This window comes from Salmonella sp. K21076, from assembly GCF_039650795.1.
GTDB lineage: Bacteria > Pseudomonadota > Gammaproteobacteria > Enterobacterales > Enterobacteriaceae > Salmonella > Salmonella enterica.
In genome coordinates, this window is the sequence record NZ_JBCLYA010000050.1 from 308,942 (window position 1) to 366,612 (window position 57,671).

Annotated in this window: 45 protein-coding genes, 7 pseudogenes and 1 other annotated feature (2 of these 53 running past the window's edge); of the genes and pseudogenes, 33 read left to right on the top strand and 19 right to left on the bottom strand. The window is 49.5% G+C overall.

All coding sequences use genetic code 11. The features are described 5' to 3' along the window. The 4 genes in view from creA to creD are tightly spaced (at most 57 nt apart) and all read left to right on the top strand, a layout consistent with a single transcriptional unit that may run on beyond the window. On the top strand, window positions 1-326 hold the 3' portion of the coding sequence (gene creA / locus AAYN39_RS20400; protein ID WP_000875811.1) for a protein CreA. 148 nt of this gene lie to the left of the window's left edge; 326 of the gene's 474 nt are visible here — the last part of the coding sequence; its start codon lies beyond the left edge, outside the window; its stop codon occupies window positions 324-326. 12 nt (window positions 327-338) lie between these two features. After that, the gene (gene creB, locus AAYN39_RS20405; RefSeq protein WP_001187043.1) at window positions 339-1,028 is read left to right on the top strand and encodes a two-component system response regulator CreB; all 690 of its coding nucleotides are present in this window, start codon (window positions 339-341) and stop codon (window positions 1,026-1,028) included. Then, entirely contained in the window at window positions 1,028-2,452 is a 1,425-nt protein-coding gene (creC, locus tag AAYN39_RS20410) for a two-component system sensor histidine kinase CreC (RefSeq protein WP_001219536.1), read from the top strand. Before creB ends, creC begins: the two co-directional genes overlap by 1 nt. Window positions 2,453-2,509: 57 nt before the next feature. After that, on the top strand, window positions 2,510-3,859 hold the full coding sequence (gene creD, locus AAYN39_RS20415) for a cell envelope integrity protein CreD (RefSeq protein ID WP_000920380.1): 1,350 nt from the start codon (window positions 2,510-2,512) through the stop codon (window positions 3,857-3,859). A 57-nt stretch (window positions 3,860-3,916) separates the two neighbouring features. On the opposite strand, the pseudogene sthE reads toward creD, so the two are convergent. From sthE to arcA, 8 genes and pseudogenes are all read right to left on the bottom strand, one after another. Then, window positions 3,917-5,001, bottom strand: a pseudogene (gene sthE, locus AAYN39_RS20420) (fimbrial major subunit SthE). A gap of 40 nt (window positions 5,002-5,041) precedes the next feature. Then, window positions 5,042-5,599: a fimbrial protein gene (locus AAYN39_RS20425; protein ID WP_001056988.1), complete on the bottom strand. Its 558-nt coding sequence runs from the start codon at window positions 5,597-5,599 to the stop codon at window positions 5,042-5,044. A 17-nt stretch (window positions 5,600-5,616) separates the two neighbouring features. Further along, window positions 5,617-8,153 (bottom strand): annotated as a pseudogene (locus AAYN39_RS20430) (fimbrial outer membrane usher protein). A 45-nt stretch (window positions 8,154-8,198) separates the two neighbouring features. Next, window positions 8,199-8,882: a fimbrial biogenesis chaperone SthA gene (sthA, locus tag AAYN39_RS20435; RefSeq protein WP_000680527.1), complete on the bottom strand. Its 684-nt coding sequence runs from the start codon at window positions 8,880-8,882 to the stop codon at window positions 8,199-8,201. A 70-nt stretch (window positions 8,883-8,952) separates the two neighbouring features. Continuing rightward, a complete protein-coding gene (locus AAYN39_RS20440; RefSeq protein WP_000482240.1) occupies window positions 8,953-9,498 on the bottom strand; it encodes a fimbrial protein in 546 nt (181 codons plus the stop codon). A gap of 338 nt (window positions 9,499-9,836) precedes the next feature. Next, entirely contained in the window at window positions 9,837-10,508 is a 672-nt protein-coding gene (locus AAYN39_RS20445; protein ID WP_000811633.1) for a winged helix-turn-helix transcriptional regulator, read from the bottom strand. A 383-nt stretch (window positions 10,509-10,891) separates the two neighbouring features. Beyond that, window positions 10,892-11,201: pseudogene (locus tag AAYN39_RS20450) on the bottom strand (hypothetical protein). A 266-nt stretch (window positions 11,202-11,467) separates the two neighbouring features. Further along, window positions 11,468-12,184: a two-component system response regulator ArcA gene (arcA, locus tag AAYN39_RS20455; protein ID WP_001194359.1), complete on the bottom strand. Its 717-nt coding sequence runs from the start codon at window positions 12,182-12,184 to the stop codon at window positions 11,468-11,470. A gap of 95 nt (window positions 12,185-12,279) precedes the next feature. Between arcA and yjjY the strand changes: the two genes are divergently transcribed. The 6 genes from yjjY (at window position 12,280) to thrC (ending at window position 18,550) form a co-directional block, all read left to right on the top strand. Next, window positions 12,280-12,420, top strand: coding sequence for a protein YjjY (yjjY, locus tag AAYN39_RS20460; protein WP_001541509.1), 141 nt, complete (start codon window positions 12,280-12,282; stop codon window positions 12,418-12,420). Window positions 12,421-12,819: 399 nt separating this feature from the next. Continuing rightward, on the top strand, window positions 12,820-13,506 hold the full coding sequence (locus AAYN39_RS20465; protein WP_001266768.1) for a tRNA/rRNA methyltransferase: 687 nt from the start codon (window positions 12,820-12,822) through the stop codon (window positions 13,504-13,506). A gap of 213 nt (window positions 13,507-13,719) precedes the next feature. Next, the gene (gene thrL, locus AAYN39_RS20470) at window positions 13,720-13,785 is read left to right on the top strand and encodes a thr operon leader peptide (RefSeq protein WP_001575544.1); all 66 of its coding nucleotides are present in this window, start codon (window positions 13,720-13,722) and stop codon (window positions 13,783-13,785) included. After that, window positions 13,721-13,841: a sequence feature (Thr leader region), on the top strand. It overlaps the preceding gene by 65 nt. 25 nt (window positions 13,842-13,866) lie before the next feature. Beyond that, window positions 13,867-16,329 (top strand): bifunctional aspartate kinase/homoserine dehydrogenase I, encoded by a 2,463-nt coding sequence (gene thrA, locus AAYN39_RS20475; RefSeq protein WP_001264731.1) that lies wholly within the window; start codon window positions 13,867-13,869, stop codon window positions 16,327-16,329. Window position 16,330: 1 nt separating this feature from the next. Beyond that, on the top strand, window positions 16,331-17,260 hold the full coding sequence (gene thrB, locus AAYN39_RS20480) for a homoserine kinase (protein ID WP_000241685.1): 930 nt from the start codon (window positions 16,331-16,333) through the stop codon (window positions 17,258-17,260). 3 nt (window positions 17,261-17,263) lie between these two features. After that, a complete protein-coding gene (gene thrC / locus AAYN39_RS20485) occupies window positions 17,264-18,550 on the top strand; it encodes a threonine synthase (RefSeq protein ID WP_000781103.1) in 1,287 nt (428 codons plus the stop codon). 93 nt (window positions 18,551-18,643) lie between these two features. Here thrC and yaaA read toward each other — a convergent pair whose 3' ends face one another. Beyond that, window positions 18,644-19,417 carry a peroxide stress protein YaaA gene (gene yaaA, locus AAYN39_RS20490; protein WP_000906171.1) on the bottom strand — a complete coding sequence of 258 codons (774 nt, stop codon included), beginning with the start codon at window positions 19,415-19,417 and terminating at the stop codon, window positions 18,644-18,646. Between the two features lie 78 nt (window positions 19,418-19,495). Next, window positions 19,496-20,926, bottom strand: a complete 1,431-nt coding sequence (locus tag AAYN39_RS20495) for a sodium:alanine symporter family protein (RefSeq protein ID WP_001113816.1) — start codon at window positions 20,924-20,926, stop codon at window positions 19,496-19,498. Between the two features lie 268 nt (window positions 20,927-21,194). Between AAYN39_RS20495 and tal the strand changes: the two genes are divergently transcribed. After that, on the top strand, window positions 21,195-22,148 hold the full coding sequence (tal, locus tag AAYN39_RS20500) for a transaldolase (protein WP_000130175.1): 954 nt from the start codon (window positions 21,195-21,197) through the stop codon (window positions 22,146-22,148). 110 nt (window positions 22,149-22,258) lie between these two features. Continuing rightward, window positions 22,259-22,849, top strand: a complete 591-nt coding sequence (mog, locus tag AAYN39_RS20505) for a molybdopterin adenylyltransferase (protein WP_001094677.1) — start codon at window positions 22,259-22,261, stop codon at window positions 22,847-22,849. A gap of 56 nt (window positions 22,850-22,905) precedes the next feature. Here mog and satP read toward each other — a convergent pair whose 3' ends face one another. The 3 genes from satP to AAYN39_RS20520 all read right to left on the bottom strand — a co-directional run bounded on the left by satP (window position 22,906) and on the right by AAYN39_RS20520 (window position 24,775). Further along, entirely contained in the window at window positions 22,906-23,472 is a 567-nt protein-coding gene (satP, locus tag AAYN39_RS20510; RefSeq protein ID WP_000528527.1) for an acetate uptake transporter, read from the bottom strand. 149 nt (window positions 23,473-23,621) lie between these two features. Beyond that, a complete protein-coding gene (gene msyB, locus AAYN39_RS20515; protein ID WP_001103477.1) occupies window positions 23,622-24,335 on the bottom strand; it encodes an acidic protein MsyB in 714 nt (237 codons plus the stop codon). A 35-nt stretch (window positions 24,336-24,370) separates the two neighbouring features. Continuing rightward, window positions 24,371-24,775: a DUF2541 family protein gene (locus AAYN39_RS20520; protein WP_001258093.1), complete on the bottom strand. Its 405-nt coding sequence runs from the start codon at window positions 24,773-24,775 to the stop codon at window positions 24,371-24,373. Window positions 24,776-25,123: 348 nt separating this feature from the next. Between AAYN39_RS20520 and dnaK the strand changes: the two genes are divergently transcribed. The 4 genes from dnaK to AAYN39_RS20540 all read left to right on the top strand — a co-directional run bounded on the left by dnaK (window position 25,124) and on the right by AAYN39_RS20540 (window position 29,968). Then, window positions 25,124-27,040, top strand: coding sequence for a molecular chaperone DnaK (dnaK, locus tag AAYN39_RS20525; RefSeq protein ID WP_000516126.1), 1,917 nt, complete (start codon window positions 25,124-25,126; stop codon window positions 27,038-27,040). An 85-nt stretch (window positions 27,041-27,125) separates the two neighbouring features. Next, window positions 27,126-28,265, top strand: a complete 1,140-nt coding sequence (dnaJ, locus tag AAYN39_RS20530; RefSeq protein ID WP_001119009.1) for a molecular chaperone DnaJ — start codon at window positions 27,126-27,128, stop codon at window positions 28,263-28,265. Window positions 28,266-28,549: 284 nt separating this feature from the next. Beyond that, window positions 28,550-29,497 (top strand): LysR family transcriptional regulator, encoded by a 948-nt coding sequence (locus AAYN39_RS20535; RefSeq protein ID WP_000534904.1) that lies wholly within the window; start codon window positions 28,550-28,552, stop codon window positions 29,495-29,497. Window positions 29,498-29,623: 126 nt separating this feature from the next. Further along, complete coding sequence (locus AAYN39_RS20540) at window positions 29,624-29,968, top strand: phage holin family protein (RefSeq protein ID WP_000026890.1); 345 nt, start codon at window positions 29,624-29,626, stop codon at window positions 29,966-29,968. A 60-nt stretch (window positions 29,969-30,028) separates the two neighbouring features. Here AAYN39_RS20540 and AAYN39_RS20545 read toward each other — a convergent pair whose 3' ends face one another. After that, on the bottom strand, window positions 30,029-30,562 hold the full coding sequence (locus AAYN39_RS20545) for a glycoside hydrolase family 108 protein (protein WP_001068133.1): 534 nt from the start codon (window positions 30,560-30,562) through the stop codon (window positions 30,029-30,031). A 16-nt stretch (window positions 30,563-30,578) separates the two neighbouring features. Next, complete coding sequence (locus AAYN39_RS20550; protein WP_000860681.1) at window positions 30,579-31,022, bottom strand: transcriptional regulator; 444 nt, start codon at window positions 31,020-31,022, stop codon at window positions 30,579-30,581. A gap of 380 nt (window positions 31,023-31,402) precedes the next feature. Here AAYN39_RS20550 and AAYN39_RS20555 point away from each other — a divergent pair, with 380 nt between their 5' ends. From AAYN39_RS20555 to AAYN39_RS20610, 12 genes and pseudogenes are all read left to right on the top strand, one after another. After that, window positions 31,403-33,502 (top strand): glycosyl hydrolase family 18 protein, encoded by a 2,100-nt coding sequence (locus tag AAYN39_RS20555; protein ID WP_000235792.1) that lies wholly within the window; start codon window positions 31,403-31,405, stop codon window positions 33,500-33,502. A gap of 91 nt (window positions 33,503-33,593) precedes the next feature. Then, window positions 33,594-36,590: pseudogene (locus tag AAYN39_RS20560) on the top strand (chitinase). A gap of 280 nt (window positions 36,591-36,870) precedes the next feature. After that, a complete protein-coding gene (locus AAYN39_RS20565; RefSeq protein WP_000738610.1) occupies window positions 36,871-37,575 on the top strand; it encodes a winged helix-turn-helix transcriptional regulator in 705 nt (234 codons plus the stop codon). 427 nt (window positions 37,576-38,002) lie between these two features. Beyond that, complete coding sequence (locus tag AAYN39_RS20570; RefSeq protein ID WP_000743355.1) at window positions 38,003-38,545, top strand: fimbrial protein BcfA; 543 nt, start codon at window positions 38,003-38,005, stop codon at window positions 38,543-38,545. Window positions 38,546-38,645: 100 nt separating this feature from the next. Beyond that, window positions 38,646-39,332, top strand: coding sequence for a fimbrial biogenesis chaperone BcfB (gene bcfB / locus AAYN39_RS20575; RefSeq protein WP_000742560.1), 687 nt, complete (start codon window positions 38,646-38,648; stop codon window positions 39,330-39,332). Between the two features lie 4 nt (window positions 39,333-39,336). Beyond that, window positions 39,337-41,958: pseudogene (gene bcfC, locus AAYN39_RS20580) on the top strand (fimbrial usher BcfC). Beyond that, a complete protein-coding gene (locus tag AAYN39_RS20585) occupies window positions 41,959-42,966 on the top strand; it encodes a fimbrial protein BcfD (protein WP_000701249.1) in 1,008 nt (335 codons plus the stop codon). Next, window positions 42,967-43,512: a fimbrial protein BcfE gene (locus tag AAYN39_RS20590; RefSeq protein ID WP_001082042.1), complete on the top strand. Its 546-nt coding sequence runs from the start codon at window positions 42,967-42,969 to the stop codon at window positions 43,510-43,512. Between the two features lie 15 nt (window positions 43,513-43,527). Further along, window positions 43,528-44,046, top strand: a complete 519-nt coding sequence (locus tag AAYN39_RS20595; protein ID WP_001243237.1) for a fimbrial protein BcfF — start codon at window positions 43,528-43,530, stop codon at window positions 44,044-44,046. Beyond that, window positions 44,012-44,743 (top strand): fimbrial chaperone BcfG, encoded by a 732-nt coding sequence (gene bcfG, locus AAYN39_RS20600; RefSeq protein ID WP_001135023.1) that lies wholly within the window; start codon window positions 44,012-44,014, stop codon window positions 44,741-44,743. The genes AAYN39_RS20595 and bcfG overlap by 35 nt, the downstream gene beginning before the upstream one ends. A 64-nt stretch (window positions 44,744-44,807) precedes the next feature. Continuing rightward, on the top strand, window positions 44,808-45,653 hold the full coding sequence (locus AAYN39_RS20605) for a DsbA family protein (protein WP_000291399.1): 846 nt from the start codon (window positions 44,808-44,810) through the stop codon (window positions 45,651-45,653). 38 nt (window positions 45,654-45,691) lie between these two features. Beyond that, a complete protein-coding gene (locus AAYN39_RS20610) occupies window positions 45,692-45,979 on the top strand; it encodes a hypothetical protein (protein WP_000839835.1) in 288 nt (95 codons plus the stop codon). A 99-nt stretch (window positions 45,980-46,078) separates the two neighbouring features. Here the strand turns inward: AAYN39_RS20610 and AAYN39_RS20615 are convergent, their stop codons facing one another. After that, a complete protein-coding gene (locus tag AAYN39_RS20615) occupies window positions 46,079-46,528 on the bottom strand; it encodes a transcriptional regulator (RefSeq protein WP_001250363.1) in 450 nt (149 codons plus the stop codon). A gap of 369 nt (window positions 46,529-46,897) precedes the next feature. On the opposite strand from AAYN39_RS20615, the gene AAYN39_RS20620 reads away from it, so the two are divergent. Continuing rightward, on the top strand, window positions 46,898-47,893 hold the full coding sequence (locus AAYN39_RS20620) for a LysR family transcriptional regulator (RefSeq protein WP_001247397.1): 996 nt from the start codon (window positions 46,898-46,900) through the stop codon (window positions 47,891-47,893). A gap of 16 nt (window positions 47,894-47,909) precedes the next feature. Here the strand turns inward: AAYN39_RS20620 and AAYN39_RS20625 are convergent. Beyond that, a pseudogene (locus AAYN39_RS20625) lies at window positions 47,910-48,346 on the bottom strand (transcriptional regulator). A 522-nt stretch (window positions 48,347-48,868) separates the two neighbouring features. Here AAYN39_RS20625 and AAYN39_RS20630 point away from each other — a divergent pair. Further along, the gene (locus tag AAYN39_RS20630; protein ID WP_001035853.1) at window positions 48,869-50,587 is read left to right on the top strand and encodes an aryl-sulfate sulfotransferase; all 1,719 of its coding nucleotides are present in this window, start codon (window positions 48,869-48,871) and stop codon (window positions 50,585-50,587) included. Between the two features lie 45 nt (window positions 50,588-50,632). Here AAYN39_RS20630 and AAYN39_RS20635 read toward each other — a convergent pair whose 3' ends face one another. Both AAYN39_RS20635 and AAYN39_RS20640 read right to left on the bottom strand, forming a co-directional pair. Next, the gene (locus AAYN39_RS20635; protein ID WP_000262866.1) at window positions 50,633-52,204 is read right to left on the bottom strand and encodes a bifunctional UDP-sugar hydrolase/5'-nucleotidase; all 1,572 of its coding nucleotides are present in this window, start codon (window positions 52,202-52,204) and stop codon (window positions 50,633-50,635) included. Between the two features lie 98 nt (window positions 52,205-52,302). Next, entirely contained in the window at window positions 52,303-53,064 is a 762-nt protein-coding gene (locus AAYN39_RS20640) for an outer membrane protein OmpK (protein WP_000791535.1), read from the bottom strand. A 593-nt stretch (window positions 53,065-53,657) separates the two neighbouring features. Between AAYN39_RS20640 and AAYN39_RS20645 the strand changes: the two genes are divergently transcribed. The 3 genes and pseudogenes from AAYN39_RS20645 to AAYN39_RS20655 all read left to right on the top strand — a co-directional run. Further along, the gene (locus AAYN39_RS20645; protein ID WP_000831872.1) at window positions 53,658-55,151 is read left to right on the top strand and encodes a sulfatase-like hydrolase/transferase; all 1,494 of its coding nucleotides are present in this window, start codon (window positions 53,658-53,660) and stop codon (window positions 55,149-55,151) included. A gap of 98 nt (window positions 55,152-55,249) precedes the next feature. Next, window positions 55,250-56,440 carry an anaerobic sulfatase maturase gene (locus AAYN39_RS20650; protein ID WP_000971151.1) on the top strand — a complete coding sequence of 397 codons (1,191 nt, stop codon included), beginning with the start codon at window positions 55,250-55,252 and terminating at the stop codon, window positions 56,438-56,440. An 18-nt stretch (window positions 56,441-56,458) separates the two neighbouring features. After that, window positions 56,459-57,671 (top strand): annotated as a pseudogene (locus AAYN39_RS20655) (cytoplasmic protein) (it continues 40 nt past the right edge of the window).

Sequence of the window (57,671 nt, forward strand, 5' to 3'; positions counted from 1 at the left end):
TCAAAAACGTGACGTGCTATGTTAGCCGGGCGAAAACGGGCGGCATAAAAGGCGGATTGGGGCTGGCGGAAGATACGTCTGACGCCGCTATCTCTTGTCAGCAGGTCGGGCCTATTGAACTGAGCGACAAAATTAAGAACGGCAAGGCGCAGGGAGAGGTGGTTTTCAAAAAACGCACCTCATTGATATTTAAGTCATTACAGGTCGTACGTTTCTATGATGAGAAACGCAACACGCTGGCGTATCTGGCCTACTCCGACAAAGTGGTCGACGGGTCGCCGAAGAACGCCATCAGCGCGGTGCCGGTCATGCCGTGGCGACAATAACAGGGAAAGCGTATGCAGCAACCGCAGGTCTGGTTAGTCGAGGATGAACAGGGAATCGCCGATACGCTCATCTACACCCTGCAACTGGAAGGGTTTACCGTTGAGCTATTCGCTCGCGGGCTGCCCGCGCTGGAAAAAGCGCGTCAGCAACGGCCAGATGCGGTGATTCTCGATGTGGGACTACCGGATATCAGCGGCTTTGAGCTGTGTCGGCAGTTGCTGGAGCGTCATCCGGCGCTGCCGATTCTTTTCCTGACTGCCCGTAGCGATGAAGTGGATCGATTGCTTGGTCTGGAGATCGGCGCAGATGATTATGTCGCCAAGCCGTTCTCGCCGCGCGAAGTGAGCGCCCGCGTGCGCACGCTGCTGCGCCGGGTGAAAAAGTTTGCTGCGCCGTCGCCGGTGGTGCGTACCGGACATTTTGATCTCAATGAACCGGCGGCGCAGATCGCCTGGTTTGGTACGCCGCTCTCGCTGACGCGTTATGAGTTTCTGCTCCTTAAAACCCTGCTGCTGTCGCCGGAGCGCGTGTACTCGTGCCAGCAATTGATGGATATTGTCTGGTCTGATGCCCAAGAGACCTTCGATCGGACGGTCGATACGCACATCAAAACCCTGCGCGCTAAACTACGCGCGATCAACCCGGATCTCTCGCCAATTAACACGCATCGTGGAATGGGATACAGCCTGAGGAGCATCTGATGCGCATCGGAATGCGTTTGCTGCTGGGCTACTTTCTTATTGTCGCCGTCGCCGCCGTGTTTGTGCTGTCTATCTTTGTTCAGGAGATAAAGCCGGGCGTCCGCCGCGCGACGGAAGGGACGCTGATTGACACCGCGACGCTGCTGGCGGCGCTGGCCCGCGACGATCTCCTTTCCGGCAACCCGACTGACGGCCAGTTGGCGAAAGCATTCGCCCAGCTGCAACATCGCCCGTTTCGCGCCAATATCAGCGGGATCGTCAAAGTGCGTAATGAATACCATGTCTACATGACGGATGCGCAGGGGAAGGTGTTGTTTGATTCGGAAAACAAAGCGGTGGGGCAGGATTATTCTCGCTGGAATGACGTCTGGCTTACGTTGCGCGGACAGTATGGCGCCCGCAGCACGGCAAAAGATTCTGCCGATCCCAATAGCACCGTGATGTACGTAGCCGCGCCGATAATCAGCGATGGACGGATCATCGGCGTCCTGACTGTCGGCAAACCGAATGCGGCAATGGCGCCGGTGATTAAGCGCAGCGAACGGCGCATTCTGTGGGCCAGCGCCGTTTTACTGGGAATTGCGCTGGCGATTGGCGCGGGGATGGTCTGGTGGATTAACCGCTCCATCGCCCGGTTGACGCGCTATGCGGATTCCGTCACCGAAAACCGCCCGCTTGCGTTACCTGCATTAGGCAGCAGCGAGCTGCGTAAACTGGCGCAGGCGCTGGAGAGTATGCGCATTAAGCTGGAAGGCAAGAATGACATTGAGCAGTACGTGTATGCGTTGACTCATGAGCTGAAAAGTCCGCTGGCGGCGATACGCGGCGCGGCGGAGATTCTGCGTGAAGGACCGCCCGCGGATGTGGTTACCCGCTTTACAGAGAATATACTGGCGCAAAATACGCGAATGCAGGCGCTGGTAGAAACCCTGCTGCGCCAGGCGCGGCTGGAAAACCGACAGGATATCCCTCTCGCGCCGGTTGCTGTTGATGAGCTATTTACGCAGCTTAGCGAGGCGCGCAGTATTCAGTTGGCGGCAAAAAAGATCACGCTTACTCTACGTCCTTCCTCGCTGGTTGTCGTCGCCGACGCGGAGCTTCTGGCGCAGGCGCTGGGCAATGTGTTGGACAATGCCATCGACTTTACGCCTGAAAATGGCGTTATCACATTAAGCGCTCAGCCGATGGGAGAGAAAGCGATCCTGCAGGTGACGGATTCCGGCTGTGGTATTCCTGATTTTGCGCTGCCGCGCATTTTCGACCGATTCTATTCGTTGCCCCGTGAAAACGGGCGTAAAAGCAGCGGGCTTGGGCTGGCGTTTGTCAGCGAGGCGGCGCGGCTCCTCAACGGTGAGGTGACGTTGTGCAACCGTCCCGAAGGCGGCGTGCTGGCCTCGTTGACACTTCACCGTCACTTCACATAACTTCAAATTCTCCCCACATCGCGTTCTTACACTGCTGGCATTGCAAAGGAGAACGCTATGTTGAAATCCCCCCTGTTGTGGAAAATGATTACGTTAGGCGGCGCCATGATCCTGCTGTTAATTCCCCTGATGATGGTACGGCACACCATCGTGGAGCGTGCTGATTATCGAAGCCATGTAGAAGCCGCTATTCGTCAGAGTACCAGCGGCCCGCAAAAGGTTGTCGGCCCGCTGGTGGCGGTTCCGGTGACAGAGCTCTATACCGTGCTGGAAGAGGAGAAAGAGGTTCAGTATAAGCGCAGCTATCTCTATTTTTGGCTGCCGGAGTCGCTATTGGTCGAAGGCAATCAAAACGTTGAAGCGCGAAAAATAGGTATTTATCAGGGGCAGGTGTGGCATACCGATATGGCGATAAAGGCAGAGTTTGATGTGGCCCGTCTGCATGAGCTGAACAGACCGAATATTACCCTTGGAAAGCCCTTTATCGTCGTGGGCGTCGGCGATGCGCGCGGTATCAGCGCAGTAAAAGCGCCGCAGGTGAATGGTGAAATGCTCACTGTAGAACCGGGGACCGGCTTACCGGAAAGTAGAGAGGGCATTCATATCCCGCTACCGGACAGTCAGTGGGCGACGCGCAACCTGACGTTGGCGATGTCGTTAAATTTAAGCGGAACCGGCAGCTTTTCACTGGTTCCTGTCGGGCGTAGCAGTGAAATGACCCTGACCAGTAACTGGCCGCACCCAAATTTTGTGGGGGATTTTCTTCCCGGTAAACGCGAAATCAGCGGTTCAGGATTTCAGGCTCAGTGGCAAACCAGCCGGTTTGCCACGAATCTCGGCGAACAGTTTGCTGATGCGCAAAAGGTGGATTGGGACAACTTACCGGCGTTTAGCGTCGCTGTATCGACGCCAGCCGATCAGTATCAACTGACGGACAGAGCGACGAAATATGCCATTTTGTTGATTACGCTAACGTTTATGGCTTTCTTTGTCTTCGAAACCCTGACGGGACAGCGATTACACCCGATGCAGTATCTGCTGGTAGGGTTATCGCTGGTGATGTTCTACCTGCTGTTGCTGGCACTGTCGGAACATATCGGTTTCACGCCAGCCTGGATCGCCGCAAGCCTAGTGGGCGCGTTGATGAATAGCGTTTATTTGCAGGCGGTACTGAAAGGATGGCGCAATAGCGTGCTGTTTACGTTAGCGTTATTGGCGCTGGATGGCGTGATGTGGGGGTTACTGCGTTCGGAAGATAGCTCGTTGCTTCTGGGTACCGGCGTTCTGCTACTGGCGCTTGGCGGCGTGATGTTCCTGACGCGCCATCTGGACTGGTATTCGCTCTCTTGTCAGCAACGTAAGTCATTACCGCCAGTAAAAGATGACGAATTACGTTTGTGGAAATAAATCTAACGGGCGCGCGCGTTAACGTTTTCCCGCGCAGCGCCAGAAAATGTGATGCCGTCAGTTATAGGTCAGGTTTAATGTTGCCGTGGCATTCGCTTGCCCGGCCGTTACCGTGGCGGCGGTTTTATAGTAGCGCGCGCTAATTTTCAGGGTGGTCGACATATTCATGGTTCCGCCGTTAACCGTCTGGCTGCCATCGGCATTGGTGGTAATCGTGTGAGTAAAGAGATCAATTTTTTGATTGATTGGCAAACTGTCGGTAAAGAAACCAGAGTCCGGCGCCTGAATACCCAACTGTACGCCAACGCCGGTTGCGCTGGTTGGCGCGCTTGCATTGCTCAACTGGATGACTGAATTATCAGGGTTATTTCCGCTGGCCGGTTGGGCGCTTAACGATGCGGAGATAGCGGTGCCTTGTTCGCAGGTCAATAAGATATCCTGCTTGCCTGTGCCCGCGGTTTGACTGTTAGCGAAACTGCCTAAATTGACGCTGCCTAAATCAACGGTGATGGCAGGTGTTTCTACCCGACATCCCATCGCTTTCATGATCAATTGCGTATTACCCAAATACAGATGGGTCAGGATATCGCCGCCAGAGCTTTCCGTTGCGCTATCGCGAAAGGATACACGTGCCAGTGGGCTTTGGAATGTCGCGGTACCGGAGGTGATCGGACCGCCTAAGGCGACCAGTTCAACATTGTAGGCGGGGGCCATCGCATGGTGGGTTTTATTGCCATCGCCATTATGGTACGTATTATCGATTGGCATGACATTATCGTAAGGGCCAGCATTCGTTTGGGTTTTAATCGCAATGCCCACGCCGGAAATCCCGGTGCTAAATACCGGCGTGTTGTTCCCGTCATTCGCATTGATTGTCGCGGATGTATTTGACTGCGCGCTACCGGGTTCATATAAAAACCGACCTTATAATCGCGACTACAGCCATCCATTGTGACTTCGGAGGTGGAAACCCAGCCCGATTGCCACAACACTTCGCCTGCGGTATAGGCGTGGCTATCCACCACAAGCTGCGACGGCGGGGTGATAGTGATCGCGCCTTCATTACCGGAACGTTTACAGGAGGCGTAACTATGACCGGAATACGCGAACAGCAGAATAAGCGCCAGATATAACCTTCTCATGAAAAATTCCTGCTTTTATATCAGGTGAAATAGAAAAATATTATTGCCATGCGATAGTGATCGTCACAACGGACGTGAAATCCCCTGCCGTGACTTTTCCATACGGGGTATACATCCTTGCGGCGACAGGCAAATTGGCTTCATGGGTATTACTGTTGATATCCACCGTGTAAGTGACGTTATTGGCCAGATTAACCAGACTTTTACTGTCCAGGTTAAAAAGCTGTAATCCTAAATCCTGCGCCGGATTGGCCGCGCTGTTTGCGTAAATCGCAGAAGCATAATTCGGATCGGGATAAGGTACGCCGTTAAATGAAATCGCGGCTTTTGTGGTCGTTGCCGGGCAATTCGTCATTTTTATGGTGAAAGGAATGGTGGCGGTATTGCCACCGGCCACAGCGATATCCGCCCGGGCATATTGCCCAAGAGAGATCGTGTCAGGTACCGTCACGGTACACGGATCGGCATAAATTAATCCCGTAACGTTAATGTCTACGGCATCTGCGGTATTGTATGCCGCGCTGATCGAGGGCGACCATGATGCCAGACCCGTGAACGTTAACAGGGCGGCTAATGCAGCAAATCTGTTCATATTCATCTTTTATCCCACCAGAATCACTGGCATTGCTCGTGTAAGATTTCTACGCCAGAAGCGGAGGGGGAGCTCGGTATACGATAAGAGACCTGACACCGGTCTGCTGCTGTTGGCCCCCACTTCACTAATAACCGCCCTTGTTTTTCCAGTCCGGTTAACCAGGCTTGCCCCGCATCACCAACAAAACTGCTGTGATTGTCTGGTTTTGTTAAAGACGAGACGGTCGCGCCAAAAGGAACAGGCAGATTGTTTATGCGGGTTAATACCATCAATGCCTTGTAGCCAATATTGGTTTTATATTCAGCCCTGACCACCGCGCCACGGGTAGGCACCAGCGTTTTACTGGTATCAATGAGCTCAATATTTTTTCTAATGCCTGTCGTATCTAAAGACACTTCATTACGATGATAAGGCGAAGCATTAGGTACGACGGCATAACCCCGAAAATCGGTGTCCACGCCCGTTTCGTTATTCACGGGGACACCTGCTGCGCCAGGGGCTTTAACCAATATGATGGTGTCGTCCATTGGCTGGGATAGTGTCAGGCCATTTCGATGTAGCAGTACGCCGCCCTGAACGCCATAATTCAGGCGACGCATATGATTATCGTAGCTATACCCGCCGTTAATATCCGCATACGTCCCGTTATAGGTTGCGCTCACATTACCGCTGGTGGCTTTCTCTTGAGAGGAATAACCTTCCTGAACGCTCCATGAGAGATTTTTCTGTGCCAGCGCTGTGCCGTTTAAACCGACAGTATGCGTGATATCGCCGTCTTTCGCGGAGTTCATATTGTAGGTGGCATACGTTGACGGCATAAAGGCATCTAACGGAATACTAATATTGATTGAAATTTGCTGGTCATTACTGTCTTCCGTATCGTCGTCTTCATCCTGAGTATTATCGGCGTTCAGCGTATAAGAATAGTTAATGCCATAGCTTACGTTATGCCATGTGTTGTTATAGCCAATACCTAATGATGTGGTATGAGTGTCATTCCAGTAATCTTCATTATATAAAGTGAGTGAAATGGAACCGTAGATAATGTCTTGCGACAACGACAGGTCGGTGCGATTGCGGACATGATCATAGTGACTATTATCGCTATAGGTATCCAGCACATCCTCAAGAGCGTAGTAATCTTTGGTCGAATAACGGTAACCGGCGACAGTAAAATTGGTGCCTGTTGACTGAATATCTTTGCTGTAACGAATACGCCAGGACTGTCCGGTAAGCGTATCGCTAACCACATCGCCTGCTTTAATTTTTGACCATGAGTTGGTGACGTCTAAAGACAATGCGCCCAGATCGCCAAGGTTTAAGCCTGTCCCGATGAGCGCCGCATGATAAACATCATTGCTCAGCGTACTCTCTATTCCGCCATAGGCGGTTACGCCGCCTGCTAATCCGTATAAGGCCGTCAGTTCTGCGAAATTCTGTTGCGCGGAATGCGTATCTGATGAACGCGTGCGGCCTACCGTCAAGTCGTATTTCAGGTGGCCTTCACGCTGTAATACCGGAACGCTGGCGTAGGGCACAATGAAATGCTGTTCAGAACCATCGGATTCTTTGATGGTGACGTACAGGTCGCCCGAACCGCCGGTTGGATAAAGATCGTTGATGGCGAATGGGCCCGCCGGAACGTTAGTTTTGTAGATGGTATAACCGTTTTGTTCAACGGTTACCTGCGCGCTGCTTTTGGCCACCCCGCGAATGACCGGGGCGAACCCTTTCATACTGTCCGGCAACATATCGTCATCAGAAGAGATCTGTACGCCCTTAAATGAAATACTGTCAAAGACGTCTGCGGGCGTGTTATTTTCCCCGGCGATCAGCTGTCCTTTTAAAAATTCGATATCGCGAGAAACATAGGTGTAGGCAGAATCCCAGCTATTTTGCCCATCGCTATCATGATTCCAGGTTGAGTAGTTACGAAAACGCCATGCGCCAATGTTAATACCAGGGCGCAGGTTAGCGTATTCGCTATTTTCCGTCCGGTTTTCATCAATATCGTGATCCTGCGATCCGGTAAAACTGTAGTTCAGCAAAAAAGCATTAATGCCTTCATCCCATTTGCTGGTAGGGACGAATTCTCGCGGGTCGGCGATCAACGCGATTTGAGGGATCGCTAAATCCAGCCGGTTACCGATGACATTAAACTTTGCTACAGCGCCAGCCAGCAGACTAAGATCGGTACACCCGTTTGGGTCATTTTTAAGCTCGGGGAAGTTTTCTGTTTTTACGCCCCACTGCTTGAGTTGTTCAACGCTAAGACATGGCTGTAGGGAGAGCTTATTATCTGCTGATTTTTTATTTTTAAAGGCAATATTTTTTGTTTCAACATTAGTGTTATTAATATAAATATCAACATTATAGGTGCCTTCTGCCTGCCCCCCTTTTCGAAAACCGATAGATCGACATTCTCCACGCCCGGTTCATCATTTTCCAACGATAATGGATTAAAATGATCATGCGCTAACGCTGGTTTTATGGATCAGCATATAAAGAGAAACGATAACGCTAATTGAGAACGGGGCTCTACTCTGGAGAATTGCACAGTAAAAGTCCTGAAAGGGTAAAAGTAAAGTGAAGTCGTTAATGGCTAGAATGAACCGGAATGCGGCTCTAAACTCATCCCATAATCGCTGATTAATCGCCACGTTACCGTACCATGAGGGGCGGCAGTCGAACTCAATTTAAATGACGCTGATGATTTTGGCGGAACGAAGGTCGCTGATTTCACTTCATGGCTGTTAAGCGTCACACTGGCAAAGTTCATATAATAGGGGGTAGGGTTATTTACGGTAATAACATCCCCTGCCGTCTGCCATTTTAATTGTTGGCTCTGGCTATCAGGCGTTGATTTGGTTAATGCTGGCGGTCGATAAATAAGCTTTATTTGGGTATTAATGGAGATTTCCACGCGGTTCGCGGAGGCATTATCATCAATAGAAGGAATACCCTTAATATTGAGCCAGTACATAGACTCCCGATCTGCAGGTAGAGGGGCGCCAGAGCGAATAACCCGAATACTGTTCTTTTGCCCGGCATCAAGGCGAAAAAGAGGCGGGGTGATAATAAACACCTGCTTATTTGTGACCTGGGGATCGGCAACCGATAACCATGACTGAACAAGATTCGCTTTGCTGTCTTTATTCTCTACATTGATTGACGACTCATCATTATTGCCGTCGAAAACCAGTCGGGTTCCGCCAACAACAATGCTGGCATGGGCAACATGGCTTGTCAGTAATACGACCAACACGGATTTCTTTATGTGTTTCATTTTTTACTCTGTAAAGATGTTTTACGCTATGGACTGGCATCCTGCCTGTCCACATCAGGATGAGAATGCCTTACTGATACGAAACGGTATACGTAACCTGAGTGCTAACATCTCCACCGGTTACGGTTGCGGAACCATCGTTTGCCATGGCGGCGTAATAGGTAAAGTCTGCTGTCGAGCCGTCGGTTGGCAGGCTTACTGCGGCATCATCCGTGTTATCTGTCACATCGCTATGTGAAGCGTTCTGAATAGAAATACCGACACCCGCGGCGCCCGTTTCCGATCCTTCGTCCGCGTTTTTGAAGTACGTTGGGTTGGAATCATCTGTTGCGCCGTGGAAGCGGAACATGGCCTGGGTCGGTACGCCAGTCCCTGCTTCCGGGCAGCTAACCAGGCTTACGGTAAACGGCACGTAATCGGTTGTGGCGCCTTTTTCCGCGATGCGTTCTTTGCTGTAATTACCTAAATCAATGGTGGTATCCGTGGAGCCATTAACCTGAACCGTACACGCCTGATCGTAAATTTTGCCATTGAACGTAATCGTGTTCTGGGCAAATACCGGTGTGGATGCTACGGCAGTTAACATTGCCAGGATGATAATTTTCTTATTAAACATATTAATTGTTGCCTGATTCTATTCGCTGAAAAATAAAGATAGCTATATAAAATAAAATATTATATTTTACTCTGTATGCGCTTCTTTCTGTTCTGTAGATAAGCAGGCGGCTATTCTACGTATATCAACTATGAACTCAATAAAAATTCTGATGCAATATTGAACGGCAGTCCAGTTTCGGACCCGGTAACAAAGTTTAATAAAATACCACTAAAGAAGTACGGTAGATGACTGGATTTATAGAGCAAGATCTCTTTTTTGATAATAGTTATTATTTCCTGGAGGATTTATTTAACTCTATATTGCTTTATTTTTAATAATATACGACGCTTGTTCATTTAAAATGAAACCGGCAGGTTTCGAAGCTCTAACAGTCTTCCATGCAGTATTTTTATATAGTTCCCCGCTTTTAATTCTGAAAGTACCTGCATGATACGGCTGCGTGAAAGCCCGGTTCTCTGCTGTATGAAGTTCTGTGCGTTGATCTCAAATCGTGAGCTTTCAGGATACGACCACAGTTCAAGTAACAGCGCTTTTATCTGGCTATAGGCGTCCTGCCCGATAAGGTTTCTGTCACGGTTACTCATGAAAGCAATGCGGTACATCAGGATGTTCGAAATGTCACGCCAGAGATGCTTTTCATCGGCTATTTCCACAAAATCTTTTACTGGGACAGGATAATATTCACAGGTGGTTTCGGCGATAAAAAAGACGTCTGAATTCTCTTCTAACTGGTATAAGTCGGCATAGGCATCTACAAGGCCTAAAATCATTGGCGAGACACCACAGCCCATTACAATACTGTCGATACGCCGACATACTTTAATAGCGCCTTTAGTGATTAACAGGATGTGGGATTGATTATCAATCTTGATATCCAGGGTTTTACCGGCCGTAATAGTGACAGGGGAGATGTTTTGAATAACGTGCCGATGAATATTTAAAATGGCTTGCAGGTTTTTTTCTTTCCCTGTGGGACGATACACATTCCCGCCGTTTAACTGCTTCATATCTTCCCCATTATTATGGCTGATAAAGTGGTTGACTATTAAAAGGTAAACATAAATTTAATATTCACTTAAATTATAATTAAGTAAATTAAAATAGCCAACAAGAATATTTAAGTCAATGTATTCACCTTATCAATGCATGAGCGACAACGCTGTTTTTAAGGTTAACCATAGTAAATGTGATGATTTTATTTGCAATCATTTTATGACAGCTATCATAGGTACCGTGCTTAACGAGCGCGTAGAGCGTACAGGATAGCGAAGCGATGAACATCGCTGTTGGAGGATACGAATGAGAGAAAAGTACAAAATGCAAGCGGGCGGCGTTTTACTGAGCGAAATCGCCGCCTGCCGGAACTCCTCCCGTCGGGAGCCATAAGCGGTTAGCGGTACTGGACGATCAGGCTTTGAATCTCCGGATGATCTTTTAACGACACGTGCCGTACCGTGGCGATTCCATTCATCAACGAAATAGCGTTTCCAGACGGTGTGGCGACTGTCTGCAAATGGGGGATTCCGCAAACATGATACCTCGATATTGCGATCGTGAGGCGCAAGATTACAACCATATTCGACAATCTGGCCTTTGAAATGAATAACGCCTGCGGAGACCGGCGCGGTAGCAGCCAGCGCGGCTGATGAAGCTGACATCGCTGCACAAAACAGGTAGCAGCATAATGGTGATTTTTTCATCCTGTGAAACCTCACGTCCTGTGAGCATCCCCTTAATTTTTGGGGACCAACAAATCCCGTGTATTACTCTTTAATGTAAATACACAAACTACCTTAACTTTCGCAAGCTGAGATAAACAGCGCTATACGACAATTTTTATGTAAAAGAGTACGTCATAACGGCAGGTCAGGAGGGAAAGCGGGGCCGCTTAGCGGAAGGGGAGCATAAGAAACAGCCAGTAAGAATAACTTACCGGCTGTTTTTACGGTTTGGCGCCTGGGCCGAATTAATCCTGCAGGTCGCCGCAGAAGCGATAACCTTCGCCGTGAATGGTGGCGATGATTTCCGGCGTATCCGGCGTGGATTCGAAATGCTTACGAATACGACGAATGGTGACGTCAACAGTACGGTCATGCGGCTTCAGCTCGCGTCCGGTCATTTTTTTCAGCAGCTCGGCACGAGACTGAATTTTGCCAGGGTTTTCGCAGAAGTGCAGCATCGCGCGGAACTCGCTGCGCGGTAGTTTATACTGCTCGCCGTCCGGGCCGATCAGTGAACGGCTGTTGATATCCAGTTCCCAACCGTTGAACTTATAGCTTTCAACGCTACGACGCTCTTCGCTGACGGTACCCAGGTTCATGGTACGGGACAGCAGGTTACGGGCACGGATGGTCAATTCGCGTGGATTAAACGGTTTGGTGATGTAATCATCCGCGCCGATTTCGAGGCCGAGAATTTTGTCGACTTCGTTATCGCGGCCCGTCAGGAACATCAGCGCAACATTAGCCTGCTCACGCAGTTCACGCGCTAACAGGAGACCGTTTTTCCCTGGCAGATTGATATCCATGATCACCAGGTTGATGTCATATTCAGAGAGGATCTGATGCATTTCCGCGCCATCTGTCGCTTCGAATACATCATAGCCTTCCGCTTCGAAAATACTTTTCAACGTGTTGCGTGTTACCAACTCGTCTTCAACGATAAGAATGTGCGGGGTCTGCATGTTTGCTACCTAAATTGCCAACTAAATCGAAACAGGAAGTACAAAAGTCCCTGACCTGCCTGATGCATGTCGCAAATTAACATGATCGGCGTAACATGACTAAAGTACGTAATTGCGTTCTTGATGCACTTTCCATCAACGTCAACAACATCATTAGCTTGGTCGTGGGTACTTTCCCTCTGGACCCGACAGTGTCAAAAACGGCTGTCATCCTAACCATTTTAACAGCAACATAACAGGCTAAGACGTACCGGACACCTAATAAAACTACGCTTCGTTGACATATATCAAGTTCAATTGTAGCACGTTAACAGTTTGATGAAATCATCGTAGCTAAATGCTAGCTTTCATCACAAATTTGCAATATTCCAACTAGTTACGTAAGCCAACTAATAAATGCGATGAATCCAAAGAACAGGATCTATTTTAAATTAAATTATCCTAAATAAACAGCAGGATAACGATGTTCTGTTAACATAAACAGCAATAGTACAGATACGCAATAGTGTAGCGTCTTTTACGAAATCAAAAATGCTTTTTCAGTGATATCCGTTAAAATTTTGTAAATTTGCGAAGCGTAATATGCTTACAAACGCCAGCTAATTTCCTGTAAATTAGTCAAAAAGAGTAATGAAATGCGTGTAACAATCGTTCTTGTCGCTCCCGCCAGAGCGGAAAATATCGGCGCAGCCGCCCGGGCTATGAAGACCATGGGATTTACTGACCTGCGTATTGTCGACAGCCAGGCGCACCTAGAGCCCGCTACCCGTTGGGTCGCACATGGATCTGGAGATATTATTGATAATATTGAGGTTTTCCACACCCTTGCCGACGCGCTCCACGATGTGGATTTTACCGTAGCGACGACAGCCCGCAGCCGGGCAAAATTTCATTACTACGCTTCGCCCGCTGAACTGGTTCCCTTATTACAGGAAAAATCACGCTGGATGCGTCATGCCGCGCTGGTTTTTGGCCGTGAGGATTCCGGTCTGACCAACGACGAGCTGGCGCTGGCGGATGTATTGACCGGCGTGCCGATGGCGGCGGATTACCCTTCGCTCAATCTGGGTCAGGCGGTCATGGTGTATTGCTATCAATTAGCAGGTTTAATGCAACAGACCCCGGAATCCGTTGATATTGCTGATGAATCGCAGTTACAGGCGTTACGCGCGCGCCTTTTACGCCTGCTAACCACTCTGGAGGCGGCCGATGACCACAAATTAACCGACTGGCTACAACAGCGAATCGGCCTGCTGGGACAGCGAGATACGGCAATGTTGCACCGTTTGGTCCATGATATTGAAAAAAAACTAACAAAATAACGTGTTGTAATTTTTAAAATAATAAGAGATTACGTCTGGTTGCAAGAGATCATAACAGGGGAAATTGATTGAAAATAAATATATCGCCAGCAGCACATGAACAAGTTTCGGAATGTGATCAATTTAAAAATTTATTGACTTAGGCGGGCAGATACTTTAACCAATATAGGAATACAAGACAGACAAATAAAAATGACAGAGTACACAACATCCATGAACCGCATCAGCACCACCACCATTACCACCATCACCATTACCACAGGTAACGGTGCGGGCTGACGCGTACAGGAAACACAGAAAAAAGCCCGCACCTGAACAGTGCGGGCTTTTTTTTCGACCAGAGATCACGAGGTAACAACCATGCGAGTGTTGAAGTTCGGCGGTACATCAGTGGCAAATGCAGAACGTTTTCTGCGTGTTGCCGATATTCTGGAAAGCAATTCCAGGCAAGGGCAGGTAGCGACCGTACTTTCCGCCCCCGCGAAAATTACCAACCATCTGGTGGCGATGATTGAAAAAACTATCGGCGGCCAGGATGCTTTGCCGAATATCAGCGATGCCGAACGTATTTTTTCTGACCTGCTCGCAGGACTTGCCAGCGCGCAGCCGGGATTCCCGCTTGCACGGTTGAAAATGGTTGTCGAACAAGAATTCGCTCAGATCAAACATGTTTTGCATGGTATCAGCCTGCTGGGTCAGTGCCCGGATAGCATCAACGCCGCGCTGATTTGCCGTGGCGAAAAAATGTCGATCGCGATTATGGCGGGACTCCTGGAGGCGCGTGGACATCGCGTCACGGTGATCGATCCGGTAGAAAAACTGCTGGCGGTGGGCCATTACCTTGAATCTACCGTCGATATCGCGGAATCGACTCGCCGTATCGCCGCCAGCCAGATCCCGGCCGATCACATGATCCTGATGGCGGGCTTTACTGCCGGTAATGAAAAGGGTGAACTGGTGGTGCTGGGCCGTAATGGTTCCGACTATTCCGCCGCCGTGCTGGCCGCCTGTTTACGCGCTGACTGCTGTGAAATCTGGACTGACGTCGATGGCGTGTATACCTGTGACCCGCGCCAGGTGCCGGACGCCAGGCTGTTGAAATCGATGTCCTACCAGGAAGCGATGGAGCTCTCTTACTTCGGCGCTAAAGTCCTTCACCCTCGCACCATAACGCCTATCGCCCAGTTCCAGATCCCCTGTCTGATTAAAAATACCGGCAATCCGCAGGCGCCAGGAACGCTGATCGGCGCGTCCAGCGACGATGATAATCTGCCGGTTAAAGGGATCTCTAACCTTAACAACATGGCGATGTTTAGCGTCTCCGGCCCGGGAATGAAAGGGATGATTGGGATGGCGGCGCGTGTTTTCGCCGCCATGTCTCGCGCCGGGATCTCGGTGGTGCTCATTACCCAGTCCTCCTCTGAGTACAGCATCAGCTTCTGTGTGCCGCAGAGTGACTGCGCGCGTGCCCGCCGTGCGATGCAGGATGAGTTCTATCTGGAGCTGAAAGAGGGGCTGCTGGAGCCGCTGGCGGTTACGGAGCGGTTGGCGATTATCTCTGTTGTCGGCGACGGTATGCGCACGCTACGCGGCATTTCAGCGAAATTCTTCGCCGCGCTGGCGCGGGCTAATATCAATATCGTGGCGATCGCTCAGGGATCTTCTGAGCGTTCCATTTCTGTGGTGGTGAATAACGACGATGCCACCACCGGCGTGCGGGTAACGCACCAGATGCTGTTCAATACCGATCAGGTGATTGAAGTGTTTGTCATTGGCGTCGGCGGCGTCGGCGGCGCGCTACTGGAACAGCTTAAACGTCAGCAAACCTGGCTGAAGAACAAGCACATCGATCTACGCGTGTGCGGCGTGGCGAACTCAAAGGCGTTGCTAACCAATGTGCATGGCCTGAATCTGGACAACTGGCAGGCGGAACTGGCGCAAGCGAACGCGCCGTTCAATCTGGGACGTTTAATTCGCCTGGTGAAAGAATATCATCTACTCAATCCGGTGATTGTTGATTGTACCTCCAGTCAGGCGGTGGCCGACCAGTATGCCGACTTCCTGCGCGAAGGGTTCCATGTGGTGACGCCGAACAAGAAAGCGAACACCTCGTCGATGGACTACTACCATCAGCTACGTTTCGCCGCCGCGCAATCACGGCGCAAATTCTTGTATGACACCAACGTCGGCGCCGGTTTGCCGGTAATCGAAAACCTGCAAAACCTGCTGAATGCGGGTGATGAACTGCAAAAATTTTCCGGCATTCTTTCCGGGTCGCTCTCTTTTATTTTCGGTAAACTGGAAGAGGGGATGAGTCTCTCACAGGCGACCGCTCTGGCGCGCGAGATGGGCTATACCGAACCCGATCCGCGCGACGATCTTTCCGGTATGGATGTGGCGCGTAAACTGTTGATCCTCGCCCGCGAGACGGGCCGCGAGCTGGAGCTTTCCGATATCGTGATTGAACCGGTGTTGCCGGACGAGTTTGACGCCTCCGGCGATGTGACCGCCTTTATGGCGCATCTGCCGCAGCTTGACGACGCGTTTGCCGCCCGTGTGGCGAAAGCTCGTGATGAAGGTAAGGTATTGCGCTATGTGGGCAATATCGAAGAGGATGGCGTGTGCCGCGTGAAGATTGCCGAAGTTGATGGTAACGATCCGCTCTTCAAAGTGAAAAACGGTGAAAACGCGCTGGCGTTCTACAGCCATTATTATCAGCCCTTGCCGTTGGTGCTGCGCGGCTACGGCGCAGGCAATGATGTGACGGCGGCGGGCGTGTTTGCCGATCTGTTACGGACCCTCTCATGGAAGTTAGGAGTTTAACATGGTGAAAGTGTATGCCCCGGCTTCCAGCGCGAACATGAGCGTCGGTTTCGACGTGTTGGGCGCGGCCGTCACACCCGTTGACGGCACGTTGCTGGGCGATGTGGTATCCGTTGAAGCAGCGGATCATTTCCGTCTGCATAACCTGGGGCGATTTGCCGATAAACTGCCGCCGGAGCCGCGTGAAAATATTGTTTATCAGTGCTGGGAACGTTTTTGCCAGGCATTGGGGAAAACCATCCCGGTGGCGATGACGCTGGAAAAAAATATGCCGATTGGTTCCGGGTTAGGGTCCAGCGCCTGTTCCGTCGTCGCCGCGCTGGTCGCGATGAATGAGCACTGCGGCAAACCGTTAAACGACACGCGTCTGTTGGCGCTGATGGGCGAGCTGGAAGGCCGTATCTCCGGCAGCATCCATTACGATAACGTCGCGCCGTGCTTTCTTGGCGGTATGCAGTTGATGATTGAAGAAAACGGCATTATTAGTCAGCAGGTGCCGGGCTTTGATGAGTGGCTATGGGTACTGGCTTATCCGGGCATTAAAGTTTCCACCGCAGAAGCACGGGCCATTTTGCCTGCGCAGTATCGCCGTCAGGATTGCATTGCGCATGGACGGCATCTGGCCGGTTTTATTCACGCCTGTTACTCGCGGCAGCCGCAGCTTGCCGCCGCGCTGATGAAAGATGTTATTGCCGAACCATACCGCGCGCGTTTACTGCCGGGCTTTAGCCAGGCGCGGCAGGCGGTGTCGGAGATCGGCGCGCTGGCGAGCGGGATTTCCGGATCGGGGCCGACGCTGTTTGCGCTATGCGATAAACCGGAGACGGCGCAGCGCGTCGCGGACTGGCTGAGCAAACATTATCTGCAAAATCAGGAAGGCTTCGTTCATATTTGTCGGCTGGATACGGCGGGCGCACGAGTAGTGGGATAATCAATGAAACTCTATAATCTGAAAGACCATAATGAGCAGGTCAGCTTTGCGCAGGCCGTCACGCAAGGGCTGGGCAAACAGCAGGGACTTTTTTTTCCGCACGATCTGCCGGAGTTTAGCCTGACGGAAATTGATGAGATGCTCAACCAGGACTTTGTCAGCCGTAGCGCAAAGATCCTCTCGGCATTTATTGGCGATGAAATACCGCAGCAAATTCTGGAAGAGCGCGTCCGCGCGGCGTTTGCTTTCCCGGCGCCGGTAGCGCAGGTAGAAAGTGATGTCGGCTGCCTGGAGCTGTTCCATGGTCCGACGCTGGCCTTTAAAGACTTCGGCGGGCGTTTTATGGCGCAAATGCTGACGCATATCAGCGGCGATAAACCGGTGACGATTCTGACCGCAACGTCAGGCGATACCGGCGCGGCGGTGGCTCACGCGTTCTATGGCCTGGAAAATGTGCGGGTCGTCATTCTCTACCCGCGCGGTAAAATCAGTCCGTTGCAGGAAAAACTGTTCTGTACGCTGGGCGGCAACATTGAGACCGTGGCGATCGACGGCGATTTCGACGCTTGCCAGGCGCTGGTGAAACAGGCATTTGATGACGAAGAACTGAAAACGGCGCTGGGGTTGAATTCGGCTAATTCGATTAATATCAGCCGCCTGCTGGCGCAAATTTGCTACTACTTTGAAGCCGTGGCGCAACTGCCGCAGGGGGCGCGTAACCAACTGGTGATCTCCGTACCCAGCGGCAACTTTGGCGATTTGACGGCAGGACTGCTGGCGAAGTCGTTAGGCCTACCGGTGAAACGCTTTATCGCCGCCACCAACATTAACGATACGGTGCCGCGTTTTCTGCATGACGGGAAGTGGGCGCCAAAAGCGACGCAGGCGACCCTGTCGAATGCGATGGATGTCAGCCAGCCGAATAACTGGCCGCGTGTGGAGGAGCTATTCCGCCGTAAAATCTGGCGTCTGACTGAGCTGGGCTATGCGGCGGTGGATGACACTACGACACAACAGACGATGCGCGAGCTGAAAGCGAAAGGTTATATCTCGGAACCTCATGCGGCGGTAGCGTATCGGGCATTACGCGACCAGTTAAACCCTGGCGAGTATGGCTTGTTTCTCGGAACGGCGCATCCGGCGAAGTTTAAAGAAAGCGTGGAGTCCATTCTGGGAGAAACGCTGGCATTGCCTGAAGCGCTCGCCGAACGCGCCGATCTGCCGTTGCTTTCACATCATCTGCCTGCGGATTTTGCCGCCCTGCGTAAGCTAATGATGACCCGCCAGTAACCATTGCGCCCGGTGGCGCTGTCGCTTACCGGGCCTATGGGGTGGTGCCGATTTGTAGGCCGGATAAGGCGTAACCGCCATCCGGCGATGTCGTTACTGCTCGTAGCGTTTAAAGACCAGCTCGTCTTGTGTGGAGGTTTCTTCATCAAAGAAATACCCTTCACGGTCAAACGCGGTAAGCTGTTCCGGCTTCGTTAAGCGGTTTTCAATAATAAAACGACTCATCAGTCCGCGCGCTTTTTTGGCGTAGAAGCTTACCACCTTAAACTTGCCGTTTTTCTCATCAAGGAATACGGGCTTAATCAGTTCGGCATCCAGTTTCTTCGGCTTCACCGATTTAAAATATTCCTCGGAGGCCAGATTCACCACCACCCGATCGCCCTGCGCCTCAAGCGCTTCGTTGAGCTTATCGGTAATGATATCGCCCCAGAATTGATAAAGATCTTTGCCGCGCGGATTCTCCAGGCGAATCCCCATCTCCAGACGATAAGGCTGCATTAAATCCAGCGGGCGCAATACGCCATACAAGCCAGAGAGCATACGCAGATGTTGTTGAGCAAAATCAAAATCCGCGTCGTTGAACGTTTCCGCCTGTAGGCCGGTATAAACATCGCCTTTGAACGCCAGAATCGCCTGGCGTGCATTATCCGGCGTAAAATGAGGCTGCCAGTCATGAAAACGCGTGGCGTTGAGATCCGCCAGTTTGTCGCTAATTCCCATTAGCCTGGAAATTTGCGGCGCCGAAAGCTGGCGGGCCTGTTGAATAAGCTGCTGGCTGTGATCCAACAGCTCCGGCTGGGTATAGCGGGTCGTGGCCAGCGGGCTTTGATAATCAAGCGTTTTTGCAGGTGAAATCAGAATCAGCATATCCAGTCCTTGCAGGGAATTTTCTGCGACTTTAGCAAAAAAACGCCGCAGAGTTGACCGATGGTTGCGATTGTCGGCTTAATCGCGCGATGCCGCATCCCAGGTATCTGGCGCCAGTTGTGGTTCGATATCCGGGAAGCGCCGCGGATCGAACTGCGGTCTTACGCCCAGTTTCCGTTGTCGCAGATAATCGCCGGCGAGGGTATACACCACCGGTGAGAGCAACAAAATCGCCGTCAGATTGGTAATGGCCATACAGGCCATGATCATGTCAGCGAGCTGCCATATCAGCGGAAAACTGATAAGCGTACCGGCGATGACCATGCCAAGCGTCGCAAGACGTAATAGCCAGATGGCCTTTGCGTTATGTAACCGCAGAAAAAAGAGATTGTTTTCGGCGTAAATATAGTTGGCGACGATAGAACTGAACGCGAACAGAATGACGATAAGCGCGACAAAACTGGCGCCCCATTCACCGGTCAACGAAACCATTGCATGTTGGAGAAGCTGAATGCCTTCTGTTGACGAATGGGACGCGTGATTCCCCGCCAGCAGGATAATCATCGCGCTGGCGGTACAGATGATAATGGTGTCGCTGAATACGCCAATCATTTGCACAATCCCCTGCGCGACAGGGTGAGGGGGATACGACGTTGCCGCTGCGGCCGCATTAGGCGTTGACCCCATTCCCGCTTCATTAGAGAACATCCCACGCTGAAAACCGCTGGTAATAGCCTGGGTGAGCGTATATCCGGCTGCGCCTGCCGCGGCTTCCTGCCAGCCAAATGCGCTTTTGACTATCGAGGCGATAACGCCAGGCATTTGCTCAATATGCCAGAGGCAAATGAATACGCTGCCAGCGACCCACAATAACGCGATGAGGGGAATCAGCCATTGCATCAGGCGGGCGACGCCTTTTATGCCGCGGATGATAATTAACAGGGCACAGAACGCCAAAGCAATGCCGGAGATAAGCGGCGGAATGTTGAAGGCGAAATGGAGCGCGCGTGAGACGGCATTCGCCTGCACGCTATTAAAAATCAACCCGTAGGCGACGAGCAGAAAGAGGGCGAAAACCACGCCCATCCAGCGCATTCCCAGCCCGCGCGCCATATACCACGCCGGGCCGCCGCGGAACTGGCCTGTCGGGTCACGTTCTTTATAAAGCTGGGCAAGCGAACACTCGGCGAAGGAGGTCGCCATACCAATGATGGCCGAGACCCACATCCAGAATACTGCGCCGGGACCGCCTGCGGCGATAGCCAGCGCCACGCCGGCCAGATTACCGCTGCCAATCCGCGCCGCGAGGCTGGTACACAGCGCCTGAAATGACGTCAGGCCGCCTGGCTGCGGGCTAAGGCTGCCTTTCAGACTGCGGCTAAATTGGCGAATATAACGAAACTGAATGAATCCGGTACGCCAGGTAAACCAACATCCTGCGCCGAGCAGCAGGTAAATCATTACCGAGCCCCAGAGTATTTCGTTAATAAAACTGAAAAACTCAGGCATTAACGTCCCTCTTGTTGATGCCGACACGCTTTGATGATCCTGTATAAGCGTGACCCATGATGTAGATGACCTTGTCAGGCTAATATTAACGGTAGTTTACCATAAATACGGCGGTATCCTTTAATTGCGCATCAACCGTCGGCAGATACGCAAACAGTTCACAAGGGCAGCCAGGTGCATGTAGGCGGTTGCGCTGTGAGTGCGTCGTGTTATCATCAGGGTAGACCGGTTACATCCCCTAACAAGCTGTTTAAAGAGAAACTCTATCATGACGGACAAATTGACCTCCCTTCGTCAGTTCACCACCGTAGTGGCTGATACCGGAGATATCGCGGCAATGAAGCTGTACCAGCCGCAGGATGCTACAACTAACCCTTCTCTCATTCTTAACGCAGCGCAAATCCCGGAATATCGTAAGCTGATTGACGATGCTGTCGCCTGGGCGAAACAGCAGAGCAGCGACCGCGCGCAGCAGGTTGTTGACGCGACCGATAAGCTGGCGGTGAATATTGGCCTGGAAATCCTGAAGCTGGTGCCGGGGCGTATTTCTACCGAAGTTGACGCGCGTCTATCTTATGACACTGAAGCGTCTATCGCCAAAGCAAAACGTATCATTAAACTCTACAATGATGCGGGTATCAGCAACGATCGTATCCTGATCAAGCTGGCGTCCACCTGGCAGGGCATTCGCGCAGCCGAACAGCTGGAAAAAGAAGGCATCAACTGTAACCTGACGCTGCTGTTCTCCTTCGCGCAGGCGCGTGCGTGCGCCGAAGCGGGCGTCTACCTGATCTCGCCGTTCGTAGGTCGTATTCTTGACTGGTATAAAGCCAATACCGACAAGAAAGACTATGCGCCAGCTGAAGATCCGGGCGTGGTTTCCGTAACGGAAATCTACGAGTACTACAAACAGCATGGTTACGAAACCGTCGTTATGGGCGCAAGCTTCCGTAACGTAGGCGAAATTCTGGAGCTGGCGGGCTGCGACCGTCTGACTATCGCGCCGGCATTGCTGAAAGAACTGGCGGAAAGCGAAGGGGCGATTGAGCGTAAGCTCTCTTTCTCCGGCGAAGTCAAAGCGCGTCCGGAACGTATTACCGAAGCCGAGTTCCTGTGGCAGCATCACCAGGACCCTATGGCGGTTGACAAACTGGCGGATGGTATCCGTAAGTTTGCGGTAGACCAGGAAAAACTGGAAAAAATGATCGGCGATCTGCTGTAATCATTAACGCGTGGCCCTGATATGGGTCACGCTACCTCTTCTGAAACCTGTCTGTCCTTCCTTTCGCAGTGTATCATTCTGTTTAACGAGACTGTTTAAACGGAATAATCATGAATACTTTACGCATTGGCCTGGTTTCCATTTCTGACCGTGCTTCCAGCGGCGTTTACCAGGATAAAGGTATCCCGGCCCTTGAAGAGTGGCTGGCATCTGCCCTTACCACCCCTTTTGAGCTGCAAACGCGACTGATCCCGGATGAACAGGCGATCATCGAACAGACCTTATGTGAACTGGTTGATGAGATGAGCTGTCATCTGGTGCTGACCACTGGCGGTACCGGTCCGGCACGTCGCGACGTCACGCCGGACGCGACCCTTGCCATCGCCGACCGTGAAATGCCTGGTTTTGGCGAACAGATGCGCCAGATCAGCCTGCGCTTTGTGCCGACCGCCATTCTTTCCCGCCAGGTGGGCGTTATCCGTAAACAGGCGTTAATTCTTAATCTGCCTGGACAGCCAAAATCGATCAAAGAAACGCTGGAAGGCGTAAAAGCGGACGATGGCAGCGTTAGCGTGCCGGGCATTTTTGCGAGCGTGCCGTATTGCATACAGCTGCTTGACGGGCCGTATGTCGAAACCGCGCCGGAAGTGGTTGCCGCTTTCCGTCCAAAGAGCGCCAGACGTGAGAATATGTCGTCCTGACCGGGAGATACTGATAGTAGGGTTATTCCTCCCGGTGCGGGAGGAATAAAAGAGATTTAGTGCGCCTCGCCGATTGGCAAAATAGTGCGGCCAAATTGCTCGTTTAGCACTTCACCCATCGCCAGATAAATAGCGCTGGCGCCGCAAACCAGACCAACCCAGCCTGCGATATGGATAGTTGCTTCGTTACCGGTGATATTGCCGACCGCCAGCAGAGCGAACAGTACGGTCAGGCTCAGGAAAACAAATTGCAGCGCGCGGGCGGCTTTCAGCGTACCGAAGAACATAAACAGCGTGAACACGCCCCACAGACCTAAATAAGCGCCGAGTAGCTGAGCGTCAGGCGCATCCGTCAGGCCCATTTTCGGCATCAGCAGGATAGCGACCAGCGTCAGCCAGAACGAACCGTAAGAAGTAAAGGCCGTTAAACCAAAGGTATTGCCTTTTTTATACTCCAGCAGACCGGCAAAAATTTGCGCGATACCGCCGTAGAAAATCCCCATCGCCAGAATAATACCGTCCAGGGCGAAAAAACCGGCATTGTGCAGGTTAAGCAGAATGGTGGTCATGCCGAAGCCCATCAGGCCCAGCGGTGCCGGATTAGCCAACTTAGTGTTGCCCATAATTCCTCAAAATCATCATAATTGAATGGTGAAATAGTTTCCCAGAATAACGAGTTCCGTATTCGGGGCGCGGCATAATAATCAGGGGGAAGAGGACTGTCTATGATCTAATAAGGGGGAAAAGAAAATATTTCCCCCTGTGAGGGCATTCACGCCTGAACGGCTGCCATCATTCGTCGCAGGCAGGCTATTTGCAAGACCGCCGGAATAGTCACGCGATACGCGCTGCCGCTCATCGCTTTGACGCCGTTTAATGCCGCGCCGACCGGGCCGCCAAGACCTGCGCCGCGCAGCAATCCGTGGCCCAGGATGCTCATTGCGGCATGGGTACGTAAAATGCGGGTAAGCTGGGTGGAAAGCAGGTGGGAGACCCCTTTTGCCAGACTGCGATCTTTCATGAGCAGCGGCAGCAGTTCTTCCAGTTCAGAAACTTTGGCGTCTACGGCTTGCAGAAATTCCTGCTTATGCGCCGCGTCCATCTTCTGCCAGGTATGACGTAAAAAATGCTCCAGCAGTTGCTGTTCTATTTCAAACGTCGACATGCTTTTATCTGCTTTAAGTTTTAGCCGTTTTGCGACATCCAGCAGAATCGCGCGGTACTGTTTTCCGTGTCCGCGCAATTTGTTGGCGATACTGTCGCCGCCGTAATGCTGAAACTCGCCGGCAATGAGCTGCCAGTTACGGCGGTGTTGCTCCGGGTGACCTTCCATCGCTTTGAACAGCTCGTTATGACTAAGGACGCTCGACAAGCGAGCTTTGCCCTTTTCGTTATGCGTCAGCAAACGGGCGAAATCGGCGAGTTGTTCTTCGCTACAATGCTGAAGAAAGTCTAAATCCTCGTCGTGTAAATAGGTGACGTTCATTTTCAGTCTGGCTTTTGGAATAGAAATAACAGCGATTAATCGTCGCCAATGACTTTAAGTCTCGCCATATCGGAAGAATTTACCGTATGACCTGAGAAGGTAATCTTTGATACGCAGCGTTTGTTGTCGTTATCGCTATTAATATTGATCCAGCCTGTCGTCTGGCCTTCTTTGATTGAGGAAGGGACGTTCAGGCTTTGGCTGGCGCTACGCGCAGTTTTAAAATAGACGGATGCGCCGCTAAGTTCGATATCGCCGTGATCCGCCGTGAGTTGAATGCGCTTCACGATGCGGCAGACGGGAATTTTCAGCGCGAGATCGTTCGTTTCATTTCTGGGCATGGCAATAACACCCAGTATTTTATGGTCGTTCGCGTGCGCGACGCTACTTAACGCCAGGCCGAAAAGCAGGCCGACGGAAATCGTTAACACAGATCGCATGAAATTTCTCTTTGACGGGTTCAATAAGCAATTACCGTCTATCATACTCTGCTCATGACAACGATTCAGTTTTGTAATCTTTTCTTTTTATTACAATTTTTCCGTGAATGGTATTCGTTGTTTAATTTATTTTATGAATGTTTACCTGTCTGGTTTTCCATCGCGCCCTCTCGTCAATAAAAAATTTTTTCATCTCCCCCTTGATGACGTGGGTTACGACCCCATCTTGTAGTCAACCGCAGTGGTGAGTCTGAAAAAAAACGATTCAGGGTAGTTGAAACCGCACGTTTCGCCCTTATTACAGATTCACAACCACATGATGACCGAATTTTTAGTGGAGACGTTTAGATGGGTAAAATTATTGGTATCGACCTGGGTACTACCAACTCTTGTGTAGCGATTATGGATGGAACGCAGGCACGCGTGCTGGAGAACGCCGAGGGCGATCGCACTACGCCTTCTATCATTGCTTATACCCAGGATGGTGAAACTCTGGTTGGTCAGCCGGCTAAACGTCAGGCAGTGACAAACCCGCAAAACACCCTGTTTGCGATTAAACGCCTGATTGGCCGCCGCTTCCAGGACGAAGAAGTTCAACGTGACGTTTCTATCATGCCGTACAAAATCATCGGCGCCGACAACGGCGACGCATGGCTTGATGTGAAAGGTCAGAAAATGGCGCCGCCGCAGATTTCTGCCGAAGTGCTGAAGAAAATGAAGAAAACGGCTGAAGATTATCTGGGCGAACCGGTAACTGAAGCGGTTATCACCGTACCGGCTTACTTTAACGATGCGCAGCGTCAGGCTACCAAAGATGCTGGTCGTATCGCGGGGCTGGAAGTTAAACGTATCATCAACGAACCGACTGCCGCAGCGCTGGCTTACGGTCTGGATAAAGAAGTCGGCAACCGTACTATCGCGGTTTACGACCTCGGTGGTGGTACTTTCGATATCTCTATTATCGAAATCGACGAAGTTGATGGCGAAAAAACCTTTGAAGTTCTGGCAACCAACGGTGATACCCACCTGGGTGGTGAAGACTTCGATACCCGCCTGATCAACTACCTCGTTGACGAGTTTAAGAAAGATCAGGGCATCGACCTGCGTAACGATCCGCTGGCCATGCAGCGCCTGAAAGAAGCCGCAGAAAAAGCCAAAATCGAGCTGTCTTCTGCGCAGCAGACCGACGTGAACCTGCCGTACATTACCGCAGATGCCACCGGTCCGAAACATATGAACATCAAAGTGACCCGTGCGAAACTGGAAAGCCTGGTTGAAGATCTGGTGAACCGTTCTATCGAGCCGCTGAAAGTCGCACTGCAGGACGCTGGCCTGTCCGTGTCTGATATCAACGACGTGATCCTCGTCGGCGGTCAGACCCGTATGCCAATGGTGCAGAAAAAAGTGGCTGAGTTCTTCGGTAAAGAGCCGCGTAAAGACGTTAACCCGGACGAAGCTGTGGCTATCGGCGCAGCGGTACAGGGCGGCGTATTGACCGGTGATGTGAAAGACGTACTGCTGCTGGACGTTACCCCGCTGTCTCTGGGTATCGAAACGATGGGTGGCGTGATGACTCCGCTTATCACCAAAAACACCACCATCCCGACCAAGCACAGCCAGGTGTTCTCTACTGCGGAAGACAACCAGTCTGCGGTAACCATCCATGTGCTGCAGGGTGAGCGTAAACGTGCGTCTGATAACAAATCTCTGGGTCAGTTCAACCTGGATGGCATCAACCCGGCGCCGCGCGGTATGCCGCAGATCGAAGTCACCTTCGATATCGATGCTGACGGTATCCTGCACGTCTCCGCGAAAGATAAAAATAGCGGTAAAGAGCAGAAGATCACTATCAAGGCGTCTTCTGGTCTGAACGAGGAAGAAATTCAGAAAATGGTTCGCGATGCAGAAGCGAACGCTGAATCCGACCGTAAGTTCGAAGAGCTGGTTCAGACCCGTAACCAGGGTGACCATCTGCTGCACAGCACCCGTAAGCAGGTTGAAGAAGCAGGCGATAAACTGCCGGCTGATGACAAAACCGCTATCGAGTCTGCGCTGAGCGCGCTGGAAACTGCCCTGAAAGGCGAAGATAAAGCCGCTATCGAAGCGAAAATGCAGGAGCTGGCGCAGGTTTCCCAGAAACTGATGGAAATCGCTCAGCAGCAACATGCGCAGCAGCAGGCTGGCTCCGCCGACGCTTCTGCAAACAATGCGAAAGATGACGACGTTGTCGACGCTGAGTTTGAAGAAGTAAAAGATAAAAAATAATCGCCCTTTGAACGGGTAATTACTGGCACGGGCGAAGAGGTTTCCTCTCCGCCCGTGTATGCATGTTAAGGGCAGATAAAAAGAGATGGCGAAAAGAGATTACTACGAGATTTTAGGCGTTTCCAAAACAGCGGAAGAGCGTGAAATCAAAAAGGCGTATAAGCGCCTGGCCATGAAATATCATCCGGACCGCAATCAGGGTGATAAAGAGGCCGAAGCTAAGTTTAAAGAGATTAAAGAAGCCTACGAAGTGCTGACCGATGCGCAAAAACGCGCAGCCTACGATCAGTATGGTCACGCCGCGTTTGAACAAGGCGGGATGGGCGGCGGATTTGGCGGCGGCTTTAATGGCGGCGCTGATTTCAGTGATATCTTTGGTGACGTTTTTGGCGATATCTTTGGCGGCGGGCGTGGTCGCCAACGTGCGGCGCGTGGGGCTGATTTGCGTTATAACATGGATCTCACCCTGGAAGAAGCGGTGCGTGGCGTGACCAAAGAGATCCGTATTCCGACGCTGGAGGAGTGCGACGTTTGCCACGGCAGCGGCGCGAAAGCTGGTACGCAACCGCAAACCTGTCCGACCTGTCATGGTTCTGGTCAGGTACAGATGCGCCAGGGATTCTTTGCTGTACAGCAGACCTGCCCACACTGTCAGGGCCGCGGTACGCTGATCAAAGATCCGTGCCATAAATGTCACGGTCATGGGCGTGTTGAAAAGAGTAAAACTCTGTCCGTTAAAATCCCGGCGGGCGTGGATACCGGCGATCGTATTCGTCTGGCAGGCGAGGGCGAAGCGGGCGAGCATGGCGCACCGGCAGGCGACTTGTACGTTCAGGTCCAGGTGAAACAACACCCTATTTTCGAGCGTGAAGGCAATAATCTTTATTGCGAAGTGCCGATCAACTTTGCGATGGCGGCGCTCGGCGGTGAAATTGAAGTGCCGACGTTAGATGGTCGCGTGATGCTGAAAGTACCGAGCGAAACACAAACGGGCAAGCTGTTCCGTATGCGCGGCAAAGGCGTGAAGTCCGTACGCGGTGGCGCGCAGGGCGATTTGCTGTGCCGTGTGGTAGTTGAAACGCCGGTCGGTCTGAGCGAAAAACAGAAGCAATTGCTAAAAGATCTTCAGGAAAGTTTTGGCGGCCCGACGGGAGAGAAAAACAGCCCGCGTTCAAAAAGCTTCTTTGACGGCGTGAAAAAATTCTTTGACGATTTGACTCGCTAACCTTTTTCCCGTTGTATTTTTCTTCAGCCCGGGTGTATGTATATCCGGGCTTTTTTTCTGCCTGTACGCGCCCAGGCTTCTGCTAAACGCATCGTATCCTCTCATTTGTTGGTATTTTGTTTTACTGATAAACAAATTGATGTTAATCAGCAGGTTTGCATACGCTCATTTTAAAAAAAAATGTAATGTGATGACATTAACGATTGCTTTTTTAGACGCTGTGAATTGATTTATCTTGAGTATTATCTATATTGCTTTTTTTAGTTTCCGGAGGCAGACAGCGAATGGGATCGAAAGGTGCCAACAAGAGCTTTGATTATAATTTAATCAAAATTCTTGACGCTGTTATTTTGTCAGGAAATGCGGCTATGGCGGCAAAAAAGTTAGGCATTACACCGGCTGCCGTTTCTCTGGCGTTAAAGCGCCTGCAGAGTTATTACCCGGAAGAACTGTTTAGCAGAGGGAAAGGCGGGCTCATCCCCACTGCTAAGGCTGTCGACATTCACCAAAATTTCAGTCAGGTGATGAAACTGGTGGATGACACATTTCTCTGTAATAGCAAAAAAGATGAAGCGTTCCAGATAACGTTATTAGGCAGTGATATTGTTGAAAGCTATTATCTTTCTCAGCTCTATAACAGCGATATATTTGACCGTATTTTGATAAATCATTTCTCCGTCAGAAATATGAGTCGGGAGCATATCAGCGAACTTCTGTTTACTGCGCAAGGCGATCTGTTGATTAGTGCCGAACCTTTGCTGGAGTCCGGCATAGAGAATCAAATCATTGATAGTTTTAAATCATTTGTTTGTATCTGTAGCAGTAAACACATGCTGAGTACCCTCTCGCAACTGTCGCTACATCATTTTTATTCTTCGCGTCATGCGTTATATCAGCCGGGGATGGGGGCTTCAGTGATATATCATGATAGCGAGTTATTTAAGGATGAGCTTTACTATACTGGCAGGCGTATTGTCGGCTATCGTAGTGATTCACTTAACGGTTTGATGAGCATGATCGAACGAACCTCATTGATTGCATTGATGCCTTTGAAATTAGCGCTTTTTTATAAAAATCATCGTAAATATGACATTAAATTTATTCAGCCTCCGCCCGAACTGGCCTTTAAGTCAGTTCAGGTCTATGCATCCTGGAAGAAAAATAGTAGAAATATATCGACGATTAATGAGATGGTAAGTATGTTGCAAACACTTTCCTCCTTCCGTCGCTAACACACCTCATTTTTACGCTTTGATTTAATATGGTTTTAAATGATGTGCTTTGATTTTTACCCTTCTGACAGGGCGCTTACACTCCTTGTGTTAATTATTCATTTATAATGATTTCGGGGTGTTAAAATGTCTATTCCCAACCATGTGTCGACAACGGAAGTTGTGCTATTGGAGCTAGAGATCTTACTCACTATTATTTCGATTGGCGCGTGGGGAGGCTTTGTTAGCTATCTTTTACGCAAAGATAAGACAGAATATAATAGTTCTCATGAAAGTATTAAATATTGCTTAACGCAGATCGTGATTTCCTGCTTCACCAGCTTTTTGTTAAGCGCGATTGCGATCGAAAAAGAATGCAGTTTCAATATTGTCCTGTTGGCGGCAGGCTTAGGCGGTGTTTTCGCGAGTCCGATCTTAAAAATTCTTGGGCGGCGAATTAAAAAAATTATCGGAGGAAATAATTCAGATTAATTGTCATTCGCAATATCAGGCTCATCCGTGAGCCTTTTACGCGTCTTTTTTCAGCCTGGTCTAGGTCACTCTGTTCTTGATCCAGCCATAAATAAATTGTTCGTTATTGTGGTTTTTCTCAGCAACGTTTAAGTAGTACATGCCCTGACTGCAATTGAGGGCTTTCACCAAAACGGCTTCCCCTTCCTGGCCTCGCCAGGCCAAATAATGTTCGAGAGCGGCAAGCGTCCGCGGGCCAATATTGCCATCCACATGAACATCCGGGTAGCGTTTACCTTCGTGATTAAAGACGTTCAGCCAGCGTTGCAGCCACGCGCTGGGGTGGTAATCGCCTATGTTGACTGCCGCATCGCACAGCTCGAATGAGACTGGCCACGATAGCGTCGAGATGACATCAAAGCCTGGTTTTATCCAGTAATCCTCTTCGAGAATCGCGTAGGCTTCAGCGTGGGTCAGATCCCGCATATCGCCAGCATAGCCATGCGCTCGCGCCGTGGCTTCGGTAATGCCCCAATGAGTGGCGCCGCCTTTATCTTTAGGGTTAAATACGTAACCGCCTTCAAGCGCAATAATTCCATCTATAATTGGATTCATCTTCCCTTTCCTTCGCTTAGTGAATATGCAGATACATGAGAGAACCTAACGTTACTGAAAATACGGTCGTCAGGGCAGCGATGGTTTGCCGTACAATCTGTTTTTTTCTTCCCTTTGTTTCGCTATCCGTCGCGATAATGGCGATATCACTATTTACTTTGAGACCTTGTCTTGGAATGGTAATAAAAAGATCATTAATACCAAGCGCTTTAAGGTCACGTCTGATTAAATAGAGAATCTGCGTTAGATTTGCATCATTAACATAGTGGCTTCGACTTCCCCATAACGCAGTGGTTATTTTTTGTCGCTCGATAATCTCCAGATGAGCATTCTCGATGATGAAACTGAGACATTTGGCTCTCATCGCAGTCATTTTAATAACCTGTGAATTTGAGACCGTCCTCAGTTCATATTTACCTTCATTGTAAATGCAATTGCTATTAATGATATAAGTTTTCATAACGTCTTCCTTTAGAAATGTACATCCTGGTTGTCTGTGGTGACTATATTGTATGAGAAATGTCTTAATCCAATAAATGTCACTGGTTTTATTGTATTGTCATTGTCTATAGCGAGTGTAATCACATTATTTCATTGTAATTAAATGATATTTAATTACATGATAAATGATATTTACTATGTTCTCACCAGAACGGAGTAAGCGGGCGCTGAGAGGTGTTGTTTTCTCTTCGTCAGACGGTGTTGTTAACCTCATTTTTATGATTTTTATATCATCTAAAAAGGTGATGTTTTGTGATTAGCTATTTTTTATGCCTGTAGCGATTATGGACCCCGCAGAACGAGCTGCGACAATTTTGAAACGTAAAAGGAAATTTGAAAATGGCTACAAGCAAACTGATTCAAGGCGATACGATTACTGAAACTACCCATGCAGCGAATGGTTTTGACCCTGCAACAAGCGATGATAAAATAAGCTATACTTCCGCTCGTGTTGCGAAACCGGTATACAATAAATATAAAAATTCCACGACTAAGCCGAAGGTATTCGGTTATTACACCGACTGGTCACAGTATGACAGCCGTCTGCAAGGCAATATGTCCCAACCGGGCCGTGGTTGTGATTTAACCAATGTTTCACCGACGGCTTATGACAAACTGATTTTTGGTTTTGTTGGTATCACCGGTTTCAGAAAAATTGATAAAGAAGACCGCGACGTCGTAGCAGAAGCGGCAGCGCTGTGCGGCAAAGTGAAATATGAGCCGACCTTCCTCGATCCGTGGGGCGATTTCCAGTCTTATATCAACCTGGGTTTTGAAACCAGCGGCTGGGATGTTGATCCGAAAACCGTGACCCAGGCTAACGCTAAAGGTATGCTGGGCGCGCTGCGTGATATGCAGGCAAAAGCGAAAGCTGCAGGTCACACGCTGGCGCTCTCCATGAGTATCGGCGGCTGGAGCATGAGTAACGGGTTCCACGAAACCGCCGCTTCTGACTCTTCTCGTAAAACCTTCGCCAAAGGCGTGGTGAAACTGTTCAAACAGTTCCCGATGTTCAGCGAAGTGGATATTGACTGGGAATACCCGAACGATGAAGGGGCGGGCAACCCGTTTGGCGCAGAAGATGGCGCTAACTACGCGCTGCTGATTGCCGAACTGCGTAAACAGCTGGATTCCGCGGGTCTGAGCAATGTGAAGATCTCTATCGCGGCCTCCGCGGTGACCACGATTTTTGATCACGCTAAAGTAAAAGATCTGTTGGCTGCTGGCCTATACGGCATCAACCTGATGACCTATGACTTCTTCGGTACGCCGTGGGCGGAAACGCTGGGCCACCACACTAACCGCAAAGCGCTGGAAGAGGGCGGCTGGGCTGTCGAAACCATCGTTGATCACCTGCTGGCGGAAGGTTTCTCCGCTGACCGTATCAACATCGGTTATGCCGGCTATACCCGTAACGCTCGTCAGGTAGAAATTGAATCCCTGTCGCCGCTGAAAGGTTCTTACAACCCAGGTTCAGGCGATACTACCGGTTCCTTCGAATCCGGCACCAGCGAATGGTATGACGTCATTTATAGCTACCTGGATCTGGAAAACCAGAAAGGCCGTAACGGTTTCAACGTTTACACCGACCAGGTCGCTGACGCTGACTACCTGTATAGCCCGGAATCCAAACTGTTTTTATCCCTGGATACGCCGCGTACTGTCAAAGCAAAAGGCGAATATGCAGCGAAACTGGGCCTGGGCGGCGTGTTTACCTGGACTATCGATCAGGACAACGGCGTGCTGGTTAACGCCGTGCGTGAAGGTCTGGGTTATGAAATCGAATCTGAAGTTATCGATATGGAACCGTTCTACTTCGAAGGTATCAATGTAGAAAAAGATGACGAGCAGAGCGATAGCGACGACGCGCAGAAGGTCAACCACGCGCCGAAAGCGGCGATTGAACTGATGGTCGTAGGCGGATCGACGGTACAGCTGTCTGGCGCAGGTTCTTCTGATGAAGATAACGATGAGCTGTCCTTTAGCTGGGGCGTGCCTTCTCAAATCGATGTGGCAGACAAAACGGCAGAAATCATTGAGGTTGTGGTACCGGAAGTTAGCGAAAAAACAGCCTTTCAGTTCACCCTGTTTGTACGCGACTGCTACAACGAACCGTCCTCTCAACAGCGCTTTGTTCTGACGGCGGTGCCTGCGCTATCTCAGGTTCAACCGGAACCGGAAGAGGAAGAAGAGATTATCGTTCCTGTACCGGACGAGGAAGAAGAGACCACGCCGGCTGAGGATGATACGTCAGCAGATGACAAAACGTCACCTTACGCGCAGTGGGATGCTTCTACCGTTTATGGCGCAAACTGGGGTTCTTTCGAAATCGTTAGCTGGAAAGGCCATAACTATCAGGTGAAATGGTGGTCTATGGGCAACCAGCCTGACCTGAACTGTGGTGTCGGCGGTGCATGGACCGATCTTGGCGCTTACTAATACACGGTATTAAGCCGATGTATTGGGCTTCATGATTCAAGCCCCGGTTTACCGGGGCTTTTCTCCACCAGGGACAGAGGAAGAGCAGACCATGACCATTTCCATCCATGCCAGCGCATTTGACGTCAACAGCTGGTATCAAAAAATCACCTTAACCTTCATCAATGAGAGCGGTAATCCGGTCGATATGAACCATGCCGCAATATCATTCACGGCTTCCGGGCACATCGATCCATGGGGAAATAGCGGCGGTACGCTCAAAGGGAACCCGCCGCTTACGCTGAATGATAGTTCGTATGGCACGCTGGAAACTAACAACATCATCATTAATAACAGCGATGCATTACTTCTTCAGCCGGGCGAACGCGGAACGCTCTCTTTCAGCCTCGCGGCGACGCAGGTGCCGGTAAAAATGTCCGCCGTCACCTTGACGCTGGCGTCATCGTCATCCGAAGACGCAGAGTCTGCAACCCCATCCGATCAGGAGACGCCAGCGATACCCGCCGCAGACGAACAACCCGCCGAATCCGATGTGCCGGAAAAGGACAATGACCTTCAGGAACGCGGCCTTACGCTTAACGTTAGCGAGTTGAATGCCGCAAGTTGGTATCAACACGTCACCTTTACGCTGACCAACCTCTACGCCCAGGCGGTAGATCTCAATCAGCTTCAACTGAATTTTACGGCCAGCGCGCACCCCGATCCCTACAGTCCGTTTCAGGGAACAATGCTGGGGAATCAGGCCGTGACGCTGGCCAGCGATGGGGGATGGCCCATCGAGAAGAATACCATCACCATTAATCATGACGGCGCGCTGATGCTGGCGGCAGGGGATATCGCCGAATTACAGTGCTATCTGGCCGCCACGCAGACGCCAGTTGCCATCAGCGATTTGAACGCGACGTTGGCCCATGACCCTGCCCACCAGGGAAAAATTTGCGTTCACTTTCCTGCCATGACGCAGACCGTGGCGCTCAAACCGGTGATTGAGCTACTGTTTCCTGCCGGCGAAACCCGGCGCTTTGTCGGTGAGTGGGGAGAGGTTCTGACAATAAGCGATCTTAGCGCAGGAACGTATCGGCTTATCGTACCGGTACTGGCGAATGATGAGATGCAAATCGCGCCAGTCGAGTCCTCTTTTACCGTTACGCTGCAATCCGGAGATGCCGCCGCGCAGGTCTAGGTATCTTGTTTACCGATTGTCCATTATGCCAGCGCGCGTCTGATGATTGATGCCCCTGCGCTTGGTAATGCGAAATTGACCGTTGAAATCGCCGATGCTACGCAAGCGGATGAGCGTACCGTCACGCTTATCGCCAACCAACCGCAGTTAATCACCCGGCTACTGGCGGGGCATCATTATACGGTCAATCTGCAGCCTGCGATGATTAATAACCGCTTTATATCGGCACCCATACAGCTTACGGGTTTTATCCCTGCTGCGGCGCAGGTTGCCGAGGTTGCTGTCGCTTACCAACAGTCGGCGCTCGACACGGCGAGCTTCGTGACGGTAGATGCCACTATACTGGGCCTGCCCGATGGCGTCGCGCCGCAGCGTTATCTGTTCAGCAGCGGTAAATATCAATACTCATTAATGCTGGAGAGCGGCAGCGATCGGCAGACGCTGTCATTACGCTTTGCGCCCGGGCTGTATGATGTTCAGACGGACGATATTTTCATCGACAGTGTGCCGTGGCGTTGTGAACAGGCCGGGCCGCTACGCTTGTTGCAAAAGGTCAACCATGTGGCGCTGGAGTTTCTGCCCGGCGTGACGCTACAGGTAAAAGGTTGGCCTGATTACCTTGCTCATGGCGGCGTGACGGTTAACGCGCCAGAGACGGTTTCTCTTTATCGCGATATACCGTTTAGCGCGTTGTTTAAATACGACGGTTTTGACGGCGGCGGCGATCCGGTGCCGGCCGCAGAGGTTGACGTGAACGGGGATGTTTTTCTGGATTACGCGACATTACCGATCCATAAAACCGTTGCGCTGGTGCGCCAGATCGAAAAAGAAGCCGGGCGTAGCGTCATGCCGGTAATGGTCATTTATACCGCGAATGCCAGCGGCGGCAGCGCGCTGGTGGATTTACAGGATGCGCAAAAGCTACGTAACCATTTTGGTAACTTTATTACCCAGTGTCTGGCGGCGCAGTCATACAAAGATGAGACGCATCCTGTCCCGGCCACCTTTGTGCTTAACCCGGATTTTCTGGGTGCGCTACAGCAAGGACCGTATGGCTATACCGTAGTACGGCAAAAAAACAGTGTGCCGGTGAATGCCCAACTGGCGGCGGCGATACAAGCATTACCGGCGATGGCTGGCTTTATCGCGCCTTCGTTGCCGACGTTTAGCGACGATCTCTACGGTTATATTCAGGCGGTGAACTATCTTGTTCGTCAGTTTGCCCCGGATGTGGCTTTTGGCTGGCAGACGAATGTCTGGGCGACAGGAACGGCGGACTGGGTGCTGCGCGATACCGCTGATCCGGTAGCTGAAGGGCAGGCGATCGCCGGATTTATTCATGAACTGGGCGTTTATAGCGGAGAATATGCGCCGGACTTTATTGCGTTTGATGAATTTGAGCGTGACTGTTTCAGTCCTGATGCGCTTGCCCACTATGGCTGGAATGCGACATGCTGGCTTAATTACCTGGCGATGGTAAAACAGGTGACGAAAGCGCTGCTGACGCCCGCCATGCTGTGGCAAATTCCTGGCGGCCATATGCCTACAGTAGAAGAGGGCGTCAGCAAAATCAGCGCTGCGCACTTTGCATCCGGCGGAACCTTTTTTATGGGTGACGCCCGCATTGGCAGCGATCCTGACACGCTCTCTTTGCAGCTACTCAATACGGCCTTAAATAGCGCGACTTACGGCGTCCCGACCGTCGGCGACTTTTTACGTAAAGATAAAGGGTATGACTGGGGCCAGATGCAGGCGCTGAACCTACCGGACTTTAACGTCTTTTCGATCTTATGGGGCGGTGGTTCTACTATCAGTATTACGACAATCCATTCTAACGGTGAAGACGGCGGCTGGCTGGCGGATAAAATGGTAGAGTATTATGCTGCTCCACGCTATTTTAGATAATATCACTGCTTATTTGCATTAATCTGGCCTATTAGTTTGAGATTCGAAGGCGCGTTCTTTCGAATCTCTTTTCCTGCGCCCCCTGACCTCTCATTCTTTATGCGTAATTCGTTATTAATTTTCTGTAATCAATTTGTATTAAGAATCGTCTTAATCTTAAAAATATTGCGTATTAGTGCGTTGTGAATACAGAAATACTGCATAGCGATGTTATTTATTATTAATTTAAGTACTTTTTGAGAGGTTATACTGTGGCGCTACATTGAGTAGACAACCGTTAATGAAAAAAATGATGAACGACGCTTTTGCTAAAGATAATAATGAGAATTTATTACACTCTTTTCTTTTTTCTCAGCAGGCTAAACCTCACGCGGCGATTGATGCCTTATTTTCGGCCTTGTTGCCATTTGGTCAACCGTTTACGCTGGGTATCGGCGATGAGTTTTATTTACAGGCCAATGATGAACACTACATTGTATTACTGGAGTCAGGAATTGTTTCTTTCTGTCGTGATGACAACCGACTCCATATATCTTCATCGTTTGCGCCATCGGTCGTGGGTATGGTTGACAGCTATGGCGCTACCTATAACGTTCCCGCGCGCCCGGAACACTTTTTGCTCGCAGAAACGGTTTGTAGCGGTAGATTTGTTCGCCTGCCGGATTTTATAAAAATCGCCGATGAATGCGATTTGTGGCACGACGTGGCCCGTTGTCTGGCTTACCGTCTGATGGTGATGAGCGCGCGCGATCGTGAATTAGTCGGCGTCGATTCTTACCTGAAAGTTCGGGCGCTGCTGATTGAAATCTGGGCTTATCCACAGGCCTACCGGGAAAACATTATCGTATTGAATTTTATTCAACGGCGTACCGGGATATCGCGCAGTCGGACTATGAAGATTCTGTCTGAACTAAAAAAAGGCGGGTATATCCATATTGATAATGGGCGGCTGACGGCACTCGGAAAACTGCCAGTGGCGTATTAATGCACTATACGCAACGATATATTTACATATCTCAACTGAATTTGCCTGTTATCGTTAATAAAATGTTTTATTGAAAATTGTTAAGAAGATTATTTTTAAAAAGTCAATATGACTAAAGGAGATAGGCCGAACGGCTGGTGTAAAGTCAATATAAAACAACATGTTACATCTAGTCCTTTAAAACCAAATGTCGATGATTGCAACTTGCCGTTGGCTTGCTAATAATTAATAACATCGTTATCTCATTATAACGTAAAGATTAACTCACGACGTTGAGTAGCTGTTTTATTGCCTCTGACATTTATATCAGAACAAGAAGACACTTTTTTCGCATAAGAAAAGTCGTGATATTGCTGTGAAGAAATATCAGCAGCCGTTTCGTTAAAAAATCTGATTACCCTCATTTTTATATTTAAAAGGAGCTTGAATGAAAAAGCCTGTACTAGCATTAATGGTCTCTGCCATTGCCTTTGGCGGAATGTTGTCCACCGCGCAAGCGGATACTACAACCGTCACTGGCGGTACGGTAAATTTTGTCGGACAGGTCGTTGACGCCGCCTGTTCTGTTTCCGCTGACTCTGTCGATCAGACCGTGACATTAGGCCAGGTTCGCGCCAGTAAATTAACCGAGGCCGGTATGGCGGCGAATCAAAAAGAAGATTTCACCATTAAACTGGAAGACTGCGATACTCAGACCAGCCAGAATGCGGCGGTGATTTTTAATGGCCAGCAGGACGCAAACCAGCCGGGTTCGCTGGCGAATACCGCTGGGGCAGGTTCGGCGACGAATGTGGCACTACAACTTTATGGACCGGATGGCCAGGCGCTGAATATTGGTGAATCGTCCAGTACTGTTACCTTGAACGATGGCGAAAACGTTATTCCGCTTAGCGTGGATTATATCGCTACCGGTACGGCGACTGCCGGTAATGTTACCGCGACGGCGACATTTAGCATGGTTTATTCCTGATTCCTTATCGGGATTTTTTTCTCGTCTGTTGGGAGGCGAGAAAGGGGCGTTACGCGCGTCACTGCGCGTAACAAACCGACGGCATCAGGATATTACGCAGATGAAAAAAAACGTACCGATTTTCCTTCGATTATTGCTACTGCTGTCGGCGGCCGGCCTGTCGTTTGCCGTGCAGGCGGGAGGCATTGCGCTGGGCGCGACCAGGGTGATTTATCCGCAGGGAAGTAAGCAAACCTCCTTGCCGATTATTAATTCTTCTGCCAGCAATGTTTTTTTAATTCAGTCGTGGGTCGCCAATGCCGATGGTTCACGCTCGACGGATTTTATCATTACGCCGCCTCTCTTTGTGATCCAGCCTAAAAAAGAAAATATATTACGTATTATGTATGTCGGGCCGTCATTACCGACCGATCGCGAAAGCGTGTTTTATTTAAACAGTAAAGTGATACCCTCTGTCGATAAAAATAAACTGACCGGCAACTCCCTGCAAATTGCGACGCAAAGCGTGATTAAGCTATTTATCCGCCCGAAAAATCTGGCGGAGGCGCCAGCCCATGCCCCGGCAACGCTTCGCTGCCGTAACGAGCGCGGCCAGCTAACGATTACTAACCCTTCGCCGTACTACGTTTCGATGGTTGAACTGTACAGCGCGGGGAAAAAACTGCCGAATACTATGGTACCGCCGAAAGGCGCGATCACTCTCCCGGCGACGCCTGGCCAGGTATCTTTGCGCACGGTAAACGATTTTGGCGCAACGACGCCAGCACGCGTTTGTCCAGCTTCATGATGTTATGCGTAATCAGCTTTTCATGACGCGATATTACTCCAGCGTAGCTAAACCCGTATTAACTCCGCTGGCGTTGGCTATCGCACTGGCGCCTGCGCCTGGGTGGGCGGAAAACTATTTCAACCCGGCATTTCTGTCTGACGACCCGTCTGCGGTGGCCGACTTATCGACCTTTTCCCGTAATGCCCAGGCGGCGGGAATGTATCGCGTTGACGTTTACCTGAACAATACGTTTCTCGCGACCAGAGACATTGCCTTCCAGGCGGTGAAGACGACGGGAAAAAGCGCGCCCACCGATGACAGCGGATTACGCGCCTGCCTGACGCCTGAAATGCTTAAAAATATGGGGGTAAACACCGGGGCATTTCCACTGTTGGCGAAGGCGGCGGCGGGAAGTTGTCCGGATCTCGCCAGTGCGATACCGGCCGCCCGGACCCGCTTTGATTTTGCGCAGCAACGTCTCGACATTAGCATCCCGCAGGCGGCGATGGTTGCCAGCGCCAGAGGCTATATCCCACCGCAATACTGGGATGAAGGTATTAACGCGTTGCTATTGAATTACACCTTTACCGGCGCGAATAGTCAGGATCGGAGCCCAGGCGGCAGTGCGGAGAACAGCTATTTTCTTGGATTGAATAGCGGCCTTAATCTGGGGGCCTGGCGGTTACGCGACTACTCCACATGGAACGCGAATAGCGGCGATCAGAATAGCGACAGCGACTGGCAGCACATCAGTACTTATCTGGAACGTGATGTGGTCTTTTTGCAGGGAGAACTGACGGCAGGCGATAGTTATACCCCCTCCGCATTATTCGATAGCCTTCCTTTTCGCGGGCTACAACTGGCGTCTGACGACAATATGTTGCCAGACAGCATGAAGGGCTTCGCGCCGACCATTCACGGCATTGCCAGAAGCAACGTGTAAGTGACCATTCGGCAAAACGGCTACATCATCAATCAGCGCTATGTGCCGCCCGGGGCATTTACTATTAATGATCTCTATCCTACCGCCGCCAGCGGCGATTTGACTGTGGAAGTCAAAGAGTCCGACGGTTCTATTAATCGCTATAACGTGCCCTATTCCGCCGTGCCGATTCTACAACGAGAAGGGCGGCTGAAGTATGCGGCGACGGTGGCGGAGTATCGTAGCGATAGTAGTCAAAAAGAGAAGGTGAAATTCAGTCAGGCGACCTTGATATGGGGGTTACCGCATGGTTTTACGCTGTATGGCGGAACACAACTTTCCAGTCATTATCACGCGCTGGCGATCGGCAGCGGCGCAAATCTGGGCGACTGGGGCGCGGTGTCGCTGGATGTCACCCAGGCTACCAGTACGCTGGCGGATAATAACTCCTACCAGGGGCAATCGCTGCGTTTCCTGTATGCCAAATCGCTTGCACAGTCAGGAACCAATTTACAGCTTATGGGCTATCGCTATTCAACCTCGGGCTTTTACACGTTGGATGATACCACGTGGAAACGGATGAGCGGCTATGACGATGACAATCGGACTGACAGCGATAAAAGCAGGCCGGAATGGGCGGATTATTACAATCTTTATTATACCAGGAGGGGCAAAGTACAACTCGATATCAATCAACAGCTAGGCGGGTTGGGATCGCTTTTTATTACCGGCAGTCAGCAAAGTTACTGGCACACTGATGAAAAGGATTCTTTGTTGCAGGTGGGATACAGCGATACGCTGGCGGGTATTGCATGGAGCGTTTCTTACAACAATAACAAATCCGCAGGCGATGCGGAGCGCGATCAAATTTTCGCCCTGAATATCTCGGTGCCGCTAAGTCAATGGCTGCAACATGATGATGAGGTCACGCACCATCACAATGTTTACGCTACCTTTAGCACCAGTACGGACAAACAGCATAACGTTACGCAGAATGCGGGCCTTAGCGGCACACTACTGGACGAAAACAATCTTAGTTACAACATACAGTAAGGCTATCAGAATCACGGTATTGGCGAAAGCGGCGCCGCCAGCCTGGAATACGATGGGGCGAAAGGCAACGCCAATATTGGCTATAACGTTAGCGATAACGGCGATTACCAGCAGGTGAATTATGGCCTGAGCGGCGGCCTGGTGGCGCACGCGCATGGAGTGACGCTAAGCCAGCCGTTAGGCAATACCAATATTTTGATTGCCGCGCCGGGCGCAGCCAATGTCGGCGTTGTCGACCAGCCGGGTATTCATACGGACGCGCGTGGCTATGCGGTGGTGCCGTATGCGACGACATATCGCCAAAACCGTATGGCGCTGGACGTTAACGCCATGGCTGATGATGTCGATATTGATGACGCGGTGACTCGCGTTGTGCCGACCGAAGGCGCGCTGGTTCTGGCCCGCTTTAAAGCGCGAGTCGGCGTGCGTGCCCTGGTAACGCTGAATCATAATGGTAAGCCTGTACCCTTTGGCGCAACGGTGACGGTGAATGATCGCCATGCGGAGGCGATTGTTGACGAGGCCGGGGAGGTCTATCTTTCCGGGTTGTCAGCGCAAGGCGTTCTGCACGTTCGCTGGGGGAACCTGCCGGATCAACAGTGCGTCGCGTCCTATCATCTCTCTTCCTCCCGTCAGATTCTGAGTCGACAATATGCGGAGTGTCATTAAATGAAAATACCTCTTTTATTTGCTCTGCTGGCGGGGAGTGTCGTATCGCAGTACGCACACGCAGACGTGTGTAAAAACGTTAACGGCGTGCCTTCCAGTATTAATTACGATTTAACGACCACTCTGACGGCAGAACAAAACCAGGTGGGAAAGACGGTTCAACTGGAAAAAAGCCAGGAAGTTAATGTACAGGCGGTGTGTCCCGCCGGCGCGTCGACCTATAGCCAGACTTATCGCTCCTATGTGTCGCCATATCCGGTCGTAGAAACGAGCGGTAACTGGAAATATTTAAAGCTGGACCCGGACTACCTTGAAGGCGGAATGCGAATTGAGGATTCTTCGGCGGGCGATATCTATCCGCCAATGAACAATGTCCTGATGGGATATGATGAAAATGTGAAAGCGGGTCAACCGTTTTACGTTCGTGACTCAAATCTGGAGTTTCAGCTCAAAATTGTTAAACCGTTCGTCGGCACGGTGAATATTAGTCCTAAGACTATGTTCAATGTTTATGTCATGACCGCCGCAGGCGATCCGCTGACAGATGTCGTGTACAGCATTCTTTATAGTGGAACGGTGACCGTACCGCAAAGCTGCGAAATCAACGCCGGACAAACGATTCTGGTGAATTTCGGTGCATTATACAGCGGCAATTTCAACCATGCAGGCCAAAAGCCGGAGGGGGTACGAGCGAAAAAATTCAGCGTACCGGTAAAGTGCAGCGGTCTGGATTCGCAGGTCAATTTAACGATGCGTCTTATCGCTACGCCGGATAGCCACTTTCCCCAGGCTATCGCTTCGGATAATGCCGATGTCGGTGTAGTGGTCGAAACCGATGAAGGAAACGCGCTTATTCCCAATGATGTACAGAGCGTCGCGCCTTTTATCACCGATAGCGCCGGACGCGCTAACATCACATTGCAAGCCTACCCGGTGAGTACAACAGGTGAAACGCCAGCGGAAGGGGCGTTTACCGCCCTGGCCAGCCTGCGAGTGGACTTTGACTAAATGAACAGATCACACTGCGCTCTTTTTGTCATGGGACTAATCCTGTGTCCACAAATCAATGCCAGCGCTGACGACCTCGCTTATAACCTCGAATTTACCGGCACTATTGTGGCGCAAACTTGCGACATAGATATTTCCAGTCTCAGTCAAAGTATTGATTTAGGGCAGTTTGCAGTTGGCGATTTTCCTTCGACAGGAACAACGACAAAATTTAAGCCCTTTAATATCAACCTCAAAAATTGTTCCCGAGGAATTACCGGGGCGAAGATCTGGTTTACCGGCGAACCCGATCCGGACAATCCCGCGCTACTGGCAATAACCGATACCGGAATGGGAAGCGGAAACATGTTAGCAAGCGGGGTAGGGGTGGAAATTCTGAATGATGATCAGGATACCATCAGTATCAATAATGCCGACTCAGTGGTCTATCCGTTGAAAGCCGGACGCAACACGCTGTCTTTTTATATTCGCTATAAATCGACCCGGCCGACGGTCACGTCCGGGAACGCGACGGCGGTCATGTATTTCGATATGCAGTATGAATGAGGAGCCATCGTAATTATGCGTAACGATATCCTGTACGGCATCGGGATGCTGCTGGCGGCATCCGGCGTCCAGGCGCACGATGGCCGGGTCTATGTCTCCGGAACCATCACGGACAATACGTGTTCGCTCTCTCCAGGCTCGGAAAATATTAACGTGGCGATGGGCGCGGTTTCTCAACGGCAGTTTTATCGCGCGGGCGACGGTTCCGCCTGGCAACCTTTTGCTATCGATTTACAGAACTGCGGTAGCACTGCCAGCGGCGTAACGGTCAGTTTTAGCGGTGCAGGGGATAGCCGTAATACGGATTTATTGGCGCTTACCGCAGGGGAAAGCGACGCTTCAGGAATTGGGATTGCGCTTTATGATCAAAATAAAACTTTAATCCCACTGGGGCAGGAGAGTGATGTGGTGACGCTCAGTCCGGGCCAGGCGTCGGCGCATCTGCAATTTTACGCGCGTTATCTTGCCGATGGCGGCACGGTAACGCCCGGGGACGCCAATGCCTCCGCAACCTTCATTCTTGCCTATGAATAAGTTCTTTTTACACTGCGCGATATATTGGTGCTTGCTTCCCATATCATGGGCGCAGGCTGGCGTGGTAATTGGCGGTACTCGCTTTATCTATCATGCGGGCGCCCCGGCATTAAGCGTACCGGTAAGTAACCATTCAGAAGCGTCCTGGTTAATTGATACGCATATTTTACCTGGTGGCCGCTGGCCTGGAACCAAAAACGAAGGGAATATTACGCCCTTCGTGGTCACGCCGCCATTATTTATGCTTTCAGCGCGCCAGGAAAACTCAATGCGGGTGGTTTATACCGGCGGACCGCTACCCGCCGACAGGGAAAGTCTGTTTACCTTGAGTATCGCCGCTATTCCCTCCGGTAAACCGGAAGCGAACCGTGTACAAATGGCGTTTCGTTCGGCTTTAAAATTGCTCTATCGCCCTGAGGGACTCGCCGGCAATCCGCAGCAGGCCTACCGGCATCTGATCTGGTCGCTTACCCCCGATGGCGCGACGGTACGCAATCCGACACCCTATTACGTTACGCTCTTTTTATTACGCGCTAACGAGCGCGCCCAGGACAACGCCGGGGTCGTGGCTCCCTTTGCAACGCGTCAAACGGACTGGTGCCGGCACGCGGTTCGCTGCACTGTGCGCTGGCAAAGTATTAATGACTATGGGCGGGTAATGACAGCGCAAACCGTGGATCTGACGCGTATTCATTAACCTATTTTTCAGGCGTCTCCCGATAGCGGGAGGCTTTCCGATCTTATCGAACGAGACTTTTATTATGTATTATCACGCGTTAAAACTTTCCCGACTGGCGATGTTGACGTTGGCAGGCGTTGCAGTATCCGCCTCGGCAATCGCCGCCGATTCTGCCCCGACGTCGCAAATTGGCCCGACGGCGGAAGCCTACATCGTCAGTCATCCGGATAAAGTGGGAGAGGTGGTGGCAACGTATTTGGCCGAACATCCGGAATTTTTGGTCGCCGCCAGCGAGACGTTACATCAGCGTCAGCAGATTGCGCAACAACAGGCGTATGTTCAACTGGCATTACAGTATCGTGCTGAGTTGCTCAGTAGCAGCAGTCCTTCCGTTGGGCCCAGCGAGGCAAAAGCGGCGGTGGTAATGTTCTTTGATTACCAGTGCTCGTGGTGCAGCAAAATGGCGCCTGTGGTCGAAAACCTGATTAAGGCGAACCCGGATACTCGGTTTATTTTCAAAGAGTTTCCTATTTTTTCCTCCCGCTGGCCGGTATCCGGACTGGCGGCAAGAGTCGGCGAACAGGTATGGCTTACACAGGGCGGGGCGAAATATCTCGACTGGCATAATGCGCTTTATGCCACAGGGAAGGTGGAAGGCGCGTTAACGGAACACGATGTCTACACCCTGGCGCAACATTATCTAACGCCGACGCAGCTGGCCGCCGTAAAAGAAGCGCAAAGCAGCGGTGCAGTACATGATGCGCTCCTCACTAACCAGGCACTGGCGCAGCATATGGACTTTAGCGGCACGCCTGCTTTTGTCGTCATGCCTCAGACGCAAAACGGTGATGTAAAACGGGTGACCGTGATCCCGGGAAGCACGACTCAGGATATGTTGCAAATGGCGATTCAGAAAGCGAAGGGGTGATATTCGCTCAGAGGAGAACGCACAGGAGTGAAAGTAAAATGAAGTCTATGCGTTGCGTCATACCGGTGATTTTACTTTCCTTTATCGTTCATGAAGGGACAGCGAAACCGACCGCTCAGATTCATTTTATGGGATCGGTTGTTGAGGCAGGCTGCTGGAATGACGTGGGAACCTTAGAAATTCAATGCTATAATAAAGAGGGAGTTGAACGTTATATTATTGTCGAGAATATTATCACGCCGATATCGTCTCCTCATGCAACGGTAAAACGAGATTATTTGGATGAAGATAAGCAATTAACAGTGCTACGCATTGTCTATGACTGAACCGCGTAGCAGACCGCAGGTGGTGTCCCGTCAGTGTCGTGTGAGGATATTATGAAAAATGTTCTCACCTTCCCGGGACACGGTCTACAGACTTTATCTTCAGATAAACGGCGCTAAAAAGAAAAGTACGATCAATAAAAAAAGAGTGGGAATACCAATAGATATAATTTTATTACATCGGTGAGTATGATATTGAATAGCTTGTGGCGGTATGTCAGCAGCGTCAATGATAAATCTTTCATCGATTTTTATCCCCTGCCTGGGGAGCGTAACGAACAGTTCGAAAAGCCCGATTTGTTGTAAATCTCGTCGTAGCAGATAAAGAAGTTGCGTCAAATTAGCATCGCTAACAAATTGACTTCGCTCTCCCCAAACTGCGTGTGAAATCATCTCCCGCGTAATCAGTTTCTTGTAGGCATTTTCAAAAAGATAGCTTAAACAACGCGCACGCATTAGCGTCACCTTTAGCACTTTTTTATCATGTAATGATATTATTTCTCTTAACGACTCATTATAAATAAATTCGTTATTAATAGTATATTGTCTCATGAATTCACTCCGTTTTGATATTCATAAGGTACGTTTCACACTGTCAGTGTGTTCACTGGCGGTAAAGTACTCCTTACATCAGTACGGATAAGTGTAGAGAACCGCAAAGAAATAAGAGAATCATTTGTGATTAAACGGGATAATATTATGCTTTTTTACTTTTTTATAAAATGTGCCAGATGTTTTTGATGTTTTTTATAAAATAGCATCATGTGTTTTTATTTTACACAGGCTGAAATGATATCAATAAAATTATAATTTAATAACAAACAGATAGAGGAAATGATTTACTTATTGAAATAAGTGTGGTGCAAGGTTAATCTGCGCCTTAAATGATGGTGCCAGATTATACCAGCCAGGATAACCTATATGCGGCCAATAAAAAATGCTAAAAAAATTGACTACAATCTGATCAAAGTGTTCGATACGGTTATTACTGAAGGAAATGCAACCAGGGCTGCGAGGAAACTGGATGTCACGCCTGCGGCGATCTCTCAGGCTCTTCTTCGTTTACAAAATCTTTATGGCGAAGAGTTATTTATCAGAACCCGCAAAGGATTAGTCCCGTCCAGCAAAGGTAAATCGCTTCACCAGGTATTTCGCCAGGCAATTGAATCTATAGAAAGCACACTGTGCGATAAAACAGATGCGCAGGAGAGTAATGAACTCATTGTTCTGGGAAGTGATATCACTGAAAATTACTATTTTCCGGCATTGCTGGATACTGTGTTGATGAATCGATATATTATTAAACACTATGCGATTAAAAAAACAGGGGAATACTCGCCAGCCTCCATGCTGACGCATGGCTATGCGGATATCATCATGGGAATTCTGGAAATTAAGAATGAGATGATCGAAAGTTTTCTTATTGATAATTTATCTGATTTTGTTTGTGTTTGTGGTGAAAAAAGTCCATTGGTTGGGCTTGAAAAAATGTCTTTATATAATTTTTATGCTGCCAGACATGCTGTCTATCATTCAGATATGTTCTCTTCTTTCAATGCTGATAGCATTGATTTATTCAAGAGCAGTACGCCTTATGCGGGGCGCAGGGAAATAGGTTATTATAGTGATTCACTATTTGGCGTTATCGGTGTTGTTGAAAAAAGCGATATGGTTGCGATTTTGCCAGGAAAAATTGCTACTTATTTTAGAGATGTGCGGCGTTATAATATAAAAATACTACGTATGCCTGATGAAATAATTTTTCGTACATTACCCGTTTATGCTTATCTGGCTACAAATAGCACCCATTATAAAAATGCCAAAAAACTGATATCAACATTTCAGTCGACCTTTCTTTTTAGCCAGGAAAAACAGCCTGACGCTTTGGTTGAAGGAAGCACATCCTTATGCGATTGATCTGTTTAATATCAAATTACTGTATTAAATAAATAACCATTATGACCATGGTCAGTAAAGCAAAAAATAATGCTATATATTTATCCCCTTCTTTTTTTAAAGAAGAGGGGAGGTTTTTGTTTTCATTGCTGATAATAATGTTGGCATCTACTTTAATACCCGTTCGAGGCACCGTGGAAAAAACTGGCTCAAGCCAAAGCCTTTAAGGTCGCGCCGCAGTAGATATAAAATCTGGGTCAGGTTGGCGTCGCTGATAAATTGACTTCTTTCCCCCCAAAGTTCATTAGTGAGTTGTTTTTTATAAATAATCTCTTGTTGTGCATGATTCAGCATATATTCCAGACACTTTATGCGCATTGCGGCAATTTTTATTATCTTTCCCGTTTTTATGTTTTTTAGCTCATTGGTCTTATCATTGTAAGTGTGCGTGCTGTTAATTAAATAAATAGTCATGATGTTATTTAATGGGTTTAATTGGGGTAGCGATAATAATATGCATATTAAATTTGTGGATCAACTGGCGTGATTGTAATAGCGTCTTTTTTCCAGAGAAAATCGTATCGTGTCACAAAAATGATGGTTTTTTAGAAAAACTAAAATTTTATTTTTAGTCGTTCTAAAAATAAAATGATAGTAGTGTTAATTTTTATCAGTAGATTGATATGCTTTGATTGATTTATTGTTGACATAAAATAATTTGAATTATGGCGCAAGGCCTATGCCAACCATAAAAAAGGTATAGGCTATTAGTCACAATGCATTAATGCTACATAATTGTTATGCTTTTATATTAGCGCCAGGGAAATAAAATCTTCGGACAATAAAGAATAGTTTTAGTCTGGGTGTTATTTTATGGATATTTTATTTTAAATTATTAAACCGATTTCTCTTGTTGACGTAGGGTTATTTGCTAAGCAACGGGCTGGCTTGTTGTGGCCGCTCGTTGTCTATATCTGAATTAATAAGGAAAAACGTATGAATAAGAAAAATTCGTCAATGGTTAACTTGCCCGCACCGCGTGAGTCGATTAACCAGAAAATCGATACCAATAACGCATTGGTGTTAAATCATAACGCCATATATGAACAACGATTAGCGGAGATCACGCAATCTAATACCTGTGACAAGGCCATTGTCACCGTAAATCCCTACGGGACCGCCCCGTTGAGTCTCTATCTGGGAATTTGGATTGATGAAGCTGCCGCGCTTGAGATCAATGTTGTTGATAGCGAAGCGACGACAGAGGCAGTGCGTTATCAATATGATGTACATCCGGGCGCTAACCTTATTCCTGTGTGTGGGATGGTATCCGCGGTGAATAATCAGATTACCCTACGCCTTGCCTCGCAAATTGTCGGGCAATATACAGTAATGACTGACGCATTACCGCCCACGGATTCGGCTAACGTGAGCCTCGGCTTCCCCATTATTAGCGTCTCCTGTCCTGCGCAGCAGGCCTCGCTGATGGAGGAAGGGCTTTATTTCTCTACTTATTTTGATCGGTATAATCTGGCTTTTGATCATAACGGGATTGTCCGGTGGTATGTAAGTCAGGAAATCCCTTCTTATAATTTTGTCAGAATGGATAACGGCCATTTCCTGGCGACGTCACAGGGAATAAACCATTGTCTGAATATGTATGAATTTGACATTATGGGACGGGTTTATACGGTTTATCTTCTCGACAATGAGTTCCATCACTCCATTCTTCCCATTGAGAACAATCTGGCGATTGCGCCTTCAGAATATAGCAATGGACGGCCAGATGGTTACTCAACCGGGAAAGATGGCGTTTCTATTATTAACTTATCTACCGGACTTGAAGTCGCCTATTACGATATGCTGTATGTGATGGATTATTCCAGATCGCCGCGTCCTTCCGGAAGCGCGCCAGGTCAGGACGTATCAATGGATGACTGGCTGCATATCAACCAAAGCTATATTAATGAACCCAACAATTTGCTGATCTGTTCCGGTCGACATCAGAGCGCGATTTTTGGCGTAAATGTGGATTCCGGCGAACTGCGCTTTATTATGGCGAACCATGAGGATTGGTCTGACGAATTCAAGCAATACTTATTAACTCCTGTCGATGATGATGGCGTCCCGCTGTATGATCTTACCTCGCCGGGAGGGATTGATGCGGCAGATAAGAATTTCTGGACCTGGGGGCAGCATAACATTGTTGAAATTCCAAATGATGAGCCTGGTATTCTGGAGTTTATGGTCTTTGATAATGGTAACTATCGTTCACGCGAAGATGCGAAAAGTTTGTTGCCGCTCGATAACTTCAGCCGGGTGGTGCAGTTTAAAATAAACCTAAACACGATGACCGTAACGCGTCCGTATGAATATGGTAAAACGGAAGTCGGGAACCGGGGCTATAGCAGTTTTGTGAGCGCTAAGCATTTATTGACTAATGGTCACCTGGTTATTCACTTCGGCGCGACGACGGTTGATGAGTTTGAACATACCATTACCGCGCAACCAGGCTCCAGCGATCTTGTCGATCCGGATGAAGGGCAACAGGCGTTAGGTCGACTGGTATTACAAGAAATCAATAAAGAGACGAAAGAGGTCTTATTCGAAGCGATGGTGACGTCGGGCTATTTCAAGAACGAAGAGACGAATGGCACGAATTATCGTTATGATATTTCTGCATTTCGGGTATACAAAATGCCGCTGTTTGCATAACTAAGTATGTTATGCGGCCGGTTATCGACCGCATAACATTATGGCTTATTTGCTAATATCATCCACGCGCATGGTGTGGTCAGGTTGAATATTGTTAACCTGCTTCATATAGTTAACCAACGCCGGTGCGGTTTGTATCCCTATATATTTGATATTTTTACCTTTAGTGAAGGTAAATCCGCCACCACCTTTACCGATAAAGGAATCCAGCGCGACGGTATAGAGTTTATTGTCTTCTACCGGTTTGCCTTTGATATCAAATTCAACAATACGCTGGCCCAGCGGTTTGGTACTGTCATATTTAAACTGGACGGTTTTAGATACGTGCAGCATACCGTTTTTCAGATCGGCAGCGTGTGACATGATGGATTTCAGGTCCTTACCGCTGATTTCCATGCTCATGACATCGTTGGTGAACGGATACATACTCAGCACATCACCATAGGTGATATTACCTTTAGGCAATTCGGTACGGATGCCGCCAGCATTATAGAAGGAAGCGTCGGCGCCAGGAACGGTAGCCATCAGGGCATCGGTGATTAAGTTGCCGGTTGGCGCGGATTCACCGTAAGAACGGGTCAGCACTTCCGGAGAGTGCGCGACCACTTCATCGGTAATTTTCTTAACCTTGTTATCCCATTCGTCAATTTTGGCCTGCGTGACCGGATCTGGCTTATAAGTATCCGCATACATGGTGATCAACTTACCATTGTAGCTGTCCACTTTTTTGGTTTCCGGGTTCCAGTCAAGCACCAGTTTACCTAATTCGATGGTGTACGCATCCGTGGAAACGACAAGAGTATCGCCCACTTTAATCGGTTCTGGCGTACCTTTATGCGCATGGCCGGTAATCAGGACGTTAAGTCCATAGCCTTCCAGCGATTTCGCCATATCAACGTCGGTTTTCAGTGCGCGTGCGACATCAGCCTCGCCCGCGCTGGACTGCATACCCGGCACGCCTTCGTGGGCGAGCAGCACGGTCAGGTCAACTTTCCCTTTTAACTCTTCCAGCTGTTTTTTCACATAAGGAATCGGATCGCGGCAGTCAACGCCTTCACGCACGCCTGCGGCAATCGCTTCATAGAATGCGGAAACGCCGTGCATACCGATGACGCCGATCTTGAATCCATCTTTTTCCACAATGGTATACGGTTCTTTAATTAATGGCGTATCTGTGCCGCTGTAAAAAACATTATCCAACAATACCGGGAATTGCAATTTGCTGAGCTGTTTAACCAGATTCTCATGGCCATGGTCAAATTCATGGTTACCGACAGAGACGGCGTCGTAAGGCATGGTATTTAAAATATCAATAATAGCCTCGCCTTTGGTCAGCGTACTGATAAAAGGTCCGGTGAAATAGTCGCCAGCATCAAAGAAAAAGACATCTTTCTCTTTCGCTTTTGCATCTTTGACAATTTTCGAGATGGGCGCAAAGCCGCCTACCGGACGTGTCTTGGATACATAGGGGATAATTTCTGGGGTTACATGGGCATGTAAATCGTTCGTATAATAAATTGTGATGTCACGCGCATCGGCTGAAAAGGAAATGGCTGAAGACAAACCAATGCACAGCGACAGTAGGGATATCGAAAACTTTTTGTTCATATAAACCATCCATTTACGCTACATTAAAGAAAAACAATGCCTGTAGTCGTGTCATTCACGACTACAAACCGGGGAAATTAAGTAATATTCATCAAGTTTATTAATTATTAAAACTTGAAGCCGATCAGGTAATTCATACGGTCGCCGTAGCCGTTATACCCCAATTTATTATTGAAGTAACGGTAAGAGACGGAGGCGGTCCATCGCGGCATAAATTTCCATGTAAACGTTACCGCGCCGTTCAGGCCGGTCGTCCCACCCTGTTGTTCGGCGTAGGCATCATTACGATCCATTTCAACTTCGTTCCAGTTTGAAATGACGAACTTTTCATTAAACATATCGAAGTTATAAGCCGCGACCCAACCGAGAACATAACCGTTAAAGCCTGTCGCCTGTCCATACTTTTTAGAGGTATAATCGTTCGATAAGTTATGAACAGCGAAATAGGGCTTAATAAAGCCTGATGGGCTGGTTAAACCCAGATAACCTACCCCGTACATCATGTTTAATTCATCACCGAATTTATTCTCCATCGACATATAGAGTTTCATCATTGCGGTAAAGTTAGAGCCTTCTACTACCCTATAATGTCCCAGAAATTGGGTAACATGGTTACGGCCTTCTACCGGATGGTTGAGCACGTTCATTTCATAAAATGATGCAAATTCGCCCCTGTCAAACACGGCGCCGAAATCGGCTACCGCTTTCCACACTTCGCCGCGATCGACATTGACAAAGCCTTTATTCCAGTCGCCATATCCGAAGCTAAGTTTACCGTATACGCGTTTCAATTCCGCTGCCTGGCCATTAAAGCAAGAGAAAAGAACACATGCGGCGAGTAGACTATTAATATATTTCTTATTTTTCATGCTCAACTCCATGAGGTAAAAACACAGTGAAATGTTGTGTAAAGAAGCGAATTCTAAGGAGTGTCTTTTTATACGTAGGTGATAGATGTCTCAAAAATATCAGCGACATATAATCGTCAAATATTCGTGTCAGATAATGTTGTTTATTACGTGATAACTATTTGATTTATAGTTTATGTCTCTGTTGTAAAAGTCACACCGGATAGCATGAAATTAATGAAACTTCGAATGGGAATAATCTCTCGCAAAGACAACTTACTGCCATTAAATGAGGGTGTTACCGTTCAAACAGCAACATATATTGACATCACAATAGCGGTTCTGACATATGGGCCATATTTGAGATCTGCATCACTCGTTCGCGATTTCTTTTTTTATAGACTGCTTCAGGCGTGTTTTCTTTAGCACGAAATATATTTATGGTATTAATATTATAATGAGTGTGAATAATTTCTACGATAAAACGATGTTAATGGAAGAAATATAAGATAAATCGAATATATATAGTGCAATTAATTTAGGCTGTATTCCGCAGCCGGGTCTATCGGCAAATATATCGTAATCAGACCGTGCGATAACTCAAAGGAGTTGAAATGAAAAGAACAGTCGTTGCCAGTATGATAGAGTTGGCGCTATGCGCTGGATGCGTATTATCAACCGCGCAAGCGGCAACCGCAAAGCGTCCTAACTTAGTCATTATTCTGGCGGATGATTTAGGGTATGGCGATCTCGCCACCTACGGGCACCGCATCGTTAAAACACCTAACATAGACAAATTGGCGCAGGAGGGGGTGAAGTTTACCGACTATTATGCGCCAGCGCCTCTGTGTTCTCCTTCCCGCGCGGGCCTGTTAACCGGTCGTATGCCGTTCCGTACCGGAATCCGTTCCTGGATACCGGAAGGCAAAGATGTTGCGCTGGGGCGTAATGAACTGACTATCGCCAATCTGCTAAAACAGCAGGGCTACGATACGGCGATGATGGGGAAATTACACCTGAATGCGGGCGGCGATCGCACCGATCAGCCGCAGGCGAAAGACATGGGCTTTGACTATACGTTGGTTAATCCGGCGGGATTTGTCACCGATGCTACGCTGGATAACGCCAAGGAGCGCCCGCGCTATGGCGTGGTGCATCCTACGGGGTGGATTCGTAATGGCCAACATATTGGCCGCGCAGATAAGATGAGCGGCGAGTTTGTGAGCTCTGAAGTGGTGAACTGGCTGGATAATAAGAAAGACGATAATCCGTTCTTCTTATATGTCGCCTTTACCGAAGTCCATAGCCCGCTGGCGTCGCCGAAAAAATACCTTGATATGTATTCGCAGTACATGACCGACTACCAGAAGCAGCATCCGGATCTGTTCTACGGCGACTGGGCAGACAAACCGTGGCGCGGCACCGGCGAATATTACGCCAATATCAGCTACATGGATGAGCAGGTCGGTAAAGTGCTGGATAAAATTAAGGCGATGGGCGAGGAAGATAACACCATCGTCATCTTTACCAGCGACAACGGCCCTGTCACGCGCGAAGCGCGTAAGGTATACGAGCTGAAACTGGCCGGGGAAACCGACGGTCTGCGCGGGCGTAAAGACAACCTGTGGGAAGGCGGCATTCGCGTACCGGCAATCATCAAATACGGCAAGCACATTCCACAGGGGATGGTAACGGACACGCCGGTATATGGTCTTGACTGGTTGCCGACGCTGGCCAACATGATGGACTTTAAACTCCCGACCGATCGTACCTACGACGGTCAGTCTTTAGTTCCGCTCCTGAAGGACAAGACGTTAAAACGCCAGAAACCGCTGATCTTCGGTATCGATATGCCGTTCCAGGACGATCCGACGGATGAGTGGGCGATCCGCGACGGCGACTGGAAGATGATCATCGATCGCCAGAATAAACCTAAATATCTCTATAACCTGAAAACCGATCGTTTCGAGACGCTCAATCAAATTGGTAAACAGCCGCAGATTGAGAAACAGCTTTACGGTAAGTTCCTGAAGTATAAAAAGGATATTGATAACGATTCGCTGATGAAAGCCCGTGGCGATAAGCCGACGCCTGTCACCTGGGGCTAATGGAATAATTATAAAAAATTAAGTATGCCACTTAGGGCGATGCCCACCTGATCCGGTCACTCTGTGCCGGATCAGGTTCTTTTATTTCAGGGAAGGTAATGATGTTTGGGAAAAGTTGTCAGGTCATGGTTAAACCAACCGGATCGGTGTGTAACCTTGACTGTAAGTACTGTTTTTATCTGGAGAAAGAAAAGCTCTATCCGGATCGAAAAAACCATTACAAAATGTCGGAAGAGACCCTCGAACTCTTCATCAGGCAGCAGATTGCCGCACAGGATATTGATGAGGTCATTTTTGCGTGGCAGGGCGGGGAACCCACATTAATGGGCATCCCGTTTTATCGTAAAGCCGTTGAATTTCAGCAGCGCTATTGTGGCGGCAAAACCATCGTCAATACCTTCCAGACCAACGGCATCCTGATCAACGATGACTGGGCGACCTTCTTCCGGGAGCATGATTTTCTGGTTGGCGTCTCTATTGATGGCGATGCCGCGTTACACGATGAATGGCGAGTGACGCGCTCCGGAAAGCCGACGCATGAAAAAGTAGAAAATGCGGTGCGTTGTCTGGCGCAGCACGACGTAGAATTTAATACCCTCACGGTGGTTAACCGTACCAATATGCATCATCCTGTTCAGGTCTATCGCTACCTGAAAAGCGTTGGTAGCCGCTATATGCAATTTATCCCTTTAGTTGAACGCTGTGGGGAAAATGGGCTGGCGCAGCCGCAGGATAAACATATCGCGATGACGCCGTGGTCGGTCGATAGCCTGCAATTTGGTCAGTTTCTGAATGCGGTATTTGATATCTGGATCCGTGAGGATATCGGCGATATCGGCATCCAGCTATTTGAACAGACGCTGGCGGCCTGGTGCGGCCTGCCGCCGCAGGTTTGCGTTTTTGCTCCCACCTGCGGCAGCGCGTTTGCGATGGAAATGAACGGCGATGTTTATAACTGCGATCACTTCGTATATCCGCAATTTAAACTGGGGAATATCCACCAGAAGACGCTGCGTCAAATGAATCAGGGCGAACAAAATCGCCAGTTCGGCAGCGATAAACAGCGTTCAATGGCGCAGGAGTGTCATCGCTGTCAATGGAAGTTCGCCTGCTATGGCGGCTGTCCGAAACATCGTTTTTTACCCTCTGCGTCAGGCGCAACCAATCATAACTATCTGTGTGCAGGTTATCAGGCTTTTTTCTCGCATACCGCGACGGCGATGAGTGCCATGCGAACCCTGTATGAAAAAGGCATCTCACTTGCAGAAATAAAGTCAATATTTGTTTGAAGGTAGTATTCGCAGGGAGTGAATATGTTTTCTCACATTAATGTCGATGCTTGCAAAACGCCAGGCTGCAAAAATCTGGGGATTCTGGGGAGCCCAGACTATCTACCGCAAGGGAAAAATGTTCTCTGTCGAGCGTGCGGTTTTTTGTTCCCCATTATCTCAGCCAGATCGCTTAATCTTTTTCGCCAGGCGGCGAATCAACCCTGGAAAGGTCTGGTGAAGTCCTGTCCGCATTGTGGCGGGACGTCGCTGAAAAATATGGATTTTCCACTAAAGGTGAACGGCGTATGTATTGCCGCCAGTGTAATAAAACGTTCATCTCCTATACCGCTATCAGGAGCGACGCCAGACAAGAGAACCTTGCCACGTTGATTGGCGAAGGAGCGTCGCTAGTTGAAATACGCGCGGCGCTGGCGATAGACAGCACGGGTTTTAGCCGCGAATTACAAAAACTGTCCCGTCGCGCTAATCAAGCGGAACGCGATTTTGTGTTTCCCGCGTTTGATATCGCTATGAGCACGCGGGCGTTTCGTGTGAAATTTAACGGCGGCGACAGCAGCTTATATGTGCTGGTGACGGCGGAAGAGGAGAGCGGTAAGGTCGTTGCGATCTCAACGAATTACTCCGCCCAACCGGTGGAAGCGGATTATCAATATCATTCTGATTACGAAGAACGACTTCCGTCCGGCACGCTGGCGCATCTGGTGCAGCGAAAAGAGGCGCTGACCATGCGCCGCAATGTATTATTTGATGTGGATTACGGCCCCGCCATTTTATATAAAAACGATCCGGGGATGTTAGTAAAACCCGTATTACCTGCTTATCGACATTTTGAGTTGGTTCAGGCGTTGACGGATGAGCGCTCCCTGAATGTCCAGCATTATCTCGATCACGAATGCTTTATTCTGGGCGGCTGTATGATGGCGAATTTTAGCTATCTTCGTCAGGGGCGCTGCCATATTTCGTTTGTGCGTGAAAGAGGCGTTACGCCGCCCAAACGCGATCTCCCTCCGCGGTTGTTTTTGAGCGGCGGAATTCGCAACAACGTCTGGCGTACATTTTCCACACGGGATTATGCGATGGCAGTATGCAATCTCACAGGAAATAAAAAGGTGAGTTTGTTACGTCATGCGACGTTAAATAGCGCGACGGCGTTTATTCGCTATGTTCACAACCATCCCTTCCTGCCGCATCTTAACCGGATGTCTCCTGGCAATGTTGTTGCCGTACT

What these genes read in the sequence shown, in the direction of transcription:
- creB (WP_001187043.1), top strand. Translation starts at nt 339, where the DNA reads ATGCAGCAACCGCAGGTCTGGTTAGTCGAGGATGAACAGGGAATCGCC.
- creC (WP_001219536.1), top strand. Translation starts at nt 1,028, where the DNA reads ATGCGCATCGGAATGCGTTTGCTGCTGGGCTACTTTCTTATTGTCGCC.
- creD (WP_000920380.1), top strand. Translation starts at nt 2,510, where the DNA reads ATGTTGAAATCCCCCCTGTTGTGGAAAATGATTACGTTAGGCGGCGCC.
- AAYN39_RS20425 (WP_001056988.1), bottom strand. Translation starts at nt 5,599, where the DNA reads ATGAATATGAACAGATTTGCTGCATTAGCCGCCCTGTTAACGTTCACG.
- sthA (WP_000680527.1), bottom strand. Translation starts at nt 8,882, where the DNA reads ATGAAACACATAAAGAAATCCGTGTTGGTCGTATTACTGACAAGCCAT.
- AAYN39_RS20440 (WP_000482240.1), bottom strand. Translation starts at nt 9,498, where the DNA reads ATGTTTAATAAGAAAATTATCATCCTGGCAATGTTAACTGCCGTAGCA.
- AAYN39_RS20445 (WP_000811633.1), bottom strand. Translation starts at nt 10,508, where the DNA reads ATGAAGCAGTTAAACGGCGGGAATGTGTATCGTCCCACAGGGAAAGAA.
- arcA (WP_001194359.1), bottom strand. Translation starts at nt 12,184, where the DNA reads ATGCAGACCCCGCACATTCTTATCGTTGAAGACGAGTTGGTAACACGC.
- yjjY (WP_001541509.1), top strand. Translation starts at nt 12,280, where the DNA reads ATGACTAAAGTACGTAATTGCGTTCTTGATGCACTTTCCATCAACGTC.
- AAYN39_RS20465 (WP_001266768.1), top strand. Translation starts at nt 12,820, where the DNA reads ATGCGTGTAACAATCGTTCTTGTCGCTCCCGCCAGAGCGGAAAATATC.
- thrA (WP_001264731.1), top strand. Translation starts at nt 13,867, where the DNA reads ATGCGAGTGTTGAAGTTCGGCGGTACATCAGTGGCAAATGCAGAACGT.
- thrB (WP_000241685.1), top strand. Translation starts at nt 16,331, where the DNA reads ATGGTGAAAGTGTATGCCCCGGCTTCCAGCGCGAACATGAGCGTCGGT.
- thrC (WP_000781103.1), top strand. Translation starts at nt 17,264, where the DNA reads ATGAAACTCTATAATCTGAAAGACCATAATGAGCAGGTCAGCTTTGCG.
- yaaA (WP_000906171.1), bottom strand. Translation starts at nt 19,417, where the DNA reads ATGCTGATTCTGATTTCACCTGCAAAAACGCTTGATTATCAAAGCCCG.
- AAYN39_RS20495 (WP_001113816.1), bottom strand. Translation starts at nt 20,926, where the DNA reads ATGCCTGAGTTTTTCAGTTTTATTAACGAAATACTCTGGGGCTCGGTA.
- tal (WP_000130175.1), top strand. Translation starts at nt 21,195, where the DNA reads ATGACGGACAAATTGACCTCCCTTCGTCAGTTCACCACCGTAGTGGCT.
- mog (WP_001094677.1), top strand. Translation starts at nt 22,259, where the DNA reads ATGAATACTTTACGCATTGGCCTGGTTTCCATTTCTGACCGTGCTTCC.
- satP (WP_000528527.1), bottom strand. Translation starts at nt 23,472, where the DNA reads ATGGGCAACACTAAGTTGGCTAATCCGGCACCGCTGGGCCTGATGGGC.
- msyB (WP_001103477.1), bottom strand. Translation starts at nt 24,335, where the DNA reads ATGAACGTCACCTATTTACACGACGAGGATTTAGACTTTCTTCAGCAT.
- AAYN39_RS20520 (WP_001258093.1), bottom strand. Translation starts at nt 24,775, where the DNA reads ATGCGATCTGTGTTAACGATTTCCGTCGGCCTGCTTTTCGGCCTGGCG.
- dnaK (WP_000516126.1), top strand. Translation starts at nt 25,124, where the DNA reads ATGGGTAAAATTATTGGTATCGACCTGGGTACTACCAACTCTTGTGTA.
- dnaJ (WP_001119009.1), top strand. Translation starts at nt 27,126, where the DNA reads ATGGCGAAAAGAGATTACTACGAGATTTTAGGCGTTTCCAAAACAGCG.
- AAYN39_RS20535 (WP_000534904.1), top strand. Translation starts at nt 28,550, where the DNA reads ATGGGATCGAAAGGTGCCAACAAGAGCTTTGATTATAATTTAATCAAA.
- AAYN39_RS20540 (WP_000026890.1), top strand. Translation starts at nt 29,624, where the DNA reads ATGTCTATTCCCAACCATGTGTCGACAACGGAAGTTGTGCTATTGGAG.
- AAYN39_RS20545 (WP_001068133.1), bottom strand. Translation starts at nt 30,562, where the DNA reads ATGAATCCAATTATAGATGGAATTATTGCGCTTGAAGGCGGTTACGTA.
- AAYN39_RS20550 (WP_000860681.1), bottom strand. Translation starts at nt 31,022, where the DNA reads ATGAAAACTTATATCATTAATAGCAATTGCATTTACAATGAAGGTAAA.
- AAYN39_RS20555 (WP_000235792.1), top strand. Translation starts at nt 31,403, where the DNA reads ATGGCTACAAGCAAACTGATTCAAGGCGATACGATTACTGAAACTACC.
- AAYN39_RS20565 (WP_000738610.1), top strand. Translation starts at nt 36,871, where the DNA reads ATGAAAAAAATGATGAACGACGCTTTTGCTAAAGATAATAATGAGAAT.
- AAYN39_RS20570 (WP_000743355.1), top strand. Translation starts at nt 38,003, where the DNA reads ATGAAAAAGCCTGTACTAGCATTAATGGTCTCTGCCATTGCCTTTGGC.
- bcfB (WP_000742560.1), top strand. Translation starts at nt 38,646, where the DNA reads ATGAAAAAAAACGTACCGATTTTCCTTCGATTATTGCTACTGCTGTCG.
- AAYN39_RS20585 (WP_000701249.1), top strand. Translation starts at nt 41,959, where the DNA reads ATGAAAATACCTCTTTTATTTGCTCTGCTGGCGGGGAGTGTCGTATCG.
- AAYN39_RS20590 (WP_001082042.1), top strand. Translation starts at nt 42,967, where the DNA reads ATGAACAGATCACACTGCGCTCTTTTTGTCATGGGACTAATCCTGTGT.
- AAYN39_RS20595 (WP_001243237.1), top strand. Translation starts at nt 43,528, where the DNA reads ATGCGTAACGATATCCTGTACGGCATCGGGATGCTGCTGGCGGCATCC.
- bcfG (WP_001135023.1), top strand. Translation starts at nt 44,012, where the DNA reads ATGCCTCCGCAACCTTCATTCTTGCCTATGAATAAGTTCTTTTTACAC.
- AAYN39_RS20605 (WP_000291399.1), top strand. Translation starts at nt 44,808, where the DNA reads ATGTATTATCACGCGTTAAAACTTTCCCGACTGGCGATGTTGACGTTG.
- AAYN39_RS20610 (WP_000839835.1), top strand. Translation starts at nt 45,692, where the DNA reads ATGAAGTCTATGCGTTGCGTCATACCGGTGATTTTACTTTCCTTTATC.
- AAYN39_RS20615 (WP_001250363.1), bottom strand. Translation starts at nt 46,528, where the DNA reads ATGAGACAATATACTATTAATAACGAATTTATTTATAATGAGTCGTTA.
- AAYN39_RS20620 (WP_001247397.1), top strand. Translation starts at nt 46,898, where the DNA reads ATGCGGCCAATAAAAAATGCTAAAAAAATTGACTACAATCTGATCAAA.
- AAYN39_RS20630 (WP_001035853.1), top strand. Translation starts at nt 48,869, where the DNA reads ATGAATAAGAAAAATTCGTCAATGGTTAACTTGCCCGCACCGCGTGAG.
- AAYN39_RS20635 (WP_000262866.1), bottom strand. Translation starts at nt 52,204, where the DNA reads ATGGTTTATATGAACAAAAAGTTTTCGATATCCCTACTGTCGCTGTGC.
- AAYN39_RS20640 (WP_000791535.1), bottom strand. Translation starts at nt 53,064, where the DNA reads ATGAAAAATAAGAAATATATTAATAGTCTACTCGCCGCATGTGTTCTT.
- AAYN39_RS20645 (WP_000831872.1), top strand. Translation starts at nt 53,658, where the DNA reads ATGAAAAGAACAGTCGTTGCCAGTATGATAGAGTTGGCGCTATGCGCT.
- AAYN39_RS20650 (WP_000971151.1), top strand. Translation starts at nt 55,250, where the DNA reads ATGATGTTTGGGAAAAGTTGTCAGGTCATGGTTAAACCAACCGGATCG.